The following is a 57,671-nucleotide window of genomic DNA, read 5'->3' as shown; positions in this document are numbered from 1 at the left end:
TTCGATAGGCTTTGTCGCGTTAGCGCGGTCAAGTCGCTCGCTGTTACTTCGAGAAGGTGAACAGAACGGCGAGCTCGAGATAGTTATCGTGGACAGGAGTGGCGCGAATCTGGCTGCACTTCAAGCACGCAATGGACCGGACGTCATTATGACCTGGAGCCACCGCACGGCTTTGGGCATAGCGCTGCCGTACAAACTTCGCCGCGCAGTCGCATCTACTTCGATGACCTACGTTTGATAAGCCACGCGAGTTCAGAAAAGTTAATAGTTCAACAAAGTTGATAAACGTTAAGAAAAAAACGAGCGAAGATCATCGCGCAGTTGTCGTGTGACACGACGTATCAGCGATGGTCGCCTGCCTGTCCCGTGTGGAACTCCACACCTCCACGTCATTACCCGACGGAGGCATTTCCATCTCGAAGCTCAACGAGTGACTGGAAAAATAAGCGGGTACATGCAATGGCAGATCCACGTACAACAGTTGCCATCATCGGTTCCGGAACGATCGGGACCGACCTGATGTGCAAGGTCATCGAGACGAAGGAATTCGATCTCGCTTTCATCGTCGGCCGTGATGCAAAGAGTCGCGGCCTGGCGATCGCAAAGGAGCGCGGCATCGATACGTCGGCAGACGGAATCGACTTCATGAAAACACATGCCGACGCTTACGACATCGTGTTCGATGCGACCTCGGCATACGCGCACATGCAGCACAACGCGTTCTTCTCTGCTGCAGGAAAGTTCGCAGTCGATCTCACCCCGGCACGTCTCGGTGCAATCTGCGTTCCGTCGATCAATCTCGACGACGTAAGGGGCGCGCAGAACATCAACCTGATTACATGCGGCGGCCAGGCGAGTCTGCCGCTGGTACACGCGCTAAAGAATACGACGCATCGTATCGACTACATCGAGGTCGTATCGACGATTGCCGCCGCGAGTGCGGGTCTCGCCACACGCGAGAACATCAACCAGTACCTTCTAACGACCGAACACGCGTTGTCGAAATTCAGCGGCGCGTCCGACGTCAAGGCAATCCTGAACATCAACCCCGCCGAGCCCGGCGTGGCGATGCAAACCACCCTCTATGCGTACGCGGATTTCGACGATTTCGATGCGATCAGGCAGGCGATCGAGCAGGCGGCGGAATCGGTACGCGATTACGTGCCCGGCTTCGAGATCGTCCTCGCGCCCGTGCTCGATGCGGGCAGGATCACCGTGAGCGTGACGGTGCGCGGCAGCGGTCACTATCTGCCGAAGTATGCGGGGAATCTCGACATCATCAACTGCGCCGCGATCGAAGTCGCGAAGCGTCGGCACAGCCATCTCGCGAGAGCATGAACATGACGAACACCATCACATTGAGCGACGCGACACTGCGCGACGGCAACCATGCGGTTCGCCATCAACTCACCGCGGCACAGATCGCAGCCTACACCCGTGCAGCAGAGCAGGCCGGCATCGATATCGTTGAAGTCGGGCACGGCAATGGGCTTGGCGCGTCGTCGTGTCTGCTCGGCAAGGCGACCGGCACGGACACCGAGATGCTGGCCGCAGCCCGTGAGAATCTGCGGAACACGAAGCTGTGCGTGCATTTCATTCCCGGCTTTGGGAAGATCGTCGACATCGAGCGTGCGCTCGAAATAGGGGTGGACGTGGTGCGCGTCGCGTCGCATTGCACCGAAGCGAATATCACGCGACAGTACATCGAGCACGTCAAACACGCGGGACGAACCGCATACGGCGTGCTGATGATGTCGCACATGGCGGATGCGGACGAACTGCTGAAGCAGGCGCGTTTGATGTCGTCATACGGCGCCGACGCGATTGTGCTGATGGACAGCGCGGGTTTCTCGACACCCGATCTCGTTGCCGAAAAGGTCGCGCGGCTCGTCGAAGATTTGCCGCTCGCGGTGGGTTATCACGCGCACAACAATCTTGGGCTCGCAGTCGCGAATTCGATTGTCGCCGTGCAAACGGGCGCCACGATACTCGACGCTTGCGTCCGCGGCTTCGGTGCAGGTGCGGGCAATACCCAGCTCGAAACGCTGGTGGCGGTGCTCGAGCGATACGGCTATTCGAGCACAACCAACTTCGCGCGCGTCGCGACGCTTGCCCGGCTCACCGAGGGTTTTCTACCGGTCCCGACGCCACACATTCCGATCGCGAATATCACGACCGGCGTATTCGGTCTTTTCTCCGGGTTCGTGCCGCATATCGAACGCCTTGCGAAGCAACTGAACATCGATGCGTTCGTGCTATGCGAACGGCTCGCCGCGCGCAAGCTCGTGGCCGGACAGGAGGACACGATCGTCGAAGAGGCACACCGCCTCGCTGCGGAGAGCAGTCGCGCGGCCGCATAGCAACATAACGACGACGTCATCACGAAGCGATCCCCAAAGCATTCGATCTGGAGCACAACATGGTCAAAAGAAACACCGCATCTCATCAGATCTGGTCCGACCTTCCGGTCAAGACACTGAACCCGAAGATCGTCCAGCAGATCATGCAAGGCGACGACATGATGCTGTCGCGCCTGGTTCTGAAAGCAGGCGCGCAGGTGAGCCGGCATGCTCATCCGAACGAGCAGTTCACGTGCATTCTCGAAGGCGCGCTCGAGTTTCGCATGGGTGAGGATCTCGAACATTCGGCCACCGTCAGGGCCGGCGAGGTCCTGCACATTCCGGCCAACGTCCCGCACAGTGCGTTCGCGCTCGAAGACACCGTCGATCTCGACATCTTTACACCGCCGCGCAAGGACTGGCTGCAGCCGGGCGGCGAAGACTACTTCAGGAAGCGCTGAGCCTGTCAGCGGTTGATTGCAATCGTCATTCAGGAGCGCCATTCGTGGAACACGAAAACATCAGCCATGCAGCACAAGCGGCGGCCGGGCAGAAAGAACTCGATACGGTCTATCACCCGGCACACGCGGCATCGCTCAGAGCAGTGAAACTGTTTTGCCCGGACTACTTCGAGATCATCGAAGCGTTCGGTCTCGGCAACCTGTGGCAGCGGCCGATGTTCTCTGCGCGCGAGAAAGAGCTCGTCGTACTTTCTTCGCTGATCACGCAGGGCGACACGGAAACCCAGCTTCGACAGCACGTGCACACAGCGGTCAAGCGCGGGATGCGTGTCGAAGAGATCATCGAATGCATCATCTTGCTCGCGGTGTACGTCGGTGTGCCGCGTACGCTGAATGCGATCCAGGTCGTCAAATCCGAACTGGAGGCAACGCAATGAAAGTCGCCGATGCGATCGTCGATGTGCTGCGTCTGGAAGGCATACGTCACGTCTTTTGTGTGCCGGGCGCGGCGATCGATCCTTTGCTCGAGGCGTTATCGCGTCAGCAGGATGTGCAGCCCATCGTGTGTGCGCACGAAGCGGGCGCGGCCTACGCGGCGGACGGATACAGCCGCGCGAGCGGTCGGTTCGGCGTGGTGGCGACGACCAGCGGCCCAGGCTTCACGAACACGTTGACCGCACTGGCGACGGCCAGCACCGACCGGTCTGCTGTGCTGGTCATTTCGGGCGAGGTCAGACGCGACTGGATGGGGCGCGGCGGCTTCCAGGATTCGAGTCAGGCGGGTATGCGCGCAGCGAGCATGGCAACGCCCGTCACCGCGTTGCAGCTCGAACTGGGTTCGCCGTCGCTGACCTATCGGCATCTGGACCGTCTGCTGCACAGCATGTTGGGGCATGCGTCGCGTGGGCCGGTGCATCTGTCGATTCCCGCCGACGTTCAGCGCGAGGAAGCGACGGGCGACTGGTCGACGCTCGACAAACGTGTGTATCAACCGCGCTTTGTCGATACTCAAGGGTGTCACGCGTTCTGGGATCACGTGGGCGCGAAGCCGAAGGTTGCGATTCTCGCCGGCAGCGGATGCGTGCAGTCGGGCGCGTCGCGGCAACTGAAGCGGTTCGCCGACCGGTTCGATGTGCCGGTGGCGACGACGCTCGCTGCAAAAGGCGTGTTTCCCGAAGATCATCCGTTGAGCCTGGGGGTCGTCGGCTGGTTCGGCAATCACGCGGCGCTGAACGCGTTGACGTCGGGCGAACTCGATGTGCTGTTCGTGCTCGGGTCACGTCTGAACATGCTCGACACGCTGATCTGGACCGGCGGTTTCAAGCCACGGCATGCGCTGATCGTGAACGACATCGACATGTCCGGCGTGTTTCGCGATTACCACGTGAGCCTGCCGATAACCGGCGATGCGAGGGCCTGCCTTGAGGTGTTGAACGACGCGCCGCAGGAGTCGGTCGCGCGCTTGCAGGCAAGCAGCGTAGCCAGACGCAACTGGATTGCCCGCGTGAAAGAGGGGGACGTGCCGCGCGATGCACACGACACACACGCTGCATCAGGACCCATCCATCCCGCCGACGCGGTCGCGGCACTGCGTCGCGTGATGCCCCGTTCGACGCCGCTGTTCGTCGACAGCGGCGCACATGCGTTCTTTGCTGGCCACTACTGGACGACCTACGAACCCGCGAAGTTTTTCACGTCGATCAAATACACGGGTGCGATGGGTTGGGCCATCGCGGCTGCGATGGGCGCACAACTGGCGCGCCCAAACGAACCCTGTGTGGTCGTCACGGGCGACGGTTGCATGCTGATGCACGGCATCGAAATCCAGACCGCCGCGCGCTATGGCGTGCCGCTGATCTGCGTGGTGTTCAACAACTCGGCGTTCGGCAATCCGAAGCTGCGTGCCGACCGTATCAGTCCGGCGATGGGGCAACTGCACGCGCTGCCGACGCATGACTGGGCGAAGTTCGCGCAGTCGCTCGGTGCATTGGGCATTACCGTCGACTCCACTGAGGATCTTTCATCCGCGTTCGAGCAGGCTCTTGCAGCCGGCACGACGGTCGTGATCGACGTGCGCACTGGCAACTACCCGACGCCGACCGAGCGGTTCGATGCGCTGGCCGCCGAGGCTTGAGACCAGGGCCAGCGTCAGCCGTCACGAGCTACCTGTCCCCGGCGCATCGCAACTGAACCGGTAGCTGTCGTCGAGATCCAGAGCCAGCACCAGCGTTCGAAGATTCTTCGCGCGGGCATCGGCGCAGAGCGTGCGCTGTCCGTTGGCCGTGCGATATTGATCCGCGTACTCGGCATTCAGCACCGGCTTGTTCTTCGACGTGAAGACGCTGTACTTATCGCACTCGCCCTGGTCGTGACATTCCTCGTTGACCGCGAACTCGAACAACGGCGCAAGCAGCGCCAGCTGATCGACGTCGTTCTTCAGACCCACCGCGAGATTCCGCTTGTGCGCTTCGTTCGCGATGAACGTGTTGTAGTCGGCCTGATTTCCATCCGTGAGCGGGAAGCCTGAGTCGTTCTGGTAGCCGTCGACGTTGTCGGGCTCGACGCCATTGCATCCCTTTGAAACCGCGAGGTCGAGACGAGCGGTCATGATGGAGCGCACGTTGCTGGAGCGCACGTCGAGCCAGTTCTCTCCGTCCCAGTTTCCGTCGTCATCCGATTTTTTCACGGGATTGCCTTTGTCGGCGTCCTTGAATTTGCCGTAGTCCGGCCGCCAGTCTTCGGAACTGCCCGCCGAGAAGTAGCAGACCACCTTGCGTCCCGCCTGCTGCAACCGCGCGATCGCTGCGGCGTCGACGTCGAACAGGTCGATATCGTAGATGGCGACGTTGTACGAGGTGTTCACCTTGCCTTTTATCTGCCACTGCCAGGTGTCCGACGCAATCGGGGTCCAGCGAGCGACCGCGGGCGCCTGGGCATCGCTCTTGAGCGCAACGGGTCCCGCTGCCGACGAATCCGACGAGCCGCCGCCACAGGCAGCGAGTGAGAACGCACACAGCAGGATCGTCGCGATGGAGGAAAGGGTACGTCCAGGTGTCATGAGAGCAATCTCCGGTATGAGGATCTGGAACCGACGGGGCTTGATGCGCGATTTGCCGTCCGGATTCTAGGCAGCGAGACCATCACGGCGCTGTCGAGTTTTGTGGACAAACGTTTGCGTACTGTCGATCCGAAGGCGACAAATCGACGGCGTTTCCAGCAGCTCGTCAATCGCTACGCATGACGCGAAGATGGCGGCGCGAGCGGCAAACCGGGTACGCATCGGCCCTTATTCCCGAAAATACTTTCATCCAGAAAGCATTGGTAATTCCCTGTAGCAACTACTTTTTCCATGCGCTACACTCCCGCGAAATCAAGCGTGCAAGCCAGAAAAACGAGAACACAGGCCAGAAAAATGCGAGTTGTTAACGACGAGAGACAAGCCGGCCGAGGGGCCATCATGACAAACCTCAATTACTGACGACGCTCGACGGCATCGTCGATTTTTCCGCGCATCCTTTCCGCCCGAACCCGGCATCGCAGGGTGACGTGGCTGCGCGCGCGATCCGTCGAATCCGGCTTCAAACGGCTACAGACCAGACAACACGCATACGCGGCGGCCCGACCGATCGCCGCGATGCCGAACACAAAGTCACACACAAGAACATCCCTGGGGGGAGACATGCACCGCAAACACATGCAGCGCCCACGCATGACGCGTCTGGCCGCGAGCCTTCTTTTAGCCTTCGCACCGCCGGTGCTGTTGCTCGGCGCGAGCCGCGACGCGCTCGCGACCTGTACGACGGCGGGCACGACGATCGATTGTGCGACCGGCTCGAACACCAACAGCTTCTCCAGCTCCCTCAACAACGTGACGTTCGACGTGGACAGCGGCGCCGTCGTCAGCGTGCCGCCGATCGTCGGCGGCTCGTCGCTGACGCTGAACGGCAACGGCATCGCGCTGAACAACTCGGGAAAGATCGACCCGACGATCAACGGCGGCCTGAGCCTGGCGGCGACGGGCGCGATGCTCGGCAACAGCACGGCCAATCCGATCAACGTCAACAATCAAGCGGGGGGCGTGCTCAACGGGCTCGTCAATATCGCGAGCATCATGGGCTTCGGCGGCCAGGCGCTCATCGTCCAGAACGGCAGCGGCGCGAGCACGACGATCCAGAACGCCGGCTCGATCGGCATGTCGATCTTCGGCGTCGGCACGTTCACCACGGCCGATGCGCCCGCCATCCTGAGCTATGGCGGCGGCGCGACCCAGCTCATCAATACCGGGACGATTACCGGCCGGATCGGTCTTGCTCCTGCTACGGGTGCCGGTCAGCAGAACGGTGTCATCAATGCCGGGACGATCAACGGCAGCGTGTATCTCGGCGACACCGCTGCCGGCAACACGTTCACCGCGGTGTCCGGGTCGTCGGTCAACAACGCAGGCGTCGGGACCGCGAGCACGATGACGGCCGGCAGCTCGACCATCAAGTTCGCGGCGGCGGGGATCGTCGATGCGGGCACGGGCAGCGGCAACACGCTCGTTCTGCAGAATTCCGCGACCGGCCCCGGGTCCGGCACGAGCGGGGCGGTCACCACTATCAGTGCGAGCAACTACCTCCATTTCCAGAATCTCGTCGTCAATAGCGGCACGTGGAATCTGCAGGGCCATATGATCAGCGGCAGCGCGACGATCAACGACGGTCTCGTCAACGTGAACAACCTGACCGCGTTCGGCAGCGGCACGCTGACGGCGAACGGTGGCGGCGTCGAGTCGTCGGTGGCGGGCCTGTCGATCCCCAACGCGATCGCGCTGAACGGCGCCAATTTTGTGATCGGGGGCACCAACGCGTTGACGCTCGGCGGCTCGATCGCCGGTAGCGGCTCGCTGAACATCACCAACACCGCCCCGGTCACGCTGAACAACGCGAATACGTTCACGGGCGGCGTCACGCTGGCGAGCGGCGGCGTGATACTCGGCAACGCGAATGCGATCGGCACGGGCACGCTGACCGTCACGGGCTCCGCGACACTCGACACCGAATCCGCGTTCGCACTGTCGAACGCAGTACAGGTCAGCGGAGGCGGCACGCTTGCGCTACAGGGCTCGAACCCGATGACCCTCGCGGGCGGGTTGAGCGGCGCCGGGAATGCTTCGTGGAGCGGGGCCGGCACGCTGAACCTGTCGAGTGCCGATTCGCTGGCGGGCAGCTTCAGCTTGCTCAACGGCACGCTGGCGGTCGGCGCGGGCGGCTCGCTGTCGCCGACCGGCGCGTTCACGCTTTCTTCCGGCACGACGCTCGATATGTCGCTGGGCAGCAATCAGAGCATCGGCTCGCTGGGCGGTACGGGCGGCACGGTGAATCTCGGCGTCAATACGCTCACGCTCAACGGCCTCGGCAATACCGAGTACGACGGCGCGATCGCGGGGCTCGGCAGCCTGATCAAGAACGGCACGGGCACGCAGACGCTGGGTGGCGCGAGTGTGTTCAACGGCGGTGTCCAGTTGAATGCGGGCGGACTGGCGGTCGGCAACAACGCGGCGCTCGGCAGCGGTGGGCTGAGCGTGAACGGCACAACGACGCTCTCCGCAAGCGCGAACGGGGTCGATCTGACCAACACGGTCCTGATCGGCGGGGGCGATACGCTCACCGTGCAAGGTGCCGATGCGCTGACGCTCGGCGGCGGGGTTGCCGGTGGCGGCACGTTGAACCTCGCCGGTCCGGGGTCGCTGACGCTGTCGGGCAACAACAGCTATGGCGCAACCACGCTGAGCGGCGGCACACTGGTCGCCGGCAATACCAACGCGTTCGGCACGGGCGCGGTGACGGTCAGCGGCAATGCATCGCTCGACACGACCACGAGTCTCACACTGAACAACGCGATCGCGCTGGGCGCGAACCTGACCGTCGTCGGCTCGAACAACGTCGTGCTCGGCGGACTGCTGTCCGGGACGCACAGTCTGATCAAGAGCGGCGCGGCGACGTTGACGCTCGGAGCCGCGAACACGTTCACCGGCGCGCTGACGATCAACGCCGGAACCGTCGCGCTCGCCAACGCGAATGCGTTGTCCGCAGCGAACGATGTGAATCTGCTGAACCCAGGCTCGAGCCTCGATGTGAGCGGCGTGACCGCGCCGACGATCGGCGCACTCACCGGCGTCGCCGGAACGAGTGTGATGCTCGGCGTCAACACGCTGACGCTCGACGATGTCGACAACGGCACGTTTGCCGGCACGATCGGCGGCACTGGTGGTCTCGTCAAGCAAGGCACCGGCACCGAAACGCTGACCGGCACGAATATATACACGGGCGGCACGACGATCCAGTCGGGCACGCTCGCGCTCGGCGCGGGCGGCAGTCTCGCGAGCGGCAGCCCGGTGACGCTGACCAACGCGAGCGCGACGTTCGACATCAGCGGCGCGGGCGGCAACCCGACGATCGGCGACCTGTCCGGCACGGCCGGCAGCGTCGTGCTCGGCGCGAATACGCTGACCTTCGGCACTGCGGCGGATCAAACGTTCGGCGGCACGATCAGCGGCACCGGCGGCATCACCAAGCAAAGCAGCGGCACGCAAACGCTGACCGCCGCGAACACGTTCACCGGCACGGCGACGGTCAATGCCGGCACGCTCGCGTTGTCCGGCGCGGGCAACCTGACGTCGTCGACCGACGTGAACCTCGCGAACGCCGGCGCGTCACTCGACGTGAGCGGCGCGACCTCGGCCCCGACGATCGGCGCGCTCAGCGGCGCGGGTGGCACGAACGTCACGCTCGGCAGCAACACGCTGACGCTCGGCGACACCGCGAACGGCTCGTTCGGCGGGACGATCGGCGGCACCGGCGGCATCGTCAAGCAAGGCAGCGGGACCGAAACGCTGACCAGCGCGAACACCTACGCCGGCGGTACGACGATCAACGCCGGCACGCTGGCGATCTCCGGCAACGGCAGTCTCGCGGCGACGGGCGCCGTGAGCGTCGCGGGCAACGGCGCGAGCTTCGACATCAGCGGGGCCGCGGCGCCCCAGACGGTCGGCGCACTGTCGGGCAACGGCGGTAGCACGGTCGCGCTGGGCGGCAACACGCTGACGTTCGGCGATGCGACCAACCAGACACTCGCCAGTAACGTGACGGGCGGCGGTGGTCTTATCAAGGACGGCGCCGGCATCGAGACGCTGAGCGGCAACAGCACGTATACCGGCGGCACCACGCTGAACGCGGGCGGTCTGATCGTCGGCAGCAATACCGCGCTGGGCACCGGCGCGCTGACTGTGAACGGCAACGCGACACTCGACAGCAGCACCGCCGTCGCCCTTGGCAACAACGTCGTGCTGAACGCGGGCCTGACGGTGAACGGTTCGAACGACCTGACGCTCGACGGCTCGCTGTCCGGCACCGGCAGTTTGACGAAGCAAGGTGCCGCCACGCTGACGCTGAACGGCACGAACACCTACACCGGCGGCACGATGATCGACGCAGGCACGCTCGCGCTCGGCGCGAACGCGAGCCTCGCGGCAACCGGCGTCGTGAACATCGCGACCGGCGCGACGCTGGATCTGTCGGCGGGCAACGGTGCGCAGACGGTCGGTACGCTGGTCGGCAATGGCACGCTCGATATCGGCGCTAATACGGTGACGCTCGGCAGCGCGAACGACGGCACGTTCAGCGGCTCGATCGGCGGAAGTGGCGGCAACGTCGACAAGGTTGGCACCGGCACCGAAACGCTGACCGGCGCGAACACGTACACCGGCGGCACGACGATCGACGCAGGCACGCTCGCGCTCGGCGTGGGCGGTAGTCTGGCGGCCACCGGCACAGTGACGCTGGACGGCCCGGGCACTGCGTTCGACATCAGCGCGTCCGGCGCGAATCAGACCATCGGCGCGCTCGCGGGCAGCGGCGGCGATGTGTCGCTCGGCGCCAATACGCTGACTTTCGGCGACGGAGGGAATCATACGTTCGGCGGGACGATCAGCGGTACCGCCGGCATCGTCAAACAAGGGGGCGGCACCGAGACGCTGACCAGCACGAACACGTACACCGGCGGCACGACGATCGACGCCGGTACGCTTGCGCTCGCTGGTGCCGGCAGCCTCGCGGCCGGCAGCAACGTAACGCTGAACGGCGTGGGTGCGACATTCGATATCAGCGCATCGGTGGGAAGTCAGACGGTCGGCGCGCTGTCGGGCGTCGCGGGCAGCGCGGTCGCGCTGGGCGGCAACACGCTGACGTTCGGCGATGCGACCAACCAGACGCTCGCCGGCAACGTGTCGGGCACAGGCGGTCTCGTCAAGCAGGGTGCGGGCGTCGAAACGCTGAGCGGCAACAGCACGTATAGCGGCGGCACGACGCTGAATGCGGGTGGGTTGATCGTCGGCAGCAATACGGCATTGGGTGTCGGCGCGCTGACCGTGAACGGCGCGACCACGCTCGACAGCAGTACCGCCGTCGCACTCGGCAACAACGTCGTGCTGAACGCGGGCCTGACGGTGGCGGGCTCGAACAACCTGACGCTGGGCGGCGGCATGTCGGGCACCGGTTCGCTCACGAAGAACGGTGCCGCGACGCTGACGCTGAACAGTGCGAACACGTTCACCGGCGGCACGCAAATCGACGCCGGTACGCTCGCGCTCGGCACGACCGGCAGCCTGGCGTCGAGCGGTGCGATGAACATCGCGAGCGGTGCGACCTTCGATCTGTCGGCGGCACAAAGCGCGCAAACGATCGGCGTGCTGACCGGCGCCGGCGCAGTCGCGCTCGGTGCGAACGCGCTGACGTTCGGCGATTCAACTGACGCCGCGTTCAGCGGTGCGATCGGCGGCACCGGCAGCATCGTGAAAGCGGGCACCGGTACCGCAACGCTGACCGGCGCGAACACCTACACGGGCGGCACGACGATCAACGCAGGCACGCTCGCACTTGGCACCGGCGGCAGCCTCGCTGCGAACGGCCTGGTGACGCTTGCCGCGACGGGCGTGAACTTCGATATCTCCGCCGCCGGCAATCAGACGATCGGCGCATTGAGCGGCGTGACCGGCACCACCGTCAAGCTGGGCGCGCAGACGTTGAGCGTGGCAGGCAACGGCACGGCGAACTTCGGCGGCGCGCTGGCCGGCACCGGTGGCTTCACGGTGACCGGCGGTCAGCAAACGCTGTCTGGTGCGAACACGTACACGGGCGCAACGTCGATCGCGAGCGGTGCGACGTTGTCGCTGGCCGGCGCGGGCAGCATCGCGTCGTCGAGCGGCGTCGCGGACGCCGGCACCTTCGATATCTCCGGCACGACGAACGGTGCGACGATCGCCGCGCTCTCCGGCAACGGTACGGTGAAGCTCGGCAGCCAGGCGCTGACGCTGGCGAATGCGAACGGTACGTTCGGAGGCGCGTTCAACGGCACCGGCAAGCTGCTGTTGCAAGGCAATGGTTCACTGCTGCTCACCGGTGACAGCAGCGCGTTCGGCGGATCGACCGAACTCGCGTCCGGGCTGCTCGAAGTCGGCGATGCGAATACGTCGACGGCAACGCTCGGCGGCAACGTCCAGGTCGATGCGGCCGCGACGTTGCGCGGTCACGGCATCGTCGGCGGCAACGTGACGAACAGCGGCATCGTGATGCCGGGCGGTTCGATCGGCACGCTGACGATCGGCGGCAACTATTCGCAGGCAAGCGCCGGGACGCTGTCGGTCGAAGTGAGTCCGACGGCTGCATCGCAACTGAAGGTGAACGGCAGCGCGACGCTCAACGGCGTGCTCGCGATTACCTACGACCCGGGCACGTACTCCGCGAAGTCGTACACGGTGGTGTCGGCGGCCGGCGGTGTGCAGGGCACGTTCAGCAGCACGACGAACACCGGCACGTCGACTCTCGGCGGACTGACGCCGAACGTCAGTTACGGCGCGAATTCGGTCGAGCTGGCACTGGCGAATGCCGCAACGGGCACGGGCGGTACCGGCGGTACGTCGCCGACCGTCGTCGCGCCGGTCGATACGAGCATCTACACGGCGCTCGGCACGACGGCGATACTCGGCGCGCAGGCGCAGGGCAGTGCACTGCTCGGACGCTTGAGCCAGACGTCGGCGGTTTCAGCGACACCGTCCGGCTGGATCACGGCGACGGGTAGCCAGACGACCGTCGGCGGTACGAGCGGTGCACCGGGCTTCCAGAGCAACCGCTATGGTTTCCTCGCTGGCCTCGAACGCAAGCTTGGCGACTACTCGGTGGGCGTCGCCGCGGGTTACGACCACGCCGACATCAGCGAGCAGAACACCGGCGACTCAGGCACCACCGATACGCTGCGTGCCGCGCTGTACGGCGGACGCAGTGTCGGTCCGGTGAATCTCGCCGCGACGATCGGCGCGGGCCTCGACTTCCTGTCGCAGAAGCGTCCGTTCGGCACGGTCAATGCCGAAGGCGATCACACGGGGCAGGAGTTCAACCTCGGTGGCCAGGCGAGCATGCCGCTGCAACTGGGCAGCGTCACGGTGACACCGAGCCTCGGGCTGCGCTTTGCGTACTTCCATGCGAACAGCTTCGGCGAAAGCGGTGCGGGCGGCCAGGATCTGCAGGTCGGTTCGGACAACGTCCGCAGTCTGCAACCGTATGCGCAGATCGCGTTCGATCATGCGTTCGGCGATGCGTTCCGGCCGGTGCAGGTCGAGGTGCGGGTCGGCTACGCGCACGAAGTGCTTGATGCGAATCGCGCGGTCAGCGTTTCCGCGCAGGATGGGACGCTGTTCACTGCGCCGGGGACTACGCTGCCGCGTGGATATCTGACTGCGGGTGCCGGCGTGACGCTGCATCCGTATGCGGGTCTCGATGTGTCGTTGAACTACGATGGGCTGATCAATACGACGCATGCGTCGGCGCAGCAGGGGAGTGTGCGGGTGAATTACCGGTTCTGATCGTTTAGGGATCGGTTGCCCTGGATTGCGTGGAGTTGTTTGCGTAGCGCGGGATGATGGTGGTTTAAGCGAAGCCGATGCGTTGTTTGAACGCATCGGCTTTGTGCATTCTGCGTGGCTTGTGTGGGTACTGGCGTGGCTGATCGTAAGAAATTTCGTGGGAATAGTTGAGAGCGGGCAGTTGTTATATGCAGCAGACACGCCCCTTACTCGATGGCAGAAGTTGCACGTGCCGTCCTCGACTGTTCTGGTGATCCATGGTGATAGATCCGTTCGTCATTTTCATTTGTCTTGGAAGTCTGGCCGCCATCGCGTTGATCTGGATATGGATTGGTGTCGAGTTGCATCATGTCGTGTCGCATGGTCATCTTGTGCCTGAATGGATTGCGTTGATCTGTCCGTTAGCGGCGAGCGTCGACGAGGACGTTCAGAATGATCAGGTTGCCGAAGAAGTGGGTATTGCGCGAGTGGAGCGATACACCGCTGTCGATAGCTGCGGCGAGGCATCGGCAGAACGTCGACCGGTCTACGCGCGAGGCCCGGTCTCTTCCGTAGAGGACGAGCGATAGTTTCGTAATGCCGCGTTCACACGTTTTACTTCCCGACTGCCGAACGAAGAACGCTGACTCCAGCCGTACGGCTTGCCGACGTGCGAGCCAGCATCCGACGTGCGCGCGATAACCTGCTCATGATCGTGCCGACCGGCACACCCAGCCTCTCCGCCGCTTCGCCATAGCTGAATCCCTCGAAGACGACCAGGACCATGACGGTCTGTTGTGTCGCGGGCAGCCGCGCAACCGCTTCGATGGCCTGACGCATCATCAGGTTCTGTTCAGGCGAAGGCGTGACCGTATCGGCGATCGTGTCGATCAGCATGTCGTTCCATTCGACGCGACTGCGGCCACGGATCTTGCGCGACCGCAACTCGTTGATCCACGTGGTGTGCATGATCGAAATCATCCAGTGTAACGGCGTGGTATTCGGGCGAAGCTGATGCGGGCGTTCCAGTGCTCGAAGGCAACTCCGTTGCAGCAGATCCTCGGCGTCGTGACGATCGTTGCACAGGCGTAATGCGTATGAACGGAGCCTCGGTCGCAGACGGGCGAGCAATTGATGGAAGTCGTCTTCGGTCGTCATCTACACCGTTCCTTGCGCGTCTTTTGTACCGTCAACCGGTGCAAGCGGGAGCGCGTATTCGTGCGTCGCTTGGTGTCGTCCGCAGTGGTTCGCAAGCTGCGCAATGCTTGCGATCGATCCTGTTGCTCGATGCAACAAGAGGCATGAGGACTCATGACGCCACGACACGTAGCGAGCACGATCGGTCCTGCATGGGGAATCGGACAATGGGACGAGTTATGCCGATCCAGCTCTGTTGCGACAAACCAGAACGAACGAGCCGATCTTTGCGATCAGTTCGATGAGCGAGAGCGTGGACCAGACGGGGAAGAACCGGATCTCCGTTGCGAGACCCGACGCGATGACCACGATGCTCGTGCCGCATACGAACAGGAATGCCAACCTTGCCCATGCGACCTCGTGAAGCGTCAGCAAACCGACCAATGCAGACAGGACCGTTTCGAGCAGCAGCAACGCAGCCGAGCTCGAGTTTTGCGCAGCAAGCAATTCGAATGGAAGCTCGACGAATGCCCAAACGATCGTTGCGATCAGGATCAGGCGGCCTGCGCGTTTGGACGCTATTTCCAGATCCGAAGACTTCGCGAAAAAATTTGGGATCCTGGGTAGCCAGGACATGTCGTCATGAAATGGATGACTGAATCTATGAGTTGAACAGGTCGCGCCTGAGTTGCTGCGATGTGTCTGCTTCATGCTCGCGTTACCTCGAAGCTATCGGTGTCGGTGGCGACGTGAATCGTCGACGATGCATTTCGGATTGCTTCGGTTAACAGCCAGCGCGTCGATACTATTCCAGCGATGTCGTGTTATTTCGTGAGGGGGAGAAGGCGCGATGGATCCTTCTTTTCGACGAGAAATGTTTGTGTTCGAAACGCATTGAAAGTGGACAGCACGACCGACGGATTGACTTGCTTCCACTGTAGAGAGGGCTGCGTGAATTCAGCGATGCGATGCCTGGGGCGGCGAAAATTTCGATGAAGGACCGCGAGCGATGGCGAAGAAAAATGAAGCGTGTACATGAACGACGCGCATGACCGAACGTGCAGAGTCAACGCGCGCGTAGTGCGGCATCGAGGGTGCAGAGATCGACCTCGGTGACCTGTCGCCAGGTTTACACCGAGGTACGTGTCGCGCATGCAGTGACGCTAATCGTCGCCGATGCAGGACCCGTTAAGATGTAACGCTATCTGCGGCAGACAGACGATCAGCCACCAGCGCTTCAAGCAGACGCGGCACTTCACGTGCTCCATCGAGCGCGGTGAATTCAAGCGCAAGCCGCTTCGCGTTCGCGCGATACGCAGGATCCGACAACACGCGCGCAATCGATTCACGCAAATCGGCTACGCTCGGCGTCGCGGTGTCGAGCCGGATGCCGCTGCCTGTCCACGCGACGCGTGCAGCGATCTCCGGCTTGTCCTCCGTGACGCCGGCCAGCACCATCGGCACGCCGCAACTGAGGGCCTGCGTCACGGTTCCATACCCGCCCAACGCGACGAGTACATCGACGTACGGAAAAATCTTCTGGAAATTCAGGTGCGTCATCGCTACGGTATTCGAGCTCAACGGGCACGGTATGCGGTCGACCGGCAGACCGCCCGTCGTCACGAGAATGAGCTTGTCGTCGTCGTTGCCGAGCGCCTGAATCACCGGTGCGGCGAGCAGCCCGAGATCGTAGTTGGCAATCGTTCCCTGGCTAACGAGCACGATGCGACGACCCGCCTTGCGCGCTTCTTCCACCTGCGGCGGAATGTCTCCGACGCCATCCGGAAGCAGCGGGCCGATGAAGTGCACCTTCTTTCCGGACGGCTCGCGATACGGAAATTCGAAACCTGGACCACACGGTTGAAGAATCAGATCGGAGAGCAAGGCCGAAGATTCCAGCAGCGACGCAGGGAGCTTCTTGTGTACGCCGAGATCGTCGAGAATGCGGTCGGTGTGTTCCCGCGACGGGGTGGTCAATACGCTGTCGACGTGCGCTGCGGTCGCCAGGTACTGTTCGCGTTGAGCAGCATTCGCGGCCGGGGGCAGGCCTGGTCCCCAGGGAGCGCCGTCCTCGCGGGACAGTGGAGTTGTGGAGATGCTCAGACACGCACTGGCGGGACGCGAAGCGCGCGCGCCGAGCAATAACGGCAGCACGCCGAAGAAGGCCGTTTCGTGCACGATCAGATCGGCGGGGAACTCGCGCAGCACGGCTTCGAGTCCACGGAACTGCGACGGTATCGCGTCGGCAAAGACGTGCTTGAACGCGTAAAGCACTCGCTGCAAGCCGGGCGGATGTAGTTGCAATTCCGGGAAGGCTGCGTCGACGTCGGTCAGATCGAAATCGACGTCGGCGGGGAGCGAGTAGAAACCGATCCCCGCAGCCCGCGCCTTTTTACCGAATATCGAGCCGGTGTAAAGCGCGGTTTCGTGTCCCGCGTCTTTCAGCATTCGCGCGACCACCAGCAATGGATTGACGTGCCCGGTAACAGGGGCTGAGGCAAGAAGAACTTTCATGGTGTTCCTTGAACATGCGGCTCGATAGCCGGCAATGTTGATGAAGTCGCAGCCGGCGTCGGCGCTGCGGGCTCCATCGTTAAACATCTGGGCTGGGTGAGTTATTCCGCTTTCTTTGCCCGTGAACTTGCGACGCTGGAGTCACATGTTTTTCACAACCAGGCTTTCGGATGAACCGCAGGGAAGTGACGCTGTTTCTTCGATGGAAGGGCGGTGTTGCTTTCGCGATGAGTCTGCGCGTCGAACGTAAATTCTCGACGTCGTCATCGTGTCGACAAGAGCCTGTAGGTCCTGCTGCGGTGAATTGTGTTCGGCATCGATCGCACGATGCTCGTGCGGTTCTTTGAACGTGCGTGCGTGATGTGATCCGCGGTCACGCCTGGTTAAGCGGATCGCGTGCGCAAAGGTCGGGCTAGTTGAATGACGTCATCGCTGATCGCTGCGCTTGATGTCGGTGGACACGACGCGCGTGGGGCCGAATCCGAGCACATAAGAAACGGTGACTCTGGTGTCTGGGTAGGGGGCGAGTATCGAACCGCAACGTACAGACTCGATTCGATCGGGCTGCCAGGGTTTCCCCTGGGGAGTCTGGACGGGCCCGCTTTCGCGGATGGCCCGCATCGGGACGGGTTTCGCTTTCGGCCGGTGATGTGGGCAAGTAACCGATTGATTTACCGGTAAATCATTGTTTTTGCGGGAAGTTATTCAGCATATTCGCGCGTTTGCCCGTCTTGCGAGTTCAAACCCGGGCGAACAGGGTTCCAGCCTCAGCAGACCCCACCCCTCACCCAGTTCTTGAATTTGTCATCCCTCGTCCATATAATTGGCACTCACTGCACGAGAGTGCTAACAACATTGCCGGCTGGCCCGCCAGTCGGGTTTCTCGGTGTTCTTCAGTCTCAATGAGAGGAGTGTTATGAACCTTCGTCCTTTGCATGATCGCGTGATCGTCAAGCGTCTGGATCAGGAAACCAAGACCGCGTCGGGCATCGTGATCCCCGAAGCCGCAGCGGAAAAGCCGGATCAAGGCGAAATTCTGGCCGTCGGCCCGGGCAAGCGTGACGACAAGGGCGCCCAGATCGCGCTCGACGTGAAAGTCGGCGACCGCGTCCTGTTCGGCAAGTACGCAGGCCAGACCGTCAAGGTCGACGGCAACGAACTGCTCGTGATGCGCGAAGAAGACATCATGGCCGTGGTGCAGAAGTAATTTTTGCGTCCGGTTATTCCCAGAATTCAAGGAGTTAGAAGATGGCAGCTAAAGACGTCGTATTCGGTGATTCGGCCCGTGCCAAGATGGTCGAAGGCGTGAACATCCTCGCGAACGCTGTGAAGGTCACGCTGGGCCCGAAGGGTCGCAATGTCGTGCTCGAACGCAGCTTCGGCGGCCCGACGATCACCAAGGACGGTGTGTCGGTCGCGAAGGAAATCGAACTGAAGGACAAGCTTCAGAACATGGGCGCGCAAATGGTCAAGGAAGTTGCTTCCAGGACCAGCGACAACGCCGGCGACGGTACGACGACCGCAACGGTCCTCGCACAATCGATCGTTCGCGAAGGCATGAAGTACGTCGCATCGGGCATGAACCCGATGGACCTGAAGCGCGGCATCGACAAGGCCGTGGCCGCAGCGATCGAAGAACTGCGCAAGATCAGCAAGCCGTGCACGACCAACAAGGAAATCGCCCAGGTCGGCGCGATCTCGGCAAACAGCGACACGTCGATCGGCGATCGCATTGCTGAAGCGATGGACAAGGTCGGCAAGGAAGGCGTCATCACCGTCGAAGACGGCAAGTCGCTGCAAGACGAGCTGGACGTTGTCGAAGGCATGCAATTCGACCGCGGCTATCTGTCGCCGTACTTCATCAACAACCCGGACAAGCAAGTTGCCGTGCTCGAGAACCCGTTCGTGCTGCTGCACGACAAGAAGGTCTCGAACATCCGCGATCTGCTGCCGGTACTCGAGCAAGTTGCTAAGGCTGGCCGTCCGCTGCTGATCATCGCTGAAGACGTCGAAGGCGAAGCGCTGGCTACGCTGGTGGTGAACAACATCCGCGGTATCCTGAAGACCGTTGCCGTGAAGGCGCCTGGCTTCGGCGATCGTCGTAAGGCAATGCTGGAAGACATCGCTATCCTGACCGGTGGTCAGGTCATTGCTGAAGAAACCGGCCTGACGCTCGAAAAGGCAACGCTGGCCGAACTGGGTCAAGCGAAGCGTATCGAAGTGGGCAAGGAAAACACGACGATCATCGACGGCGCTGGCGAAGCCGCGACCATCGAAGCGCGCGTGAAGCAGGTGCGCACGCAGATCGAAGAAGCGACGTCGGACTACGACCGTGAAAAGCTGCAGGAACGCGTGGCCAAGCTGGCCGGCGGCGTGGCAGTGATCAAGGTCGGTGCTGCGACCGAAGTCGAAATGAAGGAAAAGAAGGCACGTGTCGAAGACGCCCTGCACGCTACGCGCGCAGCGGTGGAAGAAGGCATCGTGGCAGGTGGCGGTGTGGCGCTGATCCGCGCTCGCACGGCAATCGCCGGCATCAAGGGCGCTAACGCCGATCAGGACGCAGGTATCAAGATCGTGCTGCGCGCGATGGAAGAGCCGCTGCGTCAGATCGTCACGAACGGCGGCGAAGAAGCCAGTGTCGTGGTGGCAGCAGTTGCAGCAGGCAAGGGCAACTACGGCTACAACGCAGCGACCGGCGAGTACGTCGACCTGGTCGACGCAGGCGTGGTCGATCCGACGAAGGTGACGCGCACGGCGCTGCAAAACGCAGCATCGGTTGCTGGTCTTCTGCTGACGACCGACGCAGCTGTCTGCGAACTGCCGAAGGAAGATGCTCCGATGCCCGGTGGCGGCATGGGCGGCATGGGTGGGATGGGTATGGACATGTAATTCGGCGTCAGCCGGAAGACATGCGAAGGGCGCGCTGCGAGGCGTGCTCTTCAAAAACAAAAAACCCGCAGCGATGCGGGTTTTTTGTTGTCAGGGCACGGAAAGGCGCCCGCGTGGAGGCGAGCCTGCCGGCGAACCTAATGCCGCGCCTCCCCCGGCGCCACATCCTTCCCACTCGCCACTGGCGCATCCTCTTCGCTACTACGCGCCCAGAAAAACCGGTCCGGCAGATATGCCCCCATCCCAGGCCGAAACGCGCTTTGCGTTGCCTGATACAGATACTCCTGCGCTTCGCGCACGGCTTCAGCCGGCTCCTGACCGTTCGCGAGCAGCGCAGCGATCGCCGCGCCGAGCGTATCGGTCAGTCCCATGATGCGATGCTGACCACGATCCCAGCGATCTTCGCGCAATTGGCCATCTTCGCTGAACAGCGTATTGACGAGCCGGTGCGTGCCGGTTTGCGTCGACAGGATGTATTCGCACCCTTGCGACAGCAGATGCGAGATCGCCGCGTCGAGACTCGGTGCCTCGGCATCGCCGTCGGGTTGCGCGAGCGCGAGCAAGGTTGCGTGATCGGCGACGAGCAAGGTGGTCTGCGGCGCGAGCAGATCGGCGATCGCCTCGCGGAGTTCGTCGGCGGCGAGCACGTGTTCGTCGTCGAGCGTGAAGTCGGGTGCGAGGATCAGCGGAATGTCGTCGTAGTCGGCGACTACTTCGGCGATTGCGCTGACCACTTCCGCGCGCGTCGCCGCGCCGACCTTGAACGCTGCGATCGGCATGTCTTCGAGCAGCATCCGGGCCTGCGTCGCGACGGTCTCGGGATCGAGGCCAGTCACTTCGTCGCAGTTCGCCGAATCGCGCACCGTGTAGCCGGTGAGCACGGTTACGCCATGGCAGCCCATGCTGGCGAGCGTCATCAAATCCGCTTGCAGGCCCGAGCCGCCCGTCGGGTCGGACAGGCCGAAGGTCAATACGATCGGAGGGGTGTCGCTGGGCATGAAATCGGGCAGGAGTGAGCGGATGATCGGAGAGGTCGCCGCGCGCCGCGTGCGCAACGACCCGGCAGTCGGCTCAATTATGCGGCCTAATCCGCCGGTGGGGCATTTTTTCACGAGCTTGCGTGTGGAGGCCCGATTGCTAGGCACGAGGGCGGCAACACGGTACCATCATGGCTCCCGATTCAACGGACTTTTCGACGCGACACAAGAATGGAATATAAGAGCTGGATGTGCCTGATCTGCGGCTGGATCTATGACGAAGAAGCCGGTTTGCCGGACGAGGGAATCGCAGCGGGTACGCGCTGGGAGGACGTCCCGATCAACTGGACGTGCCCCGAATGCGGCGCGCGCAAGGAAGACTTCGAGATGGTCCAGATCTGACGCGTCGCGGCGGCCCCTGGGCCGGACGGCGTGCGTTGCCGCTACCGGTTTCACCGGCGGAACGCCAGCGTCAAGACTGTGTCGCAAGGGTAGTGTGTCGCTCGTATAGTCGCGGGCCGGCTCGCCGAACGGCGCGGCCGGCCGAACCGTGGGCCGCGGCGCGGCCCGTCAGCGTTCCTGCAGACCATCCATGATGCCTCCCACCGCTACGTCCCCGTCGTTCGATGCGCTGCCCAATCCGCGCGGCGGCGCGGTGCGTGCCGCGGAATCCGCGCTGACCGACGCCGCGCACGCATTGGCGCGGCATGATGATCTCGCTACGCCGCTGCTGCATGCGGTGCGCGCACTGCGCGAGGCGGGCTGGCTCGCCGCGCTGCGCTTTGCCGATGCACTCGTGCTGGTGTCGCCGCTCGCCGCCGCGCATGCGCAACCGGATGCCGCTTCCCCCGACAACGCCCACGACGTCTTCGGCGCCGCGCTCGATGCGTTCCGCGCGGCCGTCGAGCGGCGCAATCTCCGCGAGCTGTCCTGTTCGCCGACGCTGTTCGATCACTATCGCGCGCTCAATGCGTTGCTCGCGCAGCGCGCGTCGGGCGTGAACGCGGCGTTCGAGGATCTGGCGCTTGCTGGTCGACCGATTCCGCCCGTCACGCTGCGTCCGCAATCGGCGGAGCGCGTCGCGCATCTGCGCGCCCGCTACGAGGCGGCGCTGTTGCCGGTGCTGCGTGCGCCGTCGGGCGAGGCGGGGCAGAGCGATGCGTCGTCCGTGGCGCTCGATACGCTCGGTGCCTGTCTCACGGAGCTCGCCGGTCCCGATCCGTACGATTTATGGCGGCTTGCCGCAGCCTGTGCGGAGGCACTTCGTCGCAGCGGACACACCGCAGCCGAAGCCGACGTGCGACGCTTCCACGCGCGCTGCAATCTCGCGCTTGCCGATCATGTGCAGGGCCTGCCGCTTGCGCCACGCTCGCTGGTGCGAGCAGCGCTCGCATTGCTCTGGCGCGATTACGCGCTGTTCGGCGCCGCGGCAGAGGATGCCGATCACGTCGAGCTGCTGCGCAACTATGGTTTGACTACGGATTGGCACGTCGCCGGCACGCAGGCCTCCGAAGCGCTGTGGGAGGCGGGCGCGGGTGCCGACGCGGCGCTGCCGGCAGGCAGTGCCTCTACACGCGAGGTCGGCTTGCTGACCGTCAACGCCCACGCGTTCGAAGATTTTCTACAGACCGCGGACGCATCGATCGCTGCGCTGTCCGATCACGCGCGCGCGGCCGTGCAACCGGAAAAAGCCGACCCGAGTGCTGCGCTACAGGCCGGCGATGCCGCGTACCGGCTGGGCGCATCGGCGTCCGCGCTCGGGCTCGGTCACGTGGGGCTACTGGCGGATGCGCTCGGCGTCGCATGGCGGCGGCGCGCGCATGCGGGCGTCGCGACACCGGCGGTGCGCGCGCACGTCGTCGTCGATGCGCCGGAACCATCTGTGCTCGAGCAGGCTGCCGAAGCGCTGCGCGCGATGCTGCACAAGATCGCGGCAGGCATCCCGCCGGGCGACGGCAGCGCCGCGCTCGCCGATCTGACCCGCGCGATCGAGCGCGGCAATCCCTAGTCCATCCGGCCTGGCCATCCGGCGCCGTTTCCGCCCCTCGTTTGCGCATACTTTATGCAGCCGCGAACGGCGTCGCCGACGGCGGCGGGGCGCGTGATAGAGTGTGCGCAAATGATCCGCTTTTCTCCGGGGCGCGGTCGTCCGGAATGCGTGCCCGTGGGTACGTCGAAGGGCCGCCGCCGCGCATCGTCTTTGCTAAAATCCGAACTATGTCCAAGAGTACCGATCGCATCAATCTGACCAACCAGTTCCTGATCGCCATGCCGAACATGGCGGACCCCACGTTTTCAGGAACGGTGGTCTACCTTTGCGATCACAGCGAGCGCGGCGCGCTCGGCCTCGTCATCAACCGGCCGACCGATATTGATCTGCAGGCGCTCTTCAACCGCATCGACCTCAAGCTCGAAATCGAACCGCTGCTGCACGTGCCCGTCTATTTCGGCGGCCCGGTGCAGACCGAGCGCGGCTTCGTGCTGCACGATCCCGCCGAAGGCAGCACCTATACGTCGTCGATGTCGGTGCCCGGCGGCCTCGAAATGACCACGTCGAAAGATGTGCTCGAAGCGGTCGCGAGCGGCAACGGTCCGGAGCGGTTTCTGCTCACATTGGGTCATGCCGGCTGGGGCGCGGGCCAGCTCGAAGAAGAAATTTCGAAGAACGGCTGGCTCACGGTCGAAGCCGATCCGAAGATCGTCTTCGACGTGCCCGCCGAAGATCGTCTCGAAGCGGCACTCGCGCTGCTCGGCATTTCGCTGTCGATGCTTTCCGGCGAAGCAGGTCACGCATGAGCGTGGTGGCCGGACGTGAAGCGACGCTGCTTGCGTTCGACTACGGCGAGAAACGCATCGGTGTCGCGATCGGCAATATGCTGACGCGCAGCGCGCGGCCGCTCGCCGTGCTGCAGAACCTCAATCGCATTCACCGTTTCGAAGCGGTCGGCAAGCTGATCGGCGAATGGCAGCCGGACATGCTGATCGTCGGCCTGCCGATGCACAAGGACGGCACGCCGCACGCGATCACCCAACTGGCGAAGCGCTTCGGCAACCAGCTGAACGGCCGCTTCAATCTGCCGGTGGTGTGGGTCGACGAACGCTATTCGTCGGTCGAGGCGGAGGCCGGCATACGCGCGGGTATTGGGCGCGCGGACATGCTCGATGCCGAAGCCGCGCGCGTCATCCTCCAGCAATATCTAGACGGATTTCCTCAAGATCATGAGTTCCATTGACGCCGAAGCGCTTTATCGCGCCGTGCTCGAACAGATCCGTGCCGCGTATGGCGATGCGTTCAGCGACGGAGCGTCTCGCGACGCTGCAAGCGGCATCGCACTGGCCGGCATCTACAGCGGCGGCGCGTGGCTCGCGGAACGTCTCGCACGCGATCTGAACGCACCGTCGTTCGGTGTCGTCAACGTCGCGCTGCATCGCGACGACTACGCAAAAAAAGGCCTGCACTCGCAGGCGAGTCCGACATCGCTGCCGTTCGAAGTCGACGGGCGCCGCATCGTGCTCGTTGATGACGTGCTGTACACCGGCCGCACCGTGCGCGCCGCGCTGAACGAACTGTACGACTACGGACGTCCTGCGTCGGTCGAACTCGCGGTGCTCGCCGATCGCGGCGGACGCGAGCTGCCGGTGGCGGCGCGTTTCGTCGGCGGGGTGGTCGATGTGCCGGCTGACGCGACGCTCGTGCTCGCACGCGACGCGGACAGTGCGGGCTTTACGTTCCACACTGAAGCGCGCGTCGATTGAGCGTGCGGCGCGAGGTCGCGAACCGCGACGCGCCGGTTTGTTTCACCCATCTTCATGCGTAATCCCCAGGCACATCCATGAATACCGCTACTCAGGGTTCCTCCGACAGCGCCGACGCGGACCGTTTCCGCTACGGCTTCCTGAAGGGCAACCCGCAGCTCACGAAGAACGGCGAGCTCAAGCATCTGCTGACGATCGAAGGTTTGCCGCGCGCGATCGTCACGCACATTCTCGACACCGCCGAGCAGTTCGTCAGCGTCACCGACCGCGAAGTGAAGAAGGTCCCGCTGCTGCGCGGCAAGTCGGTGTTCAACCTGTTCTTCGAGAATTCCACGCGTACCCGCACGACGTTCGAGATCGCCGCGAAGCGTCTGTCGGCGGACGTGATCAACCTGAATATCAACGCATCGTCGACGAGCAAGGGCGAATCGTTGCTCGACACGATCAACAACCTGTCGGCGATGCATGCGGACATGTTCGTCGTGCGTCACGCGTCGAGCGGCGCACCGTACCTGATCGCCGAGCATTGCGCGCCGCACGTGCATGTGATCAACGCCGGCGACGGCCGCCACGCGCACCCGACGCAGGGTCTGCTCGATATGTACACGATCCGCCACTACAAGCGCGATTTCACGAATCTGCGCGTGGCGATCGTCGGCGACATCCTGCATTCGCGCGTCGCGCGCTCGGACATCCATGGGCTGACCACGCTCGGCGTACCGGAAGTGCGCGCGATCGGGCCGCGCACGCTGCTGCCGGGCGGCCTCGAGCAGATGGGCGTGCGCGTGTTCCACAACCTCGACGAAGGGCTGAAGGACGTCGACGTGATCATCATGCTCCGCCTGCAGAACGAACGGATGAGCGGCGCGCTGCTGCCGTCGGCGCAGGAGTACTTCAAGAGTTGGGGGCTCACGCCCGAACGGCTCGCACTCGCGAAGCCTGATGCGATCGTGATGCACCCCGGTCCGATGAACCGCGGCGTCGAGATCGACTCGCAGGTGGCGGACGGGCCGCAGTCGGTGATCCTGAACCAGGTCACGTTCGGCATCGCCGTGCGGATGGCAGTGATGGGTATCGTCGCGGGCAATCACGACTGACGCGGGCGATACGCGTGATAGCGGCACATCAGACAGAACAAAAAGGCAGCGCATGAAGATTCATATTCAAGGCGGCACGGTGATCGATCCGGTGGCCGGCACCGAACAGCAGCATGACGTATTCATCGCGGCGGGCAAGATCGTCGCGCTCGGCAGCGCGCCCGCCGATTTTCACGCGGCGAAGACCGTCGACGCGCGCGGCCTGTTCGTGTCGCCGGGGTTCGTCGATCTGTCCGCGCGCTTGCGCGAGCCGGGCTTCGAGCACAAGGCGACGCTCGAGTCCGAAATGGCCGCCGCGCTCGCGGGCGGCGTGACGACACTCGCGTGTCCGCCCGATACCGATCCGGTACTCGACGAGCCCGGTCTCGTCGAGATGCTGAAGTTCCGCGCGCGCAATCTGAACCAGGCGCACGTGTACCCGCTCGGCGCGCTGACGGTCGGCCTGCAGGGGCAGACGATCACCGAGATGGTCGAGCTGACCGAAGCGGGCTGTATCGGCTTCTCGCAGGCCGACGTGCCGGTCGTCGACACGCAGGTGCTGCTGCGCGCGCTGCAGTATGCGAGCACGTATGGCTTCACCGTGTGGCTGCGGCCGCAGGACGCGTATCTCGCGCAGGGCGGCGTTGCGGCGAGCGGTGCGCTTGCGTCGCGGCTTGGATTATCGGGTGTGCCGGTGTCCGCTGAGACGATCGCGCTGCATACGATTTTCGAACTCGTGCGCGTGACGGGTGCGCGCGTGCATCTGTCGCATGTGTCGTCGTCGGCGGGTATCGCGCTGGTGCGCGAGGCGAAGGCCGAAGGGCTCACCATCACCTGTGACGTGACGATCAATCACGTGCATCTGATCGACGTCGATATCGGTTACTTCGACGCGCAGTTCCGGCTCGACCCGCCGCTGCGTCAGCAGCGCGATCGCGACGCGATCCGCGCGGGCCTCGCGGACGGCACGATCGACGCGATCTGCTCCGACCACACGCCTGTCGACGACGACGAGAAACTACTGCCGTTCGCCGAAGCGACGCCGGGCGCGACCGGGCTCGAACTGTTCCTGTCGCTGACCGTGAAGTGGGCAAACGAAGCGGGCGTACCGCTCTCGACCGCGCTGAAGCGGATCACCGCCGCGCCGGCCGGCGTACTGAAGCTCGCGGCTGGCCGCATCGAAGTCGGCGGCGCGGCTGATATCTGCGTGTTCGACCGCGACGCACACTGGCGTGTCGAACCGCGCGCGCTGAAGAGCCAGGGGCACAACACGCCGTTCCTCGGCTACGAACTGCCGGCGCGTGTCCGGGCGACCATCGTCGCGGGTCACGTGGCATTCGAACAGCGTTGATCGCGATGAAACTGCTGATCCGCAAACTCCGTCTCGTCACGCATCTGCTGCATGGGATGTGGACCGTCGCGCGGAGCTTTCCGCATGCGAGTGCCGCCGAGCGGCTCGAACTCAATCGCGCGTGGTCGCTGAAGATGCTGCGGCTCGCCGGGATGCGGCTCGTCGTGCACAACGACGCGGCGCGCCTCGATCGCGGCGCGCTGGTGATCGCGAATCACATCTCGTGGATCGATATCTACGTGATCAATGCGTGGCGGCCGACGCCGTTCGTATCGAAGGCGGAGATCCGCCGCTGGCCGGTGGTCGGCTGGCTCGCGCAGCAGCTCGATACCGTGTTCATCCAGCGCGAGAAGCGTAGCGACGCGAAGCGGATCATGCACGAGCTCGCGACTCGGCTGGGTGCGGGCGAACTGATGTGCGTGTTTCCCGAAGGCACGACGTCCGATGGGCTCGGGCTGCTGCCGTTTCACTCGAACATGTTTCAGGCGGCGGTGGCGGCGGGGTGTCCTGTGCAGCCGGTGTGTCTGATGTACGAGGATGCGCAGGGGCGGCAGTCGACTGCGCCTGCGTATATCGGCGATCTGTCGTTGGGGGATTCGTTGAATGCGTTGTTGCGGGGTGGGCCGTTGACCGCGCATGTGTATGTGGGGGAGGCGATTGCGCCGGGGGGCGAGCGGCGAGAGTTGACGGCGCAGGCCGAAGCCTCCGTGCGACGCGCACTCGAAGCGATGCAAAGCGGCACAGTGGCGTCGCTGCCGGTGTCGGCAAACACAGTGACGCAGTCGGAGAAAGGTGACGGGCCGGGTACCACCTTACCGGCACGCTGATTGCGCACACGTCTCGTGTGCTGAGGAAATTTCGGGAGTAGATAAATGGCGTTTCCTTCTGACCAAGCGGTTCGACGGGTACTGATCACCGGGATTCGTGGGTTCACCGGTGCCTACGTTCGCGACGAGCTGGCGCGTGCGGGGTACGAGGTATTCGGCACGATCATTCACGACGATGCCGCAGGCTCGCATGAGCGCGTGCTCGACATCAGTTCATTGGCGGATTGCCGACGCGTGATCGGCGAGGTGCGGCCGACGCACGTCGTGCATCTGGCCGCTATCAGCTTTGTCGGCCACGACAATGCACTCGATATGTACCGCATCAACGTACTCGGCACGTTGAATCTGCTGCAGGCGTGTGTTGACGAAGGTGTCCGTCCGGATCGACTGTTGATCGCGAGCAGCGCCAATGTGTACGGCAATGCTGCGGGCACGGTCGACGAAACCATGCCGCCTGCGCCCGTGAACCACTACGCTGCCAGCAAGCTCGCAATGGAGCATCTCGTTCGCACGTGGCTGGACTGGTTGCCAATCGTGATCACGCGTCCGTTCAATTACACAGGGCGTGGCCAGGACAGCCGCTTCCTTGTACCCAAGATCGTTTCCCATTTCGTTGAACGAAAACCTGTAATCGAACTCGGCAATCTCGACGTGGCACGCGATTTTTCAGACGTGCGGGCGGTCGCGGAAGTTTATCGGGGGTTGCTCGAATCCGACGCGGCCGTCGGCGAGACCGTGAACGTCTGTAGCGAACGGGGGCGGAGTCTGCAGGAGGTCGTTGAACTTGCCAGACAGGCGTCGGATCATGACCTCGAAATCCGCGTCAATCCGGCCTTCGTCAGAGCCAACGAGGTGAAAACGCTCGTCGGGTCGGCGGCGAAACTGAACAGTCTGGTTCCGGGTGTAGCCCCGATTGATCTCGCGGACACGATACGCTGGATGGTGCAGCCGGCGTAAACACGCTCGCGTTTTGGTGGATGACGGTGCGGCATCGTGGGCTTGCGATGCGCCCCCAGGTCCTCGGGCCGTGACAGACGCTATGTTAAACTCGGTCGCCTCTGATCAAGCGGCGGCGCGAGGGTGCGACCGTGCCGTATCAGGCAATCGCTGCACGGTTCCGTATCGGAAGCCGTCCGCCATTCCAGTCGTCGAAGGTCCGCTTTTCCAGATGAAACACTCGCTCAGCAGCCAGTCCTTCCGCTATCTGATTGTTGGGGGCGTCGTATATGGAATCGACGTCGGCACGTTCGTCGTGCTCATTGCCCTGGCGAAGAATCACTACCTCGAAATGAATGTGGTCGCGAAGACGCTCTCGGCGTTCGTCGGCTTTTTTCTGCACAGGCATTTCACCTTTTCGTGGGAACAGCGCCACAGCATGAAGCGGCAGTTCATTCTGTACGTGTTGCTGTTTGCATTCAACATGGCGCTGTCGACCGGATTGATCTATCTGCTGGTGGGACGGTTGTCACTGCCGACGCTGCCGAGCAGAATTGCCGTCGACATGGTCGTCATCGTGACGGCGTTTATCGTGAGTCGCCAGATGGTCTTTCGCACCTCCTCGTCACCGGTCGCCGCGAAGCGATGAGGCGGCGACACGACGCGTGGACCAGCGGTAACGGTGCAGAAGCGGTGACCCTCCGATAATTCATATCGCTTTCGAAAACGGACACATTCTATGAACGAGAGCGTTCGCTCCGGGATTGCAGTGCGCAGCCGCCATGGCTGGACGATTCGTGGAGGCTTCGGCTTGCGCGACGGACTCGCGACAGGGGCAGTCCTGGTGGGCGTTGTCCTGCTGGTCCACGGACTCGTAAAAGGCCGACTGCTTCATCTTCGCGGGACGGTAGCGGACGGACTCTGGACCAACATTCTTCTGCTTGCGCTGGTCACAGTGGGTATTGGCGTCGTGGCGGCTGTCGCGAGGCGCTGGTCGAAGCACGTTCTTGTCGCTGCGTTCGGCGCGGCCGTTCTCATTGCCTTCGGCTGGACAGGCGCATTGTGGGCATCGCTGGCCTTCATCTCGTTCGCTACGCTAGGCGAGGCCATATTGCCGGGCGGACCGCGCTCGTCAGTCGTATCGCTGAGCATGCAGTCGACCATCGGTGCGGCTTGTTTTGTTCTCGTGCTTGGCGTGACCATCCATTTCAGGATCAATACGCCGCTCTCGTTCGGGGCGCTGCTGTTGCTGCCGTTACTGCACCGACGCGCATTGACGCGCGTTATCGACATCTGCCGGACGACCCTCGCTCCCACGGTCCCTCCGACAGTGATGCAGATCGCTGCCGCGACAGTTCTCCTGTTCATCCTTGCGTTACATCTGACCGGTGCCGGCTTGCCCGAGCGTTACGCCGATGGCGCGCTCTACCATCTGTACTTCGGGCAGACACTCGCACGCCTGAATTACTGGCCGGGTGATTTCCATTCGCTTGTGTGGGCAGTCATGCCCGCCGGCATCGACTGGCTCTTCAGCATCGGAACCATGCTGGCGGGCGAGCAGGGTGCGAAAGCATTTTCGTTCCTCGTTTTCCTGCTGCTCATCGCGAATATCCATACGGCGGCCGTCAGGCGAGGTGTCGCACCCGCGTCTGCGCTATTGCTGGTGGCGTTGTTTGCGTCGACACCGCTGGCCTTCATCGAAACGACGGCGCTGTTCATCGAAAACGGACTTGCGCTTTTCATGCTGGCTGCATTCACCGTCCTGTTCATGACTGAATGCAGTGCCGAGCGACGTGCGATGGCGTGCGTATTGATGCTGTCCGCTGCAATTGCCACCAAGCTGCATGGATTTGCGGTGGTGGGTCCGCTCGGTATCGCCGCGCTGTGGTTGCTGGTGACACGAGGTACGCCCGGTCGCCGTCTGCCTGTCTTTGTTTTCGGGGTAATCGCAATCGCTCTCGGTTGCGAACCTTACATCTATGCGTGGCTGGTGACGGGCAATCCAGTTTTCCCGTTCTTCAACGGGATATTCCACTCGCCATACTATCCGCCGACCAACTTTGTCGACTATCGCTGGTCTCAACCCGCGCCTTACGATCTCTTTTATCGCGAGACATTTCATACCGAACGTTTCGGCGAATTCCGTAGCGGCGCATTCGGCTTCCAGACTGTCACACTCTTGCTGGCTGCCGCTCTCGCCGCCGTCACGACTTCGTGGCGGGCGGCCGCGGCGCTCGCGCTCGGTCTCTTCTACATCTTCGGGATTTCGACGGGATCGACCTACGCACGCTATCTGTATCCGGGGGTGCCGCTCCTGATGCTCGGCATGGCCTGCCTGCTCGCAAATCGCCAGGGCGTTGAAAAAGTTCTCTCCACACCGGTGCGTACGCTGGTCGTTCTTGTCATGTCGGCGGTCACCGTCATCAACCTGGCGCTCTTCAGCACAGCGGGCTGGCCCCTCGCGCAGAACTTCTGGTCCGGCCTGTTCGATGCCCAGAAGTGGCAGGAAGCCGGCGATCTCTCATTACCCCAACTCGAGATGAACCGGCGTGCAAGCAACGATGGTTTGCCTGCACCCCGCGAACTGCTGTTCAACGATGCAGTGTCCGCGGGGCTCGCCGGCACACCCCTGCCGGTGAACTGGTACAACGACACGCTGGTGCAGCGGTTCCGCAATGCCCACACTGTGGACGACATCGCTCGCATCATTCGCGACTATCGGGTGACGCATGCGAGTTTTCGCTTTGAGCAGAGTCAATACGGGATCGATTTCAATCTGGTTGGACGCGCGCTGGAGGAGCTTGGCGATCCCATTGCACGAAAGGACGGATTGATCCTGTATCGCATCCATCCCGATGTGTGGCTGGGGCCGGATCTGCTTGTCAATACGCCGCTCAAGCCGGACCAGTCGGCATGGCAGGTCAGGGGCAACGTAGACTGGATCGCCCCGCAGGGAGCGATGCTTGGTGCCGGCGCGAGTCTGAGTCAGTCGCCGCAGACGGCGCTCAAGCCAGATACGCTATACCGGCTGTCCGTCGAGATGCAATGCACAAAGCCTGAGCAGAACCTGCATGCCGCAGTGATGCTTGATCGCGGTGACCGGCCAGCCGGACGCTTTGACGATTTTCCGCCATGCAACGTAATCGGCACGGTGACGCGAACACTCGAATTTGTTACGCCATCCTATGGGGTCACTGCGACGCTGATCGTGGACAACGCACAGGCTGCATTCCTGCGAGCCACATTGCGTGAAGGTTACCGAACACGTTGAATTTTGAGACATCCAAAGTAATTTTTGCGGGTAGGCAGAAAAGCTTTTCTGCCGCCGTGAAGCCGCTGTATCGCGGCTTCACGGTTGCGCCACATCAACCCCTATAGTAGGATCGTGCGCGCCGAGCGGCACGTTGGCCTGTGCCGCAATCATCCAGTCCCTACCATCAATGTCGATCATTCAGGTGTGTCAGGCACGCGCGGCATCGCCCGATTGTTCGTTCACATTCGCCGTGTGGTCAGTACGGCTTTGCCGGTCGCAGATACAAGATCTTCTGATACGCGGCCATGACCGTGCAAAGGTCCGCGTACACTTTCGTCTGCACCAACCGGCCCCGCTTTGATTGCGTGGTAGGGCCGAAGCATTTGTCGTTTTGCTTTTTGTTCGGAAGATATGTCGATGCAAGAAAAATTGCCTCACGAGGCGGGCAAATCGTTCGATGAACGCTCCGACACACCGCAGCCTTCCGGTACGCAGCGGGATACGCCGACTCAACCAGCTGATCCGGTCGCCATCGAACTGTCACGTCTGGAATTGCTCGAGCGGGAGATAACAGAACTCGCCGCCGATCTCGCGTCGCGCACTCAATCCCAGGCAGATCTGCACGCGGAACTCGATTCGCGCATTCGCGAGATCGACGTGTTGTCGGCAAATCTGGCGCGTACTCGCACGATGTACGAGAAGGCGCAATCCGACAAGGTTGGCCTTCGCTCCGATTTTCAACGCTTCACGAACGTAAGCGACCAGTATCAGGCAGTCCTGGCTTCACCGATGTGGCGGATTACAGGTCCGTTGCGTCGCGCAGCCTCTTTGCTGAGCGCGGAGCAGCGCAAGGCGCTGCGCCGGATGTTGAAGGCAGTATGGTGGATGGCTACGCCGCACCGCACAGCTGCCCGTCTCAAGTTTCTCAAAGCCAGACGCGAAGAAGAGCAGCGCATTGCACGCGAGCAGAGCGTTCGAGATGCTGCTGGCGACTCTTCTATCAATGCGTCCCGCAACACGAACGATGTTGCGGCGGTGCAGATCCCCCGAGCATCTGCCGACGCGATCTCATGGTTCTTCATCGGCGATACGATTGACTGGCTGCAATCTCATGCGCAACTGACGGGCGTCGGAAAGGTGACGTCGGAGCTTTTCATCGCGTCATACGACGCCGTCACGGGTACTCATGCACGCCCGTGCATCCGTGGCGACAGCGTGTCGGGCCTCGTGCCCGCATCGTACGCGGACACCGTTTCGTTCCTCGCGTCGAAGCTCGACAAGCCGCAACTCGTGACGGCACTCCAGCATGACGATCGCACGTCGCTGCCGCGCTCGCCGCAGCGGGGCGACCGGGTGCTCTTCACCGGCGTCGTCTGGACGCCGGACTACGCCGGGTTGTACAAGCACCTCGCAGCTCAGGGCATCGGCATAGGCGTATTCCTTTACGACATCATTCCGGTCGAGCATCCCGATCTGGTCGGTCCGGATCACTACAGGATGTTCGTCTCGTGGCTCGAAACGACGGTCGCATATGTGCAGACTATCTTCGTATCGAGCCAGTCCATTCGCGAAAAGCTCATCCGTTGGGCGACCCTCGCGGGCGTACCTCTCAATGCGGAGATCGTCTCGGTCAACTTCGGAACCAGCGAAGTCGAGGACTTTGCGACCGCAGAACAACTGACGCAGCACGTATCGACGAAAAGCGTTGACCTGTCTTCTTTCGTGCTGTCGGTCGGCACCATCGATCGACGCAAGAACCAGGCGTTGCTCGCGCGCCTCTGGGCCCGCCTCACCGATGAAGTGGGCGCGGAAAACGTACCACAGCTGGTACTCGTTGGACGCGACGACATCGGCATCGCGTCGTTGAGCGCCAAGATTGCGTCTCTCGTTGCTTCGTCGAAGATCGTGGTGCTGCAGGGTATTTCCGATGCCGAACTGGTCGGGCTTTACAAGGCGTGTCTGTTCACGGCGTTCCCTTCGTTCAGCGAAGGTTATGGATTGCCGGTTGCAGAGAGTCTGCGATACGGCAAGGTCTGCCTGTCTTCGAATCTCGAATGCATCCACGAGCATGCCGGCGACTTCCCGTGGTATTTCGAGCCAGATGACGAGGAGGGTGCATACCGCCTGCTGCGTCGGGCGCTTGAAGACAAGAACGCACTTGCCACGGCCGAACGATTTATCAGTCAGCAATACCGGATGCATTCGTGGCGCGAAACCTATGACGCGATCGCCGGGGCATTGCTGAATCGGGCGTCTGCCCGTTACGTTCGCGTCGAGCGATACGATCACCCGACATTCCCCGGTGCGGCAGTCCTCGATCTGCCGGTTACGATGGCGAAGGCCGGCAAATGGTGTTCGGAGATTGCACCCGACGTCTCCGTCCTTATCATCAACTGGAACGCAGCTGCGTTGACGCTGGAATGCGTACGACAGTTGTGGGCCAATACCGAAGGTCTGCGCTACGAGATCGTGATCGTCGACAACGGCAGCCGGGAATCAGAGGTCGTACCGTTGCGGGGTCTGGGCGCCGGCGTGCGCGTACTGGAACTCGGTACGAACCGTTTCTTCGGTGAGGCTAACAACGTTGCGGCGGAAGCAGCAACCGGTCGCTATCTCTGTCTGCAGAACAACGATGCGTTCGTTCAGCCGGGCTGGCTGACGAGTCTCGTCGCTGCGTTCGAACAGGATCAAACGGTCGGCGCTGCGGGACCGCTGTTCCTGTTTCCCGATGGCACGATTCAGGAAGCCGGCGCGATCATCGACGAGAATGGTTACCCGATCCGTTTCGGTCGAGGCCATCAGACACTTGCTCCGGAATTCCTGAAGCCGCTTTCCGTCGACTACATTTCCGCGGCGAATTTGCTGGTTCCGCGCGATCTGTTCATGGAGGTTGGCGGCTTCGACCTGCAGTATGAGCCGGCTTACTACGAAGACGTCGATCTCTGCTTCAAGATTCGAGCGATCGGCAAAACGATCCGTTATTGCCCCGATGCGCGAGTGATCCATATCGAAGGCTCGTCGGCCAATCATAACCCGGAGGCCGAAGCACGCCGCCGTGCGCTCGGCGATCTTAACCGGGACAAATTCACGTCGCGGTGGGGGCGCTATCTGAAGAGCCGCGCGGACGCGGACCTTGAACGGGTACGCCGGCATTTCCCGGCACCGGAGGTTTCGCCGCAGGCGCAACCGACGTTGCAAAACAAGCCTGAGCGGACGGCCGTGGTGTTCACGCCGTACGCGCTGACGCCGGGCGGCGGTGAGCGCTACGTATTGACGATGGCTGCCGCGCTCTCTTCGAACCATGCAGTCAGTATCGTCACGCCGCATCCGTACAGCCAGTTGCGTCTGCGCAGTCTCGCCAGCGAGTTCGACATCGACCTGTCGACGTGCCGGCTTGCTACCGCCGATCAGTTTGCCGCGGCCGACGCGCCGGACCTGATGGTGACGATGGGTAACCATATCGTTCCTCCTACACCCGGACGTGGCAAGACGAATCTGTTCCTGTGCCAGTTTCCGTTCAGGACCCCCGATTTTGCGGATCCGGCATGGCTCGGCGCGTATCAGTCGATCATCGCGTATTCGGAGTACTCGAAGGCTCACATCTTTGCCGCACTAAGCGCAGGGCAACTGCCGCCGCGTCCTATCGATGTGCTCCATCCGCCGGTGCCCGCGGTCGCCGGCGATGCGCTTGCCAAGAAGCGCATGATTCTCAGCGTAGGTCGCTTCTTCATCGGTGCACACAGCAAGCGGCACGATCTGCTGATCAAGGCGTTCCGGACGCTCTACGAAACTGTCGATGGCGATATTGAACTGCACCTCGCGGGTTCGTCGGTCCCTGAGTCGCTGCACATGGACTATCTGAACCGGCTGCAGCAGATGGCCGAGGGCTTGCCAGTCAAGTTCCACGTGAACGTCGCCGGTGACGATCTCGCAGTGCTCTATCGTGATGCCGCTCTGTACTGGCACGGCGCAGGGCTCGAATCCGATCTTCTCGATCACCCCGAAACCGCGGAGCATTTCGGCATCAGCATCGTCGAGGCGATGTTCGCGGGTTGCGTACCGCTGTCGTTCAACTCGGGCGGTCCACGCGAAATCATCACAGACGGTGTCGACGGATTCCTGTACGGATCGATTGGCGGACTGGTCGCGCAGTCACAGCGGCTGCTGGCTGCAACCGGCCGCGAGATGCGCGAGCAGGTCGGACTGGCAGCCGCCCGCCGAGCCGGCGATTTCGCGGTGGACCGGTTCGCCGCTCACGTGCGGGAACTCGTCGAGCGACGCATGGCGGATCGGCCAGCCTGATTTTCGGACAGCCCCCGGTTCGCCGGTACAATCTCTCGAATATTCTATTTAGGATCTGAACTTGTGAAATCGGCAATCGTTACGGGCATTACTGGACAGGACGGCGCTTATCTGGCGGAGCAGCTTCTGCAGAAGGGCTATGCCGTATATGGAACGTATCGCCGTACCAGTTCCGTCAACTTGTGGCGCATCGAGGAGCTCGGTATAGCGAAGCACCCGGATCTTCATCTCGTCGAGCACGATCTGACGGATCTCGGCAACAGCATTCGCTTGATCGATCGGATAGAGCCCGCCGAAATCTACAATCTGGCGGCGCAGAGCTTCGTCGGTGTTTCGTTCGAACAGCCGAACCTGACGGCGCAGGTGACGGGCGTCGGCGCGCTGAACCTGCTCGAGGCGATTCGCACGGTCGACACGAAGATTCGTTTTTATCAGGCCAGCACGTCCGAGATGTTCGGCAAGGTGCAGGCAATTCCGCAAGTGGAAAGCACGCCGTTTTATCCGCGCAGTCCGTATGGCGTCGCGAAGCTTTACGCGCACTGGATGACGATCAACTATCGCGAGAGCTACGACATCTTCGCGTCGAGCGGCATTCTGTTCAATCACGAATCGCCGTTGCGCGGACGCGAATTCGTGACGCGCAAGATCACCGATTCGCTAGCCAAGATCAGCCTCGGCCTGCAGGACGTGCTCGAACTCGGCAACCTCGATGCAAAGCGCGACTGGGGCTACGCGAAGGAATACGTGGACGGGATGTGGCGCATGCTGCAGGCCGACAAGCCGGACACGTACGTACTCGCGACGAACCGCACCGAGTCCGTACGTGATTTCGTGACGGCGGCCGCAAAGCACGTTGGCTTCGAGCTGGCTTGGGAAGGCAAGGCCGAAGGCGAAGTTGGTCGAGATACGAAGAGCGGCAAGGTTCTGGTTCGTGTGAACCCCGCGTTTTACCGCGCGGCGGAAGTCGAGTTGCTGATCGGGAATCCAGAAAAGGCCAAGGCGGATTTGGGCTGGGAAGCGAAGACGTCGCTGGAGGCACTGTGCCAGATGATGGTCGAGGCGGATCTGCGTCGCAACAAGGCCGGACAATCTTTCTGATTTCATTGCCGGCGGGTGGTGTTCGACAGCATCGCCGCGCTGCATTGTTCAGGCGCATGGCGCAAACGTATTCGCGCAACGTCGCGATCAACCAGATCGACAGCGAACCCTGTTAAGGACTCAGATGACTCAGGAAGCTCGCCTTGCGGTGGTCATTCCTTCGTATAAGGTGTCACGTTTTATCGAAGGCGTCATAGGTAGCATTGGCCCTGAAGTGAGCCTGATCTACGTCGTCGACGATTGCTGCCCGGAGAAGACGGGGCAACTCGTCGAGGAGAAGGTCAAGGATCATCGCGTACGCGTCGTCTATCACGAGCAGAATCAGGGTGTGGGCGGCGCCGTGATGAGCGGCTATCGGCGCGCGCTTGCCGATGGTGCGGACGTCATCGTGAAGCTCGACGGCGACGGGCAAATGGACGCGGCGCTTATCAAGCAGTTCGTTGCTCCCATCGTCAACGGCCAGGCCGACTATACGAAAGGTAACCGCTTCTTCGATCTGACCAACATTCACCGGATGCCGAAGATGCGCCTTTTCGGCAATGCCGGGTTGTCGTTCATGGCGAAGTTGTCGACCGGTTACTGGGACGTCTTCGATCCGACCAACGGCTATACCGCGATTCACGCAACCGCGGCGCGGCGCCTGCCGATGGACAAGATCAGCAAACGGTATTTCTTCGAAACCGACATGCTGTTCAGACTGGGCATTTTGCGCGCGGTTGTCGTAGACGTGCCGATGGATGCGGTCTATGGGGACGAAGTCAGCAATCTGAAGATTTCGAAGGTGCTCGGCGAATTCGCTGCCAAACACGCACGCAATTTTCTGAAGCGCATCTTCTACAACTACTTCTTGCGCGACATGTCGATCGCGTCGCTTGAGCTGGTGATCGGGCTGTGTCTGTTCCTGTTCGGCGGCCTGTACGGTGCATATCACTGGATACATTCGGCTTCGATCGGCGTTGTCACGCCAGCCGGCACCGTCATGGCGGCGGCGTTGCCGTTACTGGCGGGCCTTCAACTATTGTTGAATTTCTTCAGCTATGACATTGCGAATGTGCCGCGACCGCCGGTGCATCGGTTTGCGGTGATGCGCCCGGAGACCGCACCGGTAAACGCTCCCGGGGAACCGCGTTAGCGCAGTGTGCGCCTTGTGTCCTTTCAAGGGCGCTTCACAACGACGTGCAGCGGAGACGGTAATGGTATCGCGAGTGCGTGCCGAAGAAGAGGTAGGCGACTTTCCGGAAAGAAACTTGATCGCCGACGGGATCAGCACCTCTTCGCCACCCTGAGCATCCACGTGCAGCAAATCGATCCGATCGACGTCTCGCGCGCGATCCTCAAGCGCAAGTGACCCGTCTCGACCAGCGCGGCAGCCTCACTTTCGCTCACATCGAATAACGGATAGGGAGCGGTTCGGCTTTCCCCTCGTGCCCCTCGAGAAGCGACGGACAGATTTCGGATCTACCATGACGCTCAACGCGTTGGTGATAGAACGTGGCAATTCCTGTCCGGCATTTACCTCATTGACTGACGGGCACGACGCCTCGCCTGTCGGTAGGCTTGACTGCAAAGAGCGTGTCCCGCAGCCTCAGGAACGGCTTCTCGATATAGCGGTACGTGAACGCCGACATCGAAAAGATGATCCCCAGATAGACCGCGATTCGGAGTGCGACGCCACCCAGCGTATCGCCGCGTCCAAGAAGGTGGAGCACGATGTACAGCGAAGTCAGGTTCGACAGATACATCGAATAGGACAGCCGGGCGATCGGCCTGAAGAACGCGTCGAGCGACGCAGGGATCCTGACGCTGAGCCCCGCAAGCAAGAGGCCGCAGATGCCGATCGACGTCACAGTGAAGAGCCAGAATTTCGCGTAGAAGCTGTGATCCAGCCAATCCTTCCCCTGCCAGACAACGTAGATCGACGTCGACAGCAGAAGGATCAGTGGGATGCTTACCAGTGCGATCGCTTTTTTTCTCGTGCGCAGATACTTGTTGTAGACGACAGAAAGCAGTACGCCCCACATCAGCGAATCGATCCGGTAGAGTGCCACTTTTCGGACACCATCGTCCCACAGCGTGGCGGTATGCGCGCCATGCAAACGAAGCGCCATCGACGCAAACAGGATGACGAACAGTGCGAGCAGCAAAGATCGCAGCGGCCTTCTCACGATCAGCCAGGCAACGAAAAAGGTGATCGGGAGGATGAAGTAAAAAATTTCTTCGATCGCAAGGCTCCAGGATTCAGGGAAAAAAGCCGGAGGCGACCAGAGAAGATTCTGCGTGAATGTCATCGACCTGAGCAGGTCGGGCTCCTTCGCGAACGTCCATCCCAACGATGTGAAAAAGAGGTTCACCAGGATGTAGAAGTAGTAATTCGGTATGGTCCTGAACCAGCGCCGAGCTTCGAATACCACGAGCGAACCCGCATTGCCGGTGAATCGACTGGTCGTTTCGAGAAAGATGGAGCCGATCAGAAAGCCGCTGAGGCAAAAGAAAATTTCGACGCCGAAGTAGCCGAGCACAGATTCGGCGGTTGCTGCCCATGCCCATTGCGAGAGCACAAGGCCGTGACAGGCGACGACGAACAGGATCGCCATGGCTCTCCAGGCGTCTAGCCACTGATTTCTGTTGCTAATCGATTTCATGAGAAGGACGGGCCGGTTCCGGCGTGCTGCGACGGATTTAATAATTGCGGGATTTTACACTGCCGGTCTGCAGGGCCACGCGATGTGTCGGGCTGCGAAAGACTTGCGGCTACTTCGTGGCGATCAACCCGGTAACACCTTTTTGATCCAGCGCAAAGGTGCGGTTAGCCGATACGACTTCGACGCGACGAGCGCAGCGACGGTATGTTCCGAGTCCGCGAGGCGCCGTTTCAGCTCGGCAATTTCACTTTCTTTATCGGCTACGCGTTGCTTCAGTGCGCCACTTTGACTGGCGAGAACTCGTGCTTCGGCGTCGACGCGATGCGCTTCGTCGGCCTGTTGGCGGATTTTCGCAGACAGCGCAGACACTTCTTCTGAAAGCCGCGAGACTTCACCGGAGAGGGTGGCCTCCGTGCCGAGCAGCCTGCGGACTTCATCCGTCAGTCGGGTCTCTTCCGCACGCAGCACCTCGACATCGTGCCGTTTGCGCACGGAGTCACCCAGATTGGCGAACGCTTCCTTCAGCAGGCGAAACCTCGCTTCATCTGCCGCGGCTTCGAGTAGGAGCTTCGACGTCGGTGCAAGCTCTTTCCCAACGAACAGGACACCCAGTCCCGCCGAGTGATCGAATTCGATGCCGGGGTATGTCTTGCTGATTTCGGCCCAGTATTGCCAGACGCCGAAATCGCGCTCGCGCACATTCGTGTCATGGAACAGCACGACCGCGCGACCGGAGAGTTTCGGAAGCCAGGTTTCGAAATCATGCCGGACGGCTTCGTAAGTATGTAGACCATCGATATGCAGTAGATCTACTGAGCCATCAGGGAAGTAATCTTTCGCGTCGTCGAAGGTCGTACGCAGAAGCGTCGAAAATCCGGGGAAGTGGCGTGCGTTGAACGTCGCCAGGTCGTTGTAGATGTCGTCGCCGTAAAAACCGGCATGGTCGTCGCCTTGCCATGTATCGACGGCATAGCAGCGGGTCGGCAACTGGCTCGCCGCGACTGTCTGACAAAAGGCCGCATACGACATACCGTAGTGCGAGCCGAGCTCCACGAAGATGGAGGGCTTGAGGGCATCGATCAGCCAGCAGCCGAAAGGTACATGTCCTGACCAGCCGCTAGGCACGAGCCTTTGCGGTCGGATGAACATGGCTGCGCTCAGCGGAAAGGATGCTGCTTCACGGTCCATACGTAGCTTGGCGAGAAGTGACAATGTGAACAATTGTAGCGCTGTTCATGTTACTTCCCGGAGCGACCAGCAAGCGGTTGTCACTTCGTCACCATAAGCGGTGGAATCCGCCCGCCTTCGGCGTCCTAATGGACGTAGTACCGCGCGATCAGTATGTGTATAACTTCGATGAAGGTACAGACCGGAAAAAGAGCCGCTCCCAGGAGCGCCACTTTTTCTCCGAGCGGTATCAGGCTGCTGTTTGTAACCGATCGATTGGACGACGTGAGTACCAATGCGAGCGGCGGGAGCAGAGGCAACAGGTATCGGCCCTGCACGCCGTCAATGACGAGTTGCGCAACCGGCGTCCATGTTAGATAGAGCGACGCAAAGATCATCCCGAGACATAGGCCGATTGAGGCTAGCGTGATCGCGCGATCCGCGAATCGGCCGCGTATCGAGGATCCGGCATACAGCATCGTTGCTGCGACGTTGCACGCCAGCATGACGGCCGCCAGCCGGTAGTATTTGATATCCAGCGGCGTATCCAGCCATCCGAGATTGCCGATAAAGCTCTGATAGTAAAACGTCGAGTTCGTCCGCAGTGTCGCGACGGCGACGCGCAAAACGTTTACCGGGTCATGGAGCAGGAAAGCGAGCTGTCCGGCAACAGACCGCGGTGGCGGCACAGGCGCCCATGCGGCATGACCGAAGATCCAGGCCGCAATGGCCGCGGGTACACCCGCAGCGAGGCACCAGCCGATCCGGCGCAGCCACCCGTAGCGCTCGCTGTCGGCGGACACGCGTAGGCCGGGACAAAAAAGAAGCACGAGAAACCCGACATACGGGGGACGCGATGCGATGCAGACCCAGAGCGCGATGCAGGCCAGCCACCCGTCTCGCGCCGTGAGCACGCGACCCTCGTCGAGATGACGCGCGAGGAAGGCGATCAACAGGAAGCAGAGCGGCAAAACGGAGACTTCCTGGCTGACCGACGTGAAGATCATCAGCGTGCACGGCAGCATCGCTGTGCAGAATATGAAGGGCGCCGTGCGACGGCTAATGGCGATCGCCCAGCAAGTCAACGCTATGCTGAAGAGCATTCCCACGGCACATGTGAGCACATATGTTTGCCGTATGTTCATCCTGAATGTGCGGCCGACCGTGATCGCAGCGGCTTGTGGAAGATAGGAGAACATCGGATAGACGGCGGCGCCGGGGAAGCCGGCTAGCGTGGTTTCGCCGGTCCAGTAAGGTGCATGAGCAGCTGCCAGCATCGAGGCGCTAACCTTGACCTCCGGGTAATGCGCGATCGGGTCGAAGATATCGGCCAATGTAATGACGCCTTTGTCGATTGGACCGCCTGAGGTGCCGTCGAAACGTTGAGCGACAAAGTTGCCGTCGGCTATCTGCGTCGCACGATAGAAATGATTGACGGCATCGGGTGTCTGAAAAGGTGGCGTCGCGACAATCAGAAAAATGCCTATGGGAAGCGCATAGCAGAGGTACAGCAGATGAAGGTTCGAGCGTTGTGCAATGAGAGCGATTTGCTTGAATATCCACATGTCTGCTGGTTCTTTATGTGATTCTGAGGTTTGATTGCCGATGATGTGTTGCGGTACGCCGGAAGGGATCCTGGGCGGAGCCCGTCATGATGTTACTGGGGGCGCCAGCGTATAGACACCATATACAATATGGGGCCATCGGCGCTTGCCGACGCAAGGCTATCCTACTTTACGCGGTCAAAGCGAATACATGTTCGACCAGAGCAATTCTCCACGTGTCGCTGTCGTGATCCCGTGCTACAACGAGGCGACTGCTATTGCCACGGTAGTCAGGGATTTTCGCGCAAGCCTGCCCAACGCTGAGATCGTCGCGTTCGACAATAACTCGACGGACGATACGACGGAGATTGCACGATCAGCCGGAGCCAGGGTTATACCCGTTCCGCTGCAAGGCAAGGGCAACGTAGTGAGACGAATGTTTGCTGACGTCGATGCCGACGTGTACGTCATGGTCGACGGCGATGCAACTTACGACGCAACAGTTGCGCCGGCTCTTGTCAGGCATCTCGTCGACAATGGTCTCGACATGGTGGTTGGTTCCCGGCTGAGCGACGAAGAGACGGCATACCGGCTGGGGCATCGACTCGGCAATGTGCTGCTCACGCAATGTGCGGCATCGATATTCGGACGGACGTTCAAAGATATGCTGTCGGGTTACAGGGTGTTCTCGCGGCGTTACGCCAAGACCTTTCCGGCGCACTCGGCCGGTTTCGAAATCGAAACGGAACTGGCCGTACACGCGCTAAGCATGCGCATGCCGGTGGCAGAAATCAACACACAGTACAAATCGCGTCCCGAAGGTTCGGAAAGCAAGCTGAACACGTATCGAGATGGCTTCCGGATTCTGATGACTATCTTCAAGCTGTTCAAGTCCGAGAAGCCTTTTATGTTCTTTACGGGTGCGTTCGCCATCTGTATGGCGCTTTCGATTGCACTGGCGATCCCGGTCGTCGAAACGTACTTCATGACGGGCCTTGTGCCGCGCATCCCGACAACCATCCTCTGCAGTGCACTCGCGCTGTTCGGTACGATCCTGTTCGCCTGCGGAATCGTGCTCGATACGGTCACGCGGGGCCGTAACGAGATGAAGCGGCTCGCGTACCTGTCGATTCCCGTTTTTGCGCGCGACCCGAACGGTCGATGAGATGCGCGGCCAGATAGTACGTTTCGCGGTTGCCGGAGTGTTCGGTTTCGTGGTGGATGCCGGCATCCTTTATCTCGCATTGCATGCTGGTACCGGCCCGTATGTCGGGCGCGTCATCTCGTTTCTGTGCGCGGTTTTCGCCACATGGCAGATCAATCGGCGTTACACGTTCCGCAGTACGGTGAAGCGCTCGGCGTGGCGCGAATGGAACGAGTATCTGCTCGCGATGGCGTTCGGAGGGGTGTGCAATTACGGCGTGTATGTTCTCGCCTTCAGGCTGCTTCCGCCGATGGCGCTTGCACCATTCTTCGCGGTGGCGGTGGGGTCGATCGCCGGGATGTTCGTGAATTTCTGCACGGCGAAGATGTGGGTGTTTCGTCACGCGCGCTCGGACAAGGCGTGACCGGCGCAGCCGCTAGCTTGCCACGCGTTTTGTGCTCTTTAAGCGTTCCAGTCGATGCGAGGCGGAAATGACAGGTCGAACGTTGCTGATTCGCTGTCGTGCGTGAGTGCGAGGTTGGGGTTGTAGCTGTGATCGCTGAACGTGACGGGGTCTTCCAGGTGTGCCGCCCCGGTTCCCTTCGAATTGTGAATATCTCTCTTAAGGACGATCTTTGCTCGCGGCACGAGTATGTGATTCCGTCCCATACCTGCGACTCGTGTTGAGAGATCGATGCCGTTGGCCGCACTACCGAAGGCATCCGATGTGCGAAGCCCCCCTGCGTCGAGAAACACGGAGCGCGCAACGACTAAGCATGCATCCGGCAGGGCCGACACCGCGCGGGTCAATACCGCGTATCCGAAGTAGCCGATATCTCGCGGGCCAATTCCGGCTAGTGCAGGAACTGCTGTGTCCGCTGATGTCATGACGAGGCCGGCCGCACACACCGCCCCTGACGATGAATAGAGCGCGGGTCCGACGAGTCCAGCATGCGGACGCGCTGCCAGCTTGACGAGTTCTTCGAGCCAGGACTCGTTGACCATTTCCACAGCATCATCCAGAAGACAAAGATATTCGTCTTCATGATCCGTCACGACGGCATTGACTTGCGCTGCCATTGAGCGCTCATCCGCAGGAAATAGACTCACAACCCGCTGTGGGTGGATCTCATTCAGCCAGGCGCGGACTACTTCCGCATTTTCGGCAGCAATCCCGGCAATCGAAACGTGATAACGGGGGTATTGGGTGCACGTAAGCAGGCTTGTCAGGCACGCCGTCAGATGTGACATGTTTCCCGACGCGCGGACGACAACATGAACAGTCGGCACAGGAACAGGTAATGCGTAGTCGACATGCACGAACGGAAACGTGTTCGACGGTGCAACAACATCGGCTTCGACGCCGAGTGCGGCAAGATGATCGCGGATCGCTCTCACTCCGGCCTCGACGGCATACGGTTTCTCGCCGACGCTGATCGCGGTGCTGCCTTCGATCGTTCGCCAGTGATACAGCACATGTGGGATGTGCACGACGGCCGCGTCGCCGGCGATGCGTAAGCATCGCAGCACAAGATCGTGATCCTGGCTGCCTTCGAGGCCTTGCCTGAACCCTCCGGCGTCGCGGACTAACTGCGTATCGAACACACCCAAATGCGAAAAGAAGTTCTGCTGGACGATCAGTTCAGGATCCCAGTCAGGCTTGAAATACGGCGAACTCCGGAGACCTTCCTCCGAAATCTTGTCTTCATCGCTGTAGAGCAATCGGGCGTCCGGGTGTGCATCGATGTATTTCGCCACCATGGCGAGTGCGTGTGGAGGCAGCACGTCATCGTGGTCCAGCAACGCGAGATATTCGCCGGTCGCGAGTTCGAGAGCTGTGTTGCTGGCCGCGCAGATATGTCCGTTCTTCTCACGGAAAGCGACGCGGATTCGCGAATCGCGTTGCGAATAGTCGTGCAACGTGGCGCGGACATGCGGTTCGGTCGATGCGTCGTCCGCGAGGCACAACTCCCAGTGCGGGTAGGTCTGATTCATGACCGAGTCGATCATCTGAGTCAGGAACCGGAGCGGGGTATTGAAAACCGGCACGATGATCGAAATGCGCGGTTTGCAGCTCAGTTGCTCGATCTCGGTTCGCAATGCCTGAAGCCGGAATTCATCGACTGAATCGTATGCAGCAACCCACTCCTGGTACTGTGACTGCCGGCCGGCAACGCGCGCCACTTTTCTCAATGCACCGCTCAAGCCTTCCCGGCGGACGAGGACAGCAACGGCCGACACAGACCGCGTGAAGCCTCCGTTCGAAACTACTCTTGCGATTACGCCTTTCGCCAGGTCGAGCGGGGCATGGAATGGACGCCGCTTTTTTGCCGTCATCTCGTGGCCGATTTGTGCGTAGTGGAGCGTTCAGGGCTTTACCGTCACCGCGGCTTCTGCTTCTACCCGGGAATGCGACGCGACTTGCGCGAGCAGGTCATGTAGTTCCCGCGCCTGTTCGTCGAACAGCCGGATTTGCTTAGCGTGCGGATTGCGATAGCCGTCGAGGCGCTGTGGATTCTGCAGGAGTGCGTCGATTGCTGCCGCGAGCGCGGTCCCGTCGTCGTTCAGCGGAATGATCTCGCCGTTCTCGCCAGCGACGATATCTTCGATCACTCCGCCTGCATCTGTCGCAATCACCCAGACGTCTCGAATCAGCGCTTCGCGTACTGTCAGGCCGAAGCTTTCCTTCCACTGCGTCGGGAAAAGCAGCACGTCGACGTTTTCGAAAAAGTCGTCGATCGTTTCCTGCGTGTAAGCGCGCGAGATCTTCAATGTGCCGGGGATTTTCCAGGCTGCGGGATCGATCGAAGGAAATCCGACATTGAGCGTATTGTCCACGACGTGTAGCTCGTAGTTTCGATGCTGGAGCCTTCGAAACGCGTCCCTGATCAGATGCGCGCCCTTGATTTCGGTTTCCCCGCCGACGTAGCCGAAGCGCAGTGGTCGATCGCGCAGCGACGCGTGATGGACCTGCGCGCGAGGAGGCAAGATGCCGTTCTTATTGACAGAGATGCGCTCGCCGTCGAAGCCATTGTCGACGTAGAGCTGCTTGAAGAACTCGCTAGGCGAGATCAGTAGGGCCGCCGATTGCAGAATCTCGCGTAGCCGCGACTGACGATAGGTGTTTAGGTGTGCATTATCGACGCACACTGAACAGACGGCGAGATCGATCTTGCGCTGGTTGCAGTACCGGTTTTCTCCGGTCACCATGAATTGACGACCGCAGATCCACCACGCGTCATGCAACGTCACGACGAACGGGATGCCTTCGTCGTTGCAGACTTCGGCGATTTGCGCGCCGATGCCTTGCACGCTATGTAGATGCACGACGTCAGGCCGCGACGCCCGAAGGGCTTCCCGGAATGCCTTGCTTGCATGCGGGTTCTCGAAATCGAGCTGCGGATTCTTTTCGACGGGAAGCCCCATCGCAAAGACGCTGCCGGCAGTGGATTCGTACCGGACGAGATCGTATGCAGGAACCTGGTTCACCGGCAGGGTTGTGAACACGACATACTCTAGATCGCCGGTACTGTTCAGGCGCCGCGCCATTTCCTCGATGATTATCGTCGCGCCGCCGAAGCTGCGCGGTGCGAAAAGGATGTTCGCGCCAAGTACACGCAGGCGTTGCTTTTCGCGCCTGTAGGGCGCCAGCATCGGTGCGATCTGTGTGTTTGCGATCGTGTGAGGTGAGTAGTCGATCGTGACGTGTGCGTACGCGCGTTCCGCTACCTCACGTCGCAGGGTTGAGTCGTCGACGAGAGCAAGCAGGGCATTTTCCCAGGACTTTTCATCAGAGGCGAGATAACCCGTGTGCCCATCTTTGATTGCGGTCTCGAAAGCGGCTGCGGGCGAGCACACCGACGGAAGGCCGACGATCGATGCTTCAAGGTATTTGATGTTGGACTTCGCGTCGTTGAAGACGCTAGGCTCGAGCGGTGCGATGTTGATATCGCATTCGCCGACGCGCTTCAGGTATGTCGCATAATTGGACAGTGGAAGCCGTTCGATTTGCCGGTTCAGTTCGCTATAGTCGGCAGGCAGATTCAACTCGCCGATGACGCGCAGGCGAACCTCAGGCCGCGCCTTCAACACCCGTGCGATGGCGGTTGACGCAACGCGAAAGTCTGCGTCGTGTGTCTTCGTGCCCGAGCCGTACACGATGCGCACCAGGCCATCGAGCTGCTTGGGTGTGCGATTGACTCTGCGGGCGGTGCGCACGGTCTCTTCGTCGAGCGCATTCTCGATGACGAGTACGTCCTTGATGCCTGCTTCCCGCATTGCCTCTGCTAGCCCAGACGTCGATGCGATCGTCCGCTCGCACGCGAGCATTGCATTTCGGTACAACGGGATGCCGGCGAGTACGTTCCTTCGCATTTCCGGATCGAGGTCCTCCAGATTGGAGTTCTTTACATACTTGTCGATGTCAAAAATGAGATCGTCGACTTCCCAGAATGTGGCGAGTCCCAGCGCTTTTGCTTCGGCGATGATCTGCATCGGCACGGGATATCCGGGTACCCGGTAAAAGATCGCAACGGAGTGGGTTTGCAGCAACGAACGGCACTTCTCGGTTTCGGTCCAGCTGACCACCGTGCAGTCGACGCCGAGATCCTTGATCATTCGCTGCTTTTGCGTCACGCGGTACTTCAGGCATTGCGGAATGCTCGTCTCGGCGACGATCAGTACGCGGAGCGCGAGAAGATCCAGAGCCGGTTTCGCTGGCGGCAATTCGTACAAGGCTACGGAAGCGCCTCCACGCAGCGCGCGCATTAACTTCCGGATCCCGTGGCGTCGAGGAGCCGTTGCAATTTTCTGCAGCGTCGCACGCCACCCTTCCTCGCGGATCGAGTTGGCCAGGACCGCTCTTGCGAATCGAATCCTTCCGAGAATCCTCCGCAATCTGGGCAGTGCCGCAATCGCGGAGCGCAGCGGTGCAGTGAGTCGCCACGATGTCGACGCGCGCAACGCGGCGAGATCCTCGCGTGCCTCGGTGAGCTGCTTCTGTGCGACGCGCAGCGCCTCCTGCTCATCGCCGAGCTCTTCGGTTAATGCGTCGATCTGGTCCTGCAACTCTGCAGCGGACAGGGCATCGTCCTCGACCGGGGGCAATCCTGGCGGCTTCTCGTCGGCGTTACTTATTTTCTACTCCAGTGCGGCAGTGTGCCGTCGCGCAATCTTGATCAGTGGAATGGCGGTGCTGCACGCGACCTTCTTCGAGGCTGGCGCAGCGTCGCGAAACAATGATGGGGCGGAGCTATCCGTTGACGTGCTGCTCGTAGCCCGCCACGACCTCTTCGACCGGTCCGAACGCGCGCACGTGGCCGCGGTCCATCCAGAGCGCCTTGTTACACACCTTGCGGATTTCCGGGTTCGAGTGCATCGCCAGGACGACGATCTCGGCCCGGCTGTGCAAATCCGCGAGACGTTCTTCGGCCTTGTGCATGAATGACGCGTCGCCGACGCCCATCACTTCGTCGAGAAGCAGGATTTCGGCGTCGACCGCGGTCGATACCGCGAAAGCCAGCCGCACACGCATCCCGCTCGAATAGGTTCGGATGGGCAGGTCGAGATAATCGCCGAGCTCGGAGAAGTCGGAGATCTCCTGTTGCTTGGTGCGAATTTCGTCGTCAGTCATGCCGAGCAGCAGCCCGCGTAGCCGGATGTTCTGCAGCCCCGTCGAGTTCTCATCCATCCCGAGGCTGATGTCCAGCAATGGGACGACCTTGCCTTCGCGTTCCACGGTACCGGCAGTAGGCGTATAGATGCCGGCCAGCGTTCTCAGAAGCGTCGATTTGCCGGCGCCGTTGTGGCCGATGAGACCGATCCGGTCGCCGCTGTCGAAGCGCAGGTCGATGTTGTCCAGCGCGCGCACGACCACGACGCCGTCGTTGTCTTCTGCAATCGTGTTGCGGCGGCCCATACGCAGGACTTTCTTCTTCAGCGATCGCCCCTGGATGTCGTAGATGGGCAGATCGAGCGTCGCACCCTTCAGTTCGATGAATGCCATGTAGTGCTCCTCAAACCCAGTACGGAATACGTTTCAAATAGCGCCCAGTCAGTGCGAGCGCGATCGGCCATCCGATCAGGGCCATGCCGATCGTCACGCTCCATGTCAGTGTGCTGGGGATCTCGCCTGTCAGCGGGCCGCGCACGACGTCGATGAGATAGGCGAGCGGATTCAGTTTGACGATGAACGCGAAGCGGTTCAGCGATGTCGGTCGATAGATGATCGGCGTGACGTAGAAGGCGATCTGGATGAGCGCACCGATGATCTGCGGCAGATCGCGGAAGCGAGCCGACAGCAGAGCCGCGAGCATCGCGATCCACATCGCGTTCAGCAGATAAATGACGAGCCCTGGAATGAATAGCGGCAGAGCCTCCCAGTTCTTGATGCCGAATATCGCGAGCAGCAGCACCACGATGACGACGTTATGAGCGAGCACGACGACGTTGCGCCAGACCACCTGCAGCACATAGATCAGCTTCGGGGTGGCTGCCTGCCGGATGTAGGTACCGCTATTGATGTACGCGAGGCTGCCTTCCTGGATGGTCTGCGCGAACATGGTCCACATCACGAGGCTGGTCGAGAGGAACGGAAGATAGTCGCTCATCTTCTGTCCGAACAGCGTGCCGTAGACGACGCCGATCGACGCGATCATGACACCCATGCTGATCGTCAGCCAGAACGGGCCGACACGGGAGCGTGCATAGCGCTGGCGGATTTCCAGCCATCCGAGCAGTGTCCACAGCCGCCACGAGGCGACGCTTTCTTTCAGGTCGGCAAATGCAAGATTGAACATGCGAAGGTCAAGTATGTAATTTAATTTGGTCTGGATACGGATGCGTCGTGTCTAGCCACGCTGCAATGCACCCAGTCTCCCCGTCAGCCCGTGCCAGATGCCGAGCATAGACATGCGCACATGATCCATGCGCGGCGTCATGAACAGGCCGTAGATCGCGAGCCGGAACGGCAATTTCACCAGCTCCGTCGATTTCCAGCTCCACGGAATATAGTCGCGTCCAATCAATGCGATCGCGTTGCGAAACAGATAGTAGTGACGCAGTGCGCTGTGGCTGGGATACGCGCGGCCGAAAACGGAAACCGGTTCGCCTCCGAGCTGATGCGCTAGCCGCAGCGTCGGGACGCCCAGTACAGCGTAACCTTTTGCACGTGCCCTCACGCACCATTCCAGATCGACGAAGTCGATGAACAGCTTGTCATCCATCGGGCCGATGTCCTGCCATACGGCCAGATTAATGCACGACCCCGAACTGATCAGGAAATCCACTTCCAGCGGAGCCGTCCCGTCGGGGCGGATGCGACGCAGTCGCAGGTAACCGAAACGCACAAACGGCGCGACACCGCCGAGTCGACCGTCTTCGTAGGCGGGACCGACGAGCGCGACGCGACGTCCGCGGTCGAGTTCATCCTGCAAGGTACGCGGCAGACCGTCGAGCAGTTGCGTCGACGGCTCGCTGTCCTGATCGAAGAGCAGGGCGCTCGTACAGTCGAAACCGATCAGTCGCTCGACACCCTGATTGATTGCGGTTGCAATGCCGAGGTTCTGACCATTCGCGACGTAGTTGATCCGCAGGTCGAGGCCCAGCGCGGCGGCTTCGCGCACCTGCTCCGTGTTGTCGATGACGACACACGGGCCGATTGCTGCGAGCCGGTTGGCGCGCCGAATACATGACTCGTCGGGCCGATAGAAGACAACGACCGTTCCGGTCTTTCCGCGAGTGGCGGCGGTGACGTCCATTTATTCAGTCGCTCAGGCAGAGCCGCAACGCGTCGTCCCAGGCCGGCGGATAGAGTCCGAACGTTTTCGACAGTTTGTCCAGCGCCATTCTCGAGTTGCCGGGACGCTTTGCCGGTACCGGGTACTCGCTGGAGGGGATCGGCAGCACCGTCGGTGCCCGTTCCGCCATCGCGACGCGGAAGATTTCCTCCGCAAACCCGTGCCATGACGTCGAGCCTGCTGCCGTCAGGTGGTACACGCCCGAACGCTCGCGCCACCAGTCTGTACTTTCGGCCCCGATGCCCTGCGCGACGATATGTGCGGTCGTAGTCGCGATTGTCTCGGCCCATGTGGGCGCGCCGATCTGATCTGCGACGACCTTCAACTCAGGACGCTCCGCGCCGAGTTTCAGCATCGTGAGCAGGAAGTTCTTGCCGCGCCGACCGTAGACCCAGCTTGTGCGCAGAATCAGATGCGCGCAACCCGTTGCCGCTATCTTCTGTTCGCCGGCCAGCTTGGATGCGCCATAGACGTTCTGAGGATTCGTCGCGTCGGTTTCGACGTACGGTCCGGCTTTCGTGCCGTCGAATACGTAGTCGGTCGAATAGTGGATCAACGCCGCACCGCTTTTCGCGGCTTCTTCCGCGAGCACGCCGGGCGCATCGGCGTTGATACGCATGGCCGAGTCCGCATCGGATTCTGCCTTGTCGACCGCCGTATAGGCGGCCGGATTGACGATCACCGACGGTTTCAGCTCACGCACCACGTCGCGAACGCGCGAGAGATCCGACAGGTCGAGCCCCGCGCGATCGAGCGCAACGACGCGTCCGAGTCCCTGCAGGCTGCGCGCAAGCGCGAACCCGACCTGCCCGTTGACGCCAGTGACGAGAATCGTCGCTTGCTTGCTCATCGTCACCTCAGGCAAAAACTTCGGCTTCGCTCAGGCGCTTGCCCGCGGCGTCCTTGGCCGCGACGAGCGGCTCGCCCTCGATCGGCCACTCGATGCCGATTTCCGGATCGTTCCAGACGATGCTGCGCTCGAACTCGGGGTACCAGTAGTCGGTGGTCTTGTATAGAAATTCCGCGGAGTCGCTCAGCACGACGAAGCCGTGCGCGAAGCCTTCGGGAACCCAGAGTTGCCGCTTGTTTTCTGCCGAGAGATGCACGCCGACCCACTTGCCGAAGTTGGGCGAATGCTTGCGGACGTCGACCGCAACGTCGAACACCTCACCTTCCACCACGCGCACGAGTTTGCCCTGGGCGTGCTGGATCTGGTAATGCAGCCCGCGCAGTACACCTTTGGCCGAACGCGAATGATTGTCCTGAACGAACACTGCGTGCGGCTCGACGAGCTCGGCGAATTCGCGCCCGTTGAAGCTCTCGAAGAAGAAGCCGCGCGCGTCGCCGAACACTTTCGGCTCGATGAGCTTGACTTCGGGGAGTGCTGTAGAGGTTACCTGGATGGCCATGCCACTTGATCCGTAATGAGATTCTTGAGGTACTGGCCGTAACCGTTCTTCGCGAGCGGTGCAGCCAGTTTCTCCAGTTGCTGTGCGTCGATCCAGTGGCGCCGGTAGGCAATTTCTTCAGGACACGCGACCACGAGTCCCTGCCGCTTCTGCAGCGTCGCGATGAACGTTGCCGCTTCGATCAGCGAGTCGTGGGTACCCGTATCGAGCCACGCATAGCCGCGGCCCATGATCTCGACGTTCAGGCTGCCCTGTTTCAGGTACATCGAATTCACGTCGGTGATTTCGAGTTCACCGCGCGCCGACGGTTTGATATCGGCCGCGATGTCGCACACCTGGTTGTCGTAGAAGTAGAGACCCGTCACCGCGTAGTTGGACCGCGGTTTGGCCGGCTTTTCTTCGATCGACACCGCACGAAACGACCGGTCGAATTCGACCACGCCGTAACGCTCCGGATCGTGCACGTGATACGCGAATACGGTTGCCCCGGCTTCCTGCGCGTGGGCACGCTCGAGCTGCTTCGCGAGGTCGTGGCCGTAGAAAATGTTGTCGCCGAGGATCAGCGCGGAAGGATCATTGCCGACGAAGTGCCGGCCGATGATGAACGCCTGCGCGAGCCCATCTGGCGACGGTTGAACCTCGTACTGGATGTTCATTCCCCACTGACTGCCGTCGCCGAGCATCGACTCGAAACGTGGCGTGTCCTGCGGGGTCGAGATGATCAGCACGTCGCGAATGTTCGCCACCATCAGCGTGGACAGCGGGTAGTAGATCATCGGCTTGTCGTAGACCGGCAACAACTGCTTGGATACGACGTGTGTGATCGGATAAAGCCGTGTGCCGGAACCGCCGGCAAGAATGATGCCCTTGCGTGCCATGGCCTCGTCCTTACGTGCGTTGAGCGTAATTCGTTTCGACCCACTTCCGGTATTCACCGGAGGCGACTTCGTCCACCCATTCCTGACTGTCGAGATACCAACGCACCGTCTTCGCGAGACCGGTCTCGAACGTTTCCGCCGGCTTCCAGCCAAGCTCGCGCTCGAGTTTGCGCGCATCGATTGCATAGCGCCTGTCGTGACCCGGGCGGTCCGTCACATAAGTGATCTGGTCGCGATAGGAACCGGCCGCTCTGGGCCGCAGTTCGTCGAGGAGATCGCATAGCGTATGGACGACGTCGAGATTCTTCTTCTCGTTCCAGCCGCCGATGTTGTAGGTTTCGCCGGGCATACCGCGCGCGAGCACTTCGCGGATCGCGCTGCAGTGGTCGCCGACATACAGCCAGTCGCGCACATTCTGACCGTCGCCGTAGACGGGCAATGGCTTGCCGCCGAGTGCGTTGGCGATCATGAGCGGGATAAGCTTCTCGGGAAACTGATACGGGCCGTAGTTGTTCGAGCAGTTGGTGGTCAGCGTGGGCAGGCCATAGGTGTGATGGTATGCGCGCACGAGATGGTCGGATCCCGCCTTTGTCGCGGAATACGGGCTGTTCGGTGCATAGGGCGTGGTTTCGGAGAACTGCGGGTCGCTAGCGCCGAGCGAACCGAACACTTCGTCCGTCGACACGTGCAGAAAGCGAAAGGCGGCCCTGTCGACGTCGTTCAATGCGCTCCAGTAGCTGCGCACAGCCTCGAGCAGCGTGAAGGTACCTACGACATTCGTCTGGACAAAATCGGCGGGGCCATGAATGGAGCGGTCGACGTGGCTTTCTGCGGCGAAATGCAGTACCGCTCGCGGCTTGTGTTCCGCGAACAGTGAATCGAGCGCTGTCCGGTCGCAGATGTCGATCCGCGCGAACACATGCTTCGCGTTGCCCTGCAGCGACTTGAGCGTGCCAAGGTTGCCTGCATAGGTGAGCTTGTCGACGTTCAGGACCGTCTCGTCCGATTGCCGCAGCCAGTCAAGCACGAAGTTAGCGCCGATAAAACCAGCGCCGCCCGTTACCAGGATCATGGAATTCCTTTTGGATGTTCAGGATGAGTCAAGCGCGAATGGCCGCGTTTGACGTTGAAAGCATTTCGCAAAAGCTGTTCGGACGATGAGCGGATATGCACCGGCGATCATGGGCCGTGCGATCGGACGCCCTTTTCCCGACGCCGTAATTATACGGCCCCATTGGGGGAAAGCCACCTTCCTAACATCTTGATACGCCGGGTAAATCCCTTTGCACATCCGCGTCGTGAGTGATGCGCGCACATGCTTGAGTGTCGAAACGATGATCATCCCGCGTGCTTCAACGCGCTTCGCCGCCCTTTTCTGTCGCGGCGATGTCGCGCCGCAGCGCGTGTGGTAACGTCGCTACAAACCGACGTCTGCTTAACGACACATCCGACCCTCCGCCGCGAACTCCATGACCGCCTCAAATGTCCTCCGCGACCCGCATGTCCCGCTTGCCTTTGGAGATCTTCAGGGGTGCCGCGCCTCGTTTCAACAACTTCTTGCGAAAGCTGCACCGGCCCCGGGCACACCGCTGTGGTTTGCCGGCGACATTATTAATCGTGGCGCTGAATCGCTCGAGACGCTGCGCGACGTCATCAAGCTCGGTGACCGCGCGGTGACAGTGCTGGGCAATCACGATCTGCATCTGCTATCGGTGTCCGCTGGCATTCGCCGCGCGAAGAAGGGCGACACGATCGACGAAATTCTCGCGGCCCCCGACGCCGAAGAGCTGCTGCACTGGGTGCGGCATCGGCCCATCGCGCATTTCGAGAGTGGGATGCTGCTGGTGCACGCCGGCGTGCTGCCGCAATGGGATGTCGATCTGACGCTGGAGCTTGCCGATGAACTCCAGCGCGCGTTGCGTAGCGCAGACTGGAAGGAAACACTGGCGGGGTTGTACGGAAACGAGCCGAATCGCTGGGCCCCGGATCTCAAAGGCATTGATCGACTGCGCATCACGTGCAGCGCGCTGACGCGGATGCGCTTCTGCGATACGCGTGGGACGATGGATTTCACATCGAGCGGCGGCCGGGATTCCGCGCCACCGGGTTACATGCCATGGTTCGACGTGCCTGAGCGCAAGACGTCCGGCATCACCGTGGTGTTCGGTCATTGGGCTGCACTGGGGCTGACGATTCGCGACAATCTCGTCGGGCTCGATTCCGGCTGCGTGTGGGGCAATCAACTTACCGCGGTCACGCTTACGCCTTCGCCGGGTGAGCGCATCGTTACACAGGTGGAATGCGGCGATTGCAAGGCGCGTGTGAAATAGCAACGGACAGGCGTGCCGTACTGTTATGCAGTGCGGCACGCCTGTCTGGTTTCGCTTTTCGGTCGGGGTGTGATGTGACGAATTTGCGTGCTACCAGTGTTCACTTAACAGCAATGGAGCCCTGACCAGCCCGGCCGTAGATATCCTCGAACCGCACGATGTCGTCTTCACCGAGATACTCGCCGCATTGCACTTCGATCAGGATGAGATCCACGACACCCGGGTTCACCAGGCGATGCTTGTGCCCGGCAGGGATGTATGTGGATTCGTTCGGCTGCAGCGAGATGATCTGATCGCCGTTTACGATCTCCGCGCATCCGCGCACCACGATCCAGTGTTCACTGCGGTGATGATGCAGTTGCAGTGATAGCGAAGCGCCTGGCTTCACGACGATTCGCTTGATCTTGAAGCGATCGCCTTCCTCGAGGACCGTGTAGGTTCCCCACGGGCGATGCACCGTGCGGTGCAGGCGATAGGCATCGTGGTTCGCGCGCTTCAGGTTGCCGACAATGTGTTTGACGTCCTGCGTACGGTCGCGCGCGACGACGAGGAGTGCATCGGGGGTGTCGACTACCATGACATCGTTGACGCCGACCATGCCGACGAGGCGCTCGTCGCTGCGCACGAAGCAATTGTGCGCGTCATACAGTTCGGCGCTGCCATGCACCCTGTTGCCGTGTTCGTCGGCCGGTGTCAGGTCGCTGATCGATAGCCATGAGCCGATGTCGTTCCAGCCGATTTCGCACGGGACGACACTGACGATACTCGACCGTTCCATTACGGCATAATCGATCGAGATGTTTTCGGCGTTGCGGAATTGCGCTGCGTTCAGCTCGAGGACGAATGAATTGTCCGACGTGCTTTGCGTTGCGCTTCGAACGGCCTCGGCGACGGGCTCTGCCACGCCGGGTGCATGAACCCCAAGCTCGGCCAGGATCGTCTCCGCGGAGAAGCAGAACATGCCGGCGT

At 61.5% G+C, this 57,671-nt stretch carries 44 protein-coding genes (1 of these 44 cut by a window edge); 26 read left to right on the top strand and 18 right to left on the bottom strand.

Features of this window, described 5'->3' with window-relative positions; all coding sequences use genetic code 11:
• Positions 1 to 459: 459 nt before the first annotated feature.
• From E1748_RS30030 to E1748_RS30010, 5 genes are read left to right on the top strand one after another with little or no spacing between them, the layout of a single operon-like run.
• Positions 460 to 1,338 carry an acetaldehyde dehydrogenase (acetylating) gene (locus E1748_RS30030; RefSeq protein WP_133650941.1) on the top strand — a complete coding sequence of 293 codons (879 nt, stop codon included), beginning with the start codon at positions 460 to 462 and terminating at the stop codon, positions 1,336 to 1,338.
• Between the two features lie 2 nt (positions 1,339 to 1,340).
• The gene (gene dmpG, locus E1748_RS30025) at positions 1,341 to 2,360 is read left to right on the top strand and encodes a 4-hydroxy-2-oxovalerate aldolase (RefSeq protein WP_133650940.1); all 1,020 of its coding nucleotides are present in this window, start codon (positions 1,341 to 1,343) and stop codon (positions 2,358 to 2,360) included.
• A gap of 59 nt (positions 2,361 to 2,419) precedes the next feature.
• The gene (locus tag E1748_RS30020) at positions 2,420 to 2,800 is read left to right on the top strand and encodes a cupin domain-containing protein (RefSeq protein WP_133650939.1); all 381 of its coding nucleotides are present in this window, start codon (positions 2,420 to 2,422) and stop codon (positions 2,798 to 2,800) included.
• A gap of 44 nt (positions 2,801 to 2,844) precedes the next feature.
• A complete protein-coding gene (locus E1748_RS30015) occupies positions 2,845 to 3,237 on the top strand; it encodes a carboxymuconolactone decarboxylase family protein (RefSeq protein WP_240766858.1) in 393 nt (130 codons plus the stop codon).
• A complete protein-coding gene (locus E1748_RS30010) occupies positions 3,234 to 4,934 on the top strand; it encodes a thiamine pyrophosphate-binding protein (RefSeq protein WP_133650938.1) in 1,701 nt (566 codons plus the stop codon). The genes E1748_RS30015 and E1748_RS30010 overlap by 4 nt, the downstream gene beginning before the upstream one ends.
• Positions 4,935 to 4,955: 21 nt before the next feature.
• Here the strand turns inward: E1748_RS30010 and E1748_RS30005 are convergent, their stop codons facing one another.
• On the bottom strand, positions 4,956 to 5,858 hold the full coding sequence (locus E1748_RS30005) for an endo alpha-1,4 polygalactosaminidase (RefSeq protein ID WP_133650937.1): 903 nt from the start codon (positions 5,856 to 5,858) through the stop codon (positions 4,956 to 4,958).
• Positions 5,859 to 6,509: 651 nt separating this feature from the next.
• On the opposite strand from E1748_RS30005, the gene E1748_RS30000 reads away from it, so the two are divergent.
• Together E1748_RS30000 and E1748_RS29995 are read left to right on the top strand one after the other, a co-directional pair.
• A complete protein-coding gene (locus tag E1748_RS30000; RefSeq protein WP_166653656.1) occupies positions 6,510 to 13,697 on the top strand; it encodes an autotransporter-associated beta strand repeat-containing protein in 7,188 nt (2,395 codons plus the stop codon).
• Between the two features lie 257 nt (positions 13,698 to 13,954).
• Positions 13,955 to 14,266 carry a hypothetical protein gene (locus E1748_RS29995; protein ID WP_133650935.1) on the top strand — a complete coding sequence of 104 codons (312 nt, stop codon included), beginning with the start codon at positions 13,955 to 13,957 and terminating at the stop codon, positions 14,264 to 14,266.
• 25 nt (positions 14,267 to 14,291) lie between these two features.
• On the opposite strand, the gene E1748_RS29990 is transcribed toward E1748_RS29995, so the two are convergent.
• The 3 genes from E1748_RS29990 to E1748_RS29980 all read right to left on the bottom strand — a co-directional run bounded on the left by E1748_RS29990 (position 14,292) and on the right by E1748_RS29980 (position 17,327).
• Positions 14,292 to 14,834, bottom strand: coding sequence for an RNA polymerase sigma factor (locus E1748_RS29990; protein WP_133650934.1), 543 nt, complete (start codon positions 14,832 to 14,834; stop codon positions 14,292 to 14,294).
• A 216-nt stretch (positions 14,835 to 15,050) separates the two neighbouring features.
• Entirely contained in the window at positions 15,051 to 15,524 is a 474-nt protein-coding gene (locus E1748_RS29985) for a hypothetical protein (protein ID WP_133650933.1), read from the bottom strand.
• Between the two features lie 477 nt (positions 15,525 to 16,001).
• The gene (locus tag E1748_RS29980) at positions 16,002 to 17,327 is read right to left on the bottom strand and encodes a glycosyltransferase (protein ID WP_166653655.1); all 1,326 of its coding nucleotides are present in this window, start codon (positions 17,325 to 17,327) and stop codon (positions 16,002 to 16,004) included.
• A gap of 916 nt (positions 17,328 to 18,243) precedes the next feature.
• Between E1748_RS29980 and groES the strand changes: the two genes are divergently transcribed.
• Both groES and groL read left to right on the top strand, forming a co-directional pair.
• Positions 18,244 to 18,534: a co-chaperone GroES gene (gene groES / locus E1748_RS29975; protein ID WP_007178996.1), complete on the top strand. Its 291-nt coding sequence runs from the start codon at positions 18,244 to 18,246 to the stop codon at positions 18,532 to 18,534.
• A 41-nt stretch (positions 18,535 to 18,575) separates the two neighbouring features.
• Positions 18,576 to 20,216, top strand: a complete 1,641-nt coding sequence (gene groL, locus E1748_RS29970) for a chaperonin GroEL (protein ID WP_133650931.1) — start codon at positions 18,576 to 18,578, stop codon at positions 20,214 to 20,216.
• A gap of 137 nt (positions 20,217 to 20,353) precedes the next feature.
• Here the strand turns inward: groL and E1748_RS29965 are convergent, their stop codons facing one another.
• A complete protein-coding gene (locus tag E1748_RS29965) occupies positions 20,354 to 21,214 on the bottom strand; it encodes a hydroxymethylpyrimidine/phosphomethylpyrimidine kinase (protein WP_133650930.1) in 861 nt (286 codons plus the stop codon).
• Positions 21,215 to 21,424: 210 nt separating this feature from the next.
• Here E1748_RS29965 and E1748_RS29960 point away from each other — a divergent pair, with 210 nt between their 5' ends.
• The 14 genes from E1748_RS29960 to E1748_RS29895 all read left to right on the top strand — a co-directional run bounded on the left by E1748_RS29960 (position 21,425) and on the right by E1748_RS29895 (position 38,924).
• The gene (locus E1748_RS29960) at positions 21,425 to 21,595 is read left to right on the top strand and encodes a rubredoxin (RefSeq protein WP_006765022.1); all 171 of its coding nucleotides are present in this window, start codon (positions 21,425 to 21,427) and stop codon (positions 21,593 to 21,595) included.
• A 190-nt stretch (positions 21,596 to 21,785) separates the two neighbouring features.
• Positions 21,786 to 23,201 (top strand): FimL-related protein, encoded by a 1,416-nt coding sequence (locus E1748_RS29955; RefSeq protein WP_133650929.1) that lies wholly within the window; start codon positions 21,786 to 21,788, stop codon positions 23,199 to 23,201.
• Positions 23,202 to 23,410: 209 nt separating this feature from the next.
• Entirely contained in the window at positions 23,411 to 23,989 is a 579-nt protein-coding gene (locus tag E1748_RS29950) for a YqgE/AlgH family protein (RefSeq protein WP_133650928.1), read from the top strand.
• Positions 23,986 to 24,426, top strand: a complete 441-nt coding sequence (gene ruvX / locus E1748_RS29945) for a Holliday junction resolvase RuvX (protein ID WP_133650927.1) — start codon at positions 23,986 to 23,988, stop codon at positions 24,424 to 24,426. The genes E1748_RS29950 and ruvX overlap by 4 nt, the downstream gene beginning before the upstream one ends.
• The gene (gene pyrR / locus E1748_RS29940; protein ID WP_133650926.1) at positions 24,413 to 24,949 is read left to right on the top strand and encodes a bifunctional pyr operon transcriptional regulator/uracil phosphoribosyltransferase PyrR; all 537 of its coding nucleotides are present in this window, start codon (positions 24,413 to 24,415) and stop codon (positions 24,947 to 24,949) included. Before ruvX ends, pyrR begins: the two co-directional genes overlap by 14 nt.
• Positions 24,950 to 25,026: 77 nt before the next feature.
• The gene (locus E1748_RS29935) at positions 25,027 to 26,046 is read left to right on the top strand and encodes an aspartate carbamoyltransferase catalytic subunit (RefSeq protein ID WP_133650925.1); all 1,020 of its coding nucleotides are present in this window, start codon (positions 25,027 to 25,029) and stop codon (positions 26,044 to 26,046) included.
• A 52-nt stretch (positions 26,047 to 26,098) separates the two neighbouring features.
• Positions 26,099 to 27,376: a dihydroorotase gene (locus E1748_RS29930; RefSeq protein ID WP_133650924.1), complete on the top strand. Its 1,278-nt coding sequence runs from the start codon at positions 26,099 to 26,101 to the stop codon at positions 27,374 to 27,376.
• A 5-nt stretch (positions 27,377 to 27,381) separates the two neighbouring features.
• A complete protein-coding gene (locus tag E1748_RS29925) occupies positions 27,382 to 28,203 on the top strand; it encodes a lysophospholipid acyltransferase family protein (protein WP_133650923.1) in 822 nt (273 codons plus the stop codon).
• Between the two features lie 45 nt (positions 28,204 to 28,248).
• Positions 28,249 to 29,160 carry a GDP-mannose 4,6-dehydratase gene (locus tag E1748_RS29920; protein ID WP_133650922.1) on the top strand — a complete coding sequence of 304 codons (912 nt, stop codon included), beginning with the start codon at positions 28,249 to 28,251 and terminating at the stop codon, positions 29,158 to 29,160.
• A 70-nt stretch (positions 29,161 to 29,230) separates the two neighbouring features.
• Positions 29,231 to 29,788 (top strand): GtrA family protein, encoded by a 558-nt coding sequence (locus E1748_RS29915; RefSeq protein WP_133650921.1) that lies wholly within the window; start codon positions 29,231 to 29,233, stop codon positions 29,786 to 29,788.
• A gap of 90 nt (positions 29,789 to 29,878) precedes the next feature.
• Positions 29,879 to 32,410 (top strand): ArnT family glycosyltransferase, encoded by a 2,532-nt coding sequence (locus E1748_RS29910; protein ID WP_133650920.1) that lies wholly within the window; start codon positions 29,879 to 29,881, stop codon positions 32,408 to 32,410.
• A gap of 399 nt (positions 32,411 to 32,809) precedes the next feature.
• Positions 32,810 to 36,694, top strand: coding sequence for a glycosyltransferase (locus E1748_RS29905; RefSeq protein WP_166653654.1), 3,885 nt, complete (start codon positions 32,810 to 32,812; stop codon positions 36,692 to 36,694).
• Positions 36,695 to 36,757: 63 nt separating this feature from the next.
• Entirely contained in the window at positions 36,758 to 37,792 is a 1,035-nt protein-coding gene (gene gmd, locus E1748_RS29900; protein WP_133650918.1) for a GDP-mannose 4,6-dehydratase, read from the top strand.
• Between the two features lie 124 nt (positions 37,793 to 37,916).
• Positions 37,917 to 38,924: a glycosyltransferase family 2 protein gene (locus tag E1748_RS29895; RefSeq protein WP_133650917.1), complete on the top strand. Its 1,008-nt coding sequence runs from the start codon at positions 37,917 to 37,919 to the stop codon at positions 38,922 to 38,924.
• Positions 38,925 to 39,309: 385 nt separating this feature from the next.
• Here the strand turns inward: E1748_RS29895 and E1748_RS29890 are convergent, their stop codons facing one another.
• The 3 genes from E1748_RS29890 to E1748_RS29880 all read right to left on the bottom strand — a co-directional run bounded on the left by E1748_RS29890 (position 39,310) and on the right by E1748_RS29880 (position 43,166).
• Complete coding sequence (locus E1748_RS29890) at positions 39,310 to 40,434, bottom strand: acyltransferase family protein (RefSeq protein ID WP_133650916.1); 1,125 nt, start codon at positions 40,432 to 40,434, stop codon at positions 39,310 to 39,312.
• Positions 40,435 to 40,557: 123 nt separating this feature from the next.
• Positions 40,558 to 41,622, bottom strand: coding sequence for a class I SAM-dependent methyltransferase (locus tag E1748_RS29885; protein ID WP_133650915.1), 1,065 nt, complete (start codon positions 41,620 to 41,622; stop codon positions 40,558 to 40,560).
• A 125-nt stretch (positions 41,623 to 41,747) separates the two neighbouring features.
• Positions 41,748 to 43,166, bottom strand: coding sequence for a DUF2142 domain-containing protein (locus tag E1748_RS29880; protein WP_133650914.1), 1,419 nt, complete (start codon positions 43,164 to 43,166; stop codon positions 41,748 to 41,750).
• Positions 43,167 to 43,356: 190 nt separating this feature from the next.
• Between E1748_RS29880 and E1748_RS29875 the strand changes: the two genes are divergently transcribed.
• Together E1748_RS29875 and E1748_RS29870 are read left to right on the top strand one after the other, a co-directional pair.
• The gene (locus E1748_RS29875; protein ID WP_133650913.1) at positions 43,357 to 44,310 is read left to right on the top strand and encodes a glycosyltransferase family 2 protein; all 954 of its coding nucleotides are present in this window, start codon (positions 43,357 to 43,359) and stop codon (positions 44,308 to 44,310) included.
• Between the two features lies 1 nt (position 44,311).
• Positions 44,312 to 44,713 (top strand): GtrA family protein, encoded by a 402-nt coding sequence (locus E1748_RS29870; protein ID WP_133650912.1) that lies wholly within the window; start codon positions 44,312 to 44,314, stop codon positions 44,711 to 44,713.
• Between the two features lie 38 nt (positions 44,714 to 44,751).
• Here the strand turns inward: E1748_RS29870 and E1748_RS29865 are convergent, their stop codons facing one another.
• The 9 genes from E1748_RS29865 to rfbB all read right to left on the bottom strand — a co-directional run bounded on the left by E1748_RS29865 (position 44,752) and on the right by rfbB (position 55,444).
• The gene (locus E1748_RS29865; protein ID WP_133650911.1) at positions 44,752 to 46,626 is read right to left on the bottom strand and encodes a glycosyltransferase family 2 protein; all 1,875 of its coding nucleotides are present in this window, start codon (positions 46,624 to 46,626) and stop codon (positions 44,752 to 44,754) included.
• A 30-nt stretch (positions 46,627 to 46,656) separates the two neighbouring features.
• Positions 46,657 to 49,395 carry a glycosyltransferase gene (locus E1748_RS29860; RefSeq protein ID WP_133650910.1) on the bottom strand — a complete coding sequence of 913 codons (2,739 nt, stop codon included), beginning with the start codon at positions 49,393 to 49,395 and terminating at the stop codon, positions 46,657 to 46,659.
• A 145-nt stretch (positions 49,396 to 49,540) separates the two neighbouring features.
• Positions 49,541 to 50,293, bottom strand: a complete 753-nt coding sequence (locus E1748_RS29855) for an ABC transporter ATP-binding protein (RefSeq protein WP_133650909.1) — start codon at positions 50,291 to 50,293, stop codon at positions 49,541 to 49,543.
• A 10-nt stretch (positions 50,294 to 50,303) separates the two neighbouring features.
• A complete protein-coding gene (locus E1748_RS29850; protein ID WP_133650908.1) occupies positions 50,304 to 51,086 on the bottom strand; it encodes an ABC transporter permease in 783 nt (260 codons plus the stop codon).
• 51 nt (positions 51,087 to 51,137) lie between these two features.
• The gene (locus E1748_RS29845; protein ID WP_133650907.1) at positions 51,138 to 52,046 is read right to left on the bottom strand and encodes a glycosyltransferase family 2 protein; all 909 of its coding nucleotides are present in this window, start codon (positions 52,044 to 52,046) and stop codon (positions 51,138 to 51,140) included.
• Between the two features lie 4 nt (positions 52,047 to 52,050).
• On the bottom strand, positions 52,051 to 52,935 hold the full coding sequence (rfbD, locus tag E1748_RS29840; protein ID WP_133650906.1) for a dTDP-4-dehydrorhamnose reductase: 885 nt from the start codon (positions 52,933 to 52,935) through the stop codon (positions 52,051 to 52,053).
• A gap of 7 nt (positions 52,936 to 52,942) precedes the next feature.
• The gene (gene rfbC, locus E1748_RS29835) at positions 52,943 to 53,494 is read right to left on the bottom strand and encodes a dTDP-4-dehydrorhamnose 3,5-epimerase (RefSeq protein ID WP_133650905.1); all 552 of its coding nucleotides are present in this window, start codon (positions 53,492 to 53,494) and stop codon (positions 52,943 to 52,945) included.
• The gene (rfbA, locus tag E1748_RS29830) at positions 53,479 to 54,372 is read right to left on the bottom strand and encodes a glucose-1-phosphate thymidylyltransferase RfbA (RefSeq protein ID WP_133650904.1); all 894 of its coding nucleotides are present in this window, start codon (positions 54,370 to 54,372) and stop codon (positions 53,479 to 53,481) included. The genes rfbC and rfbA overlap by 16 nt, the downstream gene beginning before the upstream one ends.
• Before the next feature lie 10 nt (positions 54,373 to 54,382).
• Entirely contained in the window at positions 54,383 to 55,444 is a 1,062-nt protein-coding gene (gene rfbB, locus E1748_RS29825; RefSeq protein ID WP_133650903.1) for a dTDP-glucose 4,6-dehydratase, read from the bottom strand.
• 397 nt (positions 55,445 to 55,841) lie between these two features.
• On the opposite strand from rfbB, the gene E1748_RS29820 reads away from it, so the two are divergent.
• Positions 55,842 to 56,702, top strand: a complete 861-nt coding sequence (locus E1748_RS29820) for a symmetrical bis(5'-nucleosyl)-tetraphosphatase (RefSeq protein ID WP_133650902.1) — start codon at positions 55,842 to 55,844, stop codon at positions 56,700 to 56,702.
• 100 nt (positions 56,703 to 56,802) lie between these two features.
• Here E1748_RS29820 and E1748_RS29815 read toward each other — a convergent pair whose 3' ends face one another.
• On the bottom strand, positions 56,803 to 57,671 hold the 3' portion of the coding sequence (locus E1748_RS29815; protein WP_133650901.1) for a mannose-1-phosphate guanylyltransferase/mannose-6-phosphate isomerase. It continues 595 nt past the right edge of the window; the window shows 869 of its 1,464 coding nt (coding positions 596-1,464); its start codon lies beyond the right edge, outside the window; its stop codon occupies positions 56,803 to 56,805.

The sequence above is a fragment of the Paraburkholderia flava genome (assembly GCF_004359985.1).
GTDB classification, from domain to species: Bacteria; Pseudomonadota; Gammaproteobacteria; order Burkholderiales; family Burkholderiaceae; genus Paraburkholderia; species Paraburkholderia flava.
This window is presented reverse-complemented; position numbering and strand designations above follow the sequence as displayed.

What these genes read in the sequence shown, in the direction of transcription:
- E1748_RS30030 (WP_133650941.1), top strand. Translation starts at nt 460, where the DNA reads ATGGCAGATCCACGTACAACAGTTGCCATCATCGGTTCCGGAACGATC.
- dmpG (WP_133650940.1), top strand. Translation starts at nt 1,341, where the DNA reads ATGACGAACACCATCACATTGAGCGACGCGACACTGCGCGACGGCAAC.
- E1748_RS30020 (WP_133650939.1), top strand. Translation starts at nt 2,420, where the DNA reads ATGGTCAAAAGAAACACCGCATCTCATCAGATCTGGTCCGACCTTCCG.
- E1748_RS30010 (WP_133650938.1), top strand. Translation starts at nt 3,234, where the DNA reads ATGAAAGTCGCCGATGCGATCGTCGATGTGCTGCGTCTGGAAGGCATA.
- E1748_RS30005 (WP_133650937.1), bottom strand. Translation starts at nt 5,858, where the DNA reads ATGACACCTGGACGTACCCTTTCCTCCATCGCGACGATCCTGCTGTGT.
- E1748_RS30000 (WP_166653656.1), top strand. Translation starts at nt 6,510, where the DNA reads ATGACGCGTCTGGCCGCGAGCCTTCTTTTAGCCTTCGCACCGCCGGTG.
- E1748_RS29995 (WP_133650935.1), top strand. Translation starts at nt 13,955, where the DNA reads ATGGTGATAGATCCGTTCGTCATTTTCATTTGTCTTGGAAGTCTGGCC.
- E1748_RS29990 (WP_133650934.1), bottom strand. Translation starts at nt 14,834, where the DNA reads ATGACGACCGAAGACGACTTCCATCAATTGCTCGCCCGTCTGCGACCG.
- E1748_RS29985 (WP_133650933.1), bottom strand. Translation starts at nt 15,524, where the DNA reads ATGAAGCAGACACATCGCAGCAACTCAGGCGCGACCTGTTCAACTCAT.
- E1748_RS29980 (WP_166653655.1), bottom strand. Translation starts at nt 17,327, where the DNA reads ATGAAAGTTCTTCTTGCCTCAGCCCCTGTTACCGGGCACGTCAATCCA.
- groES (WP_007178996.1), top strand. Translation starts at nt 18,244, where the DNA reads ATGAACCTTCGTCCTTTGCATGATCGCGTGATCGTCAAGCGTCTGGAT.
- groL (WP_133650931.1), top strand. Translation starts at nt 18,576, where the DNA reads ATGGCAGCTAAAGACGTCGTATTCGGTGATTCGGCCCGTGCCAAGATG.
- E1748_RS29965 (WP_133650930.1), bottom strand. Translation starts at nt 21,214, where the DNA reads ATGCCCAGCGACACCCCTCCGATCGTATTGACCTTCGGCCTGTCCGAC.
- E1748_RS29960 (WP_006765022.1), top strand. Translation starts at nt 21,425, where the DNA reads ATGGAATATAAGAGCTGGATGTGCCTGATCTGCGGCTGGATCTATGAC.
- E1748_RS29955 (WP_133650929.1), top strand. Translation starts at nt 21,786, where the DNA reads ATGATGCCTCCCACCGCTACGTCCCCGTCGTTCGATGCGCTGCCCAAT.
- E1748_RS29950 (WP_133650928.1), top strand. Translation starts at nt 23,411, where the DNA reads ATGTCCAAGAGTACCGATCGCATCAATCTGACCAACCAGTTCCTGATC.
- ruvX (WP_133650927.1), top strand. Translation starts at nt 23,986, where the DNA reads ATGAGCGTGGTGGCCGGACGTGAAGCGACGCTGCTTGCGTTCGACTAC.
- pyrR (WP_133650926.1), top strand. Translation starts at nt 24,413, where the DNA reads ATGAGTTCCATTGACGCCGAAGCGCTTTATCGCGCCGTGCTCGAACAG.
- E1748_RS29935 (WP_133650925.1), top strand. Translation starts at nt 25,027, where the DNA reads ATGAATACCGCTACTCAGGGTTCCTCCGACAGCGCCGACGCGGACCGT.
- E1748_RS29930 (WP_133650924.1), top strand. Translation starts at nt 26,099, where the DNA reads ATGAAGATTCATATTCAAGGCGGCACGGTGATCGATCCGGTGGCCGGC.
- E1748_RS29925 (WP_133650923.1), top strand. Translation starts at nt 27,382, where the DNA reads ATGAAACTGCTGATCCGCAAACTCCGTCTCGTCACGCATCTGCTGCAT.
- E1748_RS29920 (WP_133650922.1), top strand. Translation starts at nt 28,249, where the DNA reads ATGGCGTTTCCTTCTGACCAAGCGGTTCGACGGGTACTGATCACCGGG.
- E1748_RS29910 (WP_133650920.1), top strand. Translation starts at nt 29,879, where the DNA reads ATGAACGAGAGCGTTCGCTCCGGGATTGCAGTGCGCAGCCGCCATGGC.
- E1748_RS29905 (WP_166653654.1), top strand. Translation starts at nt 32,810, where the DNA reads ATGCAAGAAAAATTGCCTCACGAGGCGGGCAAATCGTTCGATGAACGC.
- E1748_RS29895 (WP_133650917.1), top strand. Translation starts at nt 37,917, where the DNA reads ATGACTCAGGAAGCTCGCCTTGCGGTGGTCATTCCTTCGTATAAGGTG.
- E1748_RS29890 (WP_133650916.1), bottom strand. Translation starts at nt 40,434, where the DNA reads ATGAAATCGATTAGCAACAGAAATCAGTGGCTAGACGCCTGGAGAGCC.
- E1748_RS29885 (WP_133650915.1), bottom strand. Translation starts at nt 41,622, where the DNA reads ATGGACCGTGAAGCAGCATCCTTTCCGCTGAGCGCAGCCATGTTCATC.
- E1748_RS29880 (WP_133650914.1), bottom strand. Translation starts at nt 43,166, where the DNA reads ATGTGGATATTCAAGCAAATCGCTCTCATTGCACAACGCTCGAACCTT.
- E1748_RS29875 (WP_133650913.1), top strand. Translation starts at nt 43,357, where the DNA reads ATGTTCGACCAGAGCAATTCTCCACGTGTCGCTGTCGTGATCCCGTGC.
- E1748_RS29870 (WP_133650912.1), top strand. Translation starts at nt 44,312, where the DNA reads ATGCGCGGCCAGATAGTACGTTTCGCGGTTGCCGGAGTGTTCGGTTTC.
- E1748_RS29865 (WP_133650911.1), bottom strand. Translation starts at nt 46,626, where the DNA reads ATGACGGCAAAAAAGCGGCGTCCATTCCATGCCCCGCTCGACCTGGCG.
- E1748_RS29855 (WP_133650909.1), bottom strand. Translation starts at nt 50,293, where the DNA reads ATGGCATTCATCGAACTGAAGGGTGCGACGCTCGATCTGCCCATCTAC.
- E1748_RS29850 (WP_133650908.1), bottom strand. Translation starts at nt 51,086, where the DNA reads ATGTTCAATCTTGCATTTGCCGACCTGAAAGAAAGCGTCGCCTCGTGG.
- E1748_RS29845 (WP_133650907.1), bottom strand. Translation starts at nt 52,046, where the DNA reads ATGGACGTCACCGCCGCCACTCGCGGAAAGACCGGAACGGTCGTTGTC.
- rfbD (WP_133650906.1), bottom strand. Translation starts at nt 52,935, where the DNA reads ATGAGCAAGCAAGCGACGATTCTCGTCACTGGCGTCAACGGGCAGGTC.
- rfbC (WP_133650905.1), bottom strand. Translation starts at nt 53,494, where the DNA reads ATGGCCATCCAGGTAACCTCTACAGCACTCCCCGAAGTCAAGCTCATC.
- rfbA (WP_133650904.1), bottom strand. Translation starts at nt 54,372, where the DNA reads ATGGCACGCAAGGGCATCATTCTTGCCGGCGGTTCCGGCACACGGCTT.
- rfbB (WP_133650903.1), bottom strand. Translation starts at nt 55,444, where the DNA reads ATGATCCTGGTAACGGGCGGCGCTGGTTTTATCGGCGCTAACTTCGTG.
- E1748_RS29820 (WP_133650902.1), top strand. Translation starts at nt 55,842, where the DNA reads ATGACCGCCTCAAATGTCCTCCGCGACCCGCATGTCCCGCTTGCCTTT.